The following is a 57,671-nucleotide window of genomic DNA, read 5'->3' on the forward strand; positions in this document are numbered from 1 at the left end:
AGAGAGGTTGATATCGGGTGTTATCAGAAGCGCCGGTAGCGAAACAGCTCTTTGCCCTGGTAAAGTGCCACCAGGTCGTCATATTCCGGCTTCTTCTGGTTGGGTTTAAAGGTCACTACCGTGCCCGGACGGCACAGGTCTTTTACGGTGAGTCCGTATTTCTTGTCCGGAGTAATGGTGAATCCTTTCGACACATCGTTGCGCATGATAGTTATCCAGCCCCACAGGCCGCCTTCGCAGTCTTTAAAGGGTGCGGAACGCACCGTGACCATCCCGCCCAGGCGGTCAACAGACATGGCTTCGCATTTTCCGGTAACCTGACGATGCGCATCGCACCAGAAAATGTTCCCGTTGTTGTCATTAACTACAGCAGGGAGGGTCCGGTTATAAGGCTGAGCCTGAGCGCCCACACAGAGCAGAAGGCTGCCGGTAATACCCAGTACTTTAATCAGTGTTTTCATTACGTTGGTCCTAAACAGAGAAAGAATCAGGTAGCGGTCATTCAGGCCCAGACAGTCAGGGCCAGCATCAAAAGCCATACCCAGAAGTAAGCCGGTTTCTGACCGAGAGTTTTCGCCCGCCGCCACAGATAGAACGGCACCAGCCAGGCCAGTTTGCCGAACGTGGTGGTGTCCACTCCGGCCTTACGCAGGCGTCGTTCATCGAGATACCCCAGAGCAATATTGAGCAGCAGCGTGATAAACCAGTACTGCCCACCCGAGACGGCATCATATGCCTCGTCAAATGACATCCCGCTCAATCCTGCAGTCCACAACTCCAGCGCGTAGCCAATGAAGGGAGCAAATGCCAGCGTCCACACAACGCCACCCGGAATGCGGTTCCCCGGCAGCGCTGGTGGTGTGGTGCTCCGGAGCAGCGTCGAAGCCAGCGGAGTAGCGGAGACCGGCTGCCACTCTGCCATTCCCTGTCGCCACACCAGAGTGGATGCAGTCAGTTCACCGCGCATAATCAGGCTGGTGATGTCGTCTTCGGTCACATTGTCGTGGCGTATGCCATTTTTCTCGTAATGCCAGGTCATTGTTTTTCCTTCTTAACAGAGGTAATTAAATCAGTGTGTTGCCCGGCTCCTCCTCTGAGGGCCCAGGAGACAGGACTTCACGGATACAGCTGAAGTGCGGAAGGGCCCGGATAAAGCCCGCCTGTGTGGTTAACTGGCTGAGACGTTTTAGCGGGGTGAAAGTTGTATTGAGGACTGTCACCGCATGGATGGTCGCCAGTGGATGCACGGTGATATGCCCGTTAAGTTCACCGGTGAGGTACCAGCAGCCGTCGAGTGATATCAGGCGGTACGGGGCCAGTCCGTCACAGCGCTCTCCCTCAGCCAGCAGCAGTACCCGTTGGCAGGCGGTAATAGCACTGACGAGACGGTAGAACACCAGTGAGGTGGCCGGTGATATAGTCTGTGGCGGTTGCCACACCAGACAGGGCATCCCTCCTGCTGTGAGCAGCATGCCCGCCAGACGCCGGTCCAGCCCCGGAAAGATATCGGCCAGTCCGGACCGGTGAGCAAAGGTCAGCGCATCCAGCTCACCCTGTACGCCCCCACTGGTGCTGCGCAGGCGGCATTGCCCTCGTCGATACTCCAGGTCCAGATACATCAGCCGTTCGCGAAAATCCCGTCGCAGGGTACGGACTGACACACTAAACTCTGCAGCCAGCCGGGCCATGTTCAGCGTCTCACCGGCAACCAGGCGGCTGATTATCAGTGACAGCCTGACAGCCAGTCGGTCGTGACGGCGCTCTGCCTGTGTTATCTCAAATCTCCGTAATAATTAACTGACTGAATATGAAATGATTCTAAAGAGGGGGGCGGACAGGGTATGGACATGGAATGAACTATTTTTTATCTGCCACCGGAGGCAAGCCCAACGCGGCGCACCGTGAAATACGGTGATAAAACACTCAATCCAATGGAGGTAAAACGGACAGGGAGTGTCCTTTCCCAACATGCTGATAACAAGCTCAGGACTGAAACCCACTCAGCATCGCTTCCGCCATCACCCAGAGAGCCCGGTTGAGCTTCACATCGCCGTCGATACCACGCACGGCGCGGGTATGTGTTCGCCCACCTTTTGCACTCCGGCCACTGAGCCCGCCCTTAATCAGGTTCTCCTGAATACGCTGGTATGTGGTCCACAGGTCATTGCTCTCATCCTGCCAGCGGCGTGGGGAGAGTATCTGAGGTGCTGTCACCGGCTGGTGGTCCTCACCAAAACGGTACGTCAGTGCGGCCTGTGCCAGAGCCTGTTGTGCGGGCGGCGGCAGCATCAGCGACTGCATGGCATCCCGCTTCTCTTCCACACGGTCAAAAATACCCAGCACTTCATACGCCCCCTCAATCACCTGACTCACGACATCTCCTTTGTGCGGTACCCGCACCTCGCCGAACGATTCACCGCAGACAAGCCCGTTCTGGCATACCGCACGGAATAATCCCGGTAACATCTGATACGAGCTGGTGCCGTCATGAGAATTGAGCAGAATGATTTCTGGGACTTGCTTGCCAGTAATTTGTCCCTCCCGGCGCAGACGTAACATATGCTTTGTATGCTCGCGACGCCCTGGGTCACGCACCCGGGTCTGGCAGGCAAAGAAAGGCTGAAAGCCTTCACACTGCAGATTTTCAAGAACGGTAATGGTTGGTATCCAGGTATACCGTGCGCTACGAGACGCATGCTTCTCCTCGCTGAAGACACTGGGCACTACACGAAACAGCTCTTCCTGGGTTAACGGACGGTCACGACGAATAAGGTTTGCTGCGCCAAAGCGCGAAGCCAGACGGGTCATAAGCAGACTCCTCATGATGGAAAATTAAATACAAAAAGCCCCGCCGCAAAATCGCGGCAGGGCTCAGGAAACTACGGGTTAGAAGGGTTAATGTTCAGAAGAAGAAATTCCAGACTGCACGGGCGACTGATACCACGATGTCGCGCACAGACTGGATGACTGACCGAACCTGGGCCGGTATCAGGGGCATGGAACTTACTGTATCCAGTACCGAGCCGACCGTTTCACCAAAATCGTCACGGGCTTTTTTATTAACGGCATCGGTACGAAGTGGCGCACTGAGTTGTACTGCCACCTGACTACTGGCCTCCCGTGGCAAGCAACGAATCATCCGCTCAGCCATCATCCGCAGCCCCCACTGCAAACGTATCGACACCGCACAGACAGGGTTTACAGGTTGGAACAACTCATGCAGCAGACAGATTTTGAGGCTGATATTTCGTTTCTGCTCTGTAGACAGCTTTTCACCACCGCAGGTGGGTTCAACCTTGTCAGACTGGCTGATAACAAACAACACCTTATGCCGGTATGCTTCACCAATCACCTGCCGGTAAAAATGTTCATCTACGGCCAGCGCCCGATCATCACCCTTAATCAACCACAGAACCAGATCCAGCTGGGGGAGCTGTTTACGGTACAGCGTGGCATACTCTGTATCCCGGCGCTCAGACTCCCCGACGCCGGGTAAATCCACCAGCGTCATAAAGCGCTTCCCCACTTGCAGGCGAAAGCGTAAGGGTTCGCGTGTGCAGGCGGTCACATCGCTGACCGGTGAAATCTCACCGGTAAACAGGGCATTACATAAGCTGCTCTTGCCCGAGCCAGTTTTACCCATGATGCCAATCACCGGCTCATAGTCAGTAAGCTGATTTATCTGCTGCAGAATACGCTCTGATGCCCAGTGCGGCAGGTTAGAAAGCGAATGCTGCAGTGACTGTAAACCTTCAAATTGATTCATTACTGCTCCTCTGAAATGAAAACAAAAAAGGCAAGACCGTGAGGTTCTGCCTTTAATGAGGTATGTTCAGGGGAATGATATATATCTGAATATTTTTAGAATGCTGATAGGCCGTTCTGTGCCAGAAGCGGATGTTACTTCTTGCATATTTCAATTTTCTTCTCCCCACAGCGGTGTATCTCCTAACGCTTTAGCAATAAAATCAACAAAGCTGCGAACCTTGAAAGGAATACGGATCGCGCTGGGATAAACAGCCTGAATAGTAAGTTCAGTCGTCCGGTATGCTGGCAGCAGCTTTATCAGCTTGCCCTGCTTAATATGCTCGCCAAAAACAAAGTTGGGCCCGTAAGCAATGCCTGTTCCGGCCAGTACGGATTCAAGAAGCAACTGAATGTTATTGGCAGTCATACGGCATGGGCCTTCAATACTGTGCGGCCTGCCTTGTGCATCATAAATCGTCCAGTCTCCCGCTGAAACCGCCTGGCTGAACGCCAGTCGAGGCGCACGGGAAAGATCATCCGGCGTCTCTGGTGTGCCATGTTTTTTCAAATACTCCGGTGAAGCGCACAAAACCATCCTGCAAGGTGCCAGCCGCCGCGTAACCAGTGTCGGATCCTCAAAACGCCCAACTCGGATGGCAACATCGATTCGATTTTCGAGCAGATCGGCGTATTTATCCTCCAGTACAACGTCCAGACTGACCTCCGGAAATTGCTCCAGGTAGCGTGATACGATCCTACCAAGATGCATTGCACCGAAGGCGACCGGTGCTGCAACGCGAAGCAACCCCTTCGGTGTTTTCTGAACATCACTGGCTTCCCGGTTCGCATCCTCAAGAACCTCAAGAATAACTTTGCAACGTTCATAATACCGCTCACCGGCATCCGTCAGGCTAAGACGGCGTGTTGAACGCTGAAGAAGTCGTACATTTAGATCAGATTCTATAGCGCTGACATGCTTTCCTGCCATTGCAGCCGAAAGCTTAAAACGTCTCGCGGCGGCGGCGAAACTGCCTTCATCCACTGCCGCGATAAAAATCTGCATGCTGGTGAACCTGTCCATAACTTACCACCATTCGATAATCAGAGTATCGGCTGTCGACACAATTACGCTGATTATCATCACTCATGACAGCAATTACCATTACCTTAATGACATGAAGAGGCATGAGACGATGAAAATTAAGGTGAATGGAACGGGTATCCACATTGAGCAACAGGGCAGCGGTGAAATTGCACTGGTATTTTTGCATTATTATGGCGGTTCATCCCGTACATGGGAGAGCGTGATAAGTCAGTTACCTGACCACTACCGCACAGTTGCAATCGACCACCGGGGCTGGGGGGGCTCAGACGCACCTAAATCAGGATACCGAATTGGTGACCTTGCTCGGGATGCCGAAGGGGTTATTTCAGCGCTTGAGCTTAAACGCTACATTCTTATTGGCCATTCGATGGGGGGAAAAGTTGCCCAACTGATGGCGTCGCGTCGGCCTGCAGGTCTTGAAGGCCTGATGCTTATCGCTCCCTCTCCACCTTCACCTATGCGTCTCACGCCTGAGCAGCGCGATACGTTATCCAGCGCATATAACAGCCGCGAATCTGTCGGCTTTGTGATTGATAATGTCCTGACAGCGGGGGCACTAAGTTCTGCTCTGCGTGAACAGGTAATCGAGGACAGTTTGAGGGCCTCATCCGAGGCCAAAGAAGGCTGGCCTAATACGGCTATCGGCGAAGACATTACCCAGGAAGTGGCCTCAATTAATGTCCCTGTGACGGTCATTTCAGGGGAGTTGGATCGTGTAGACCTTCCGGCTACTCTGCAAAGAGAATTGCTGCCCCTTATTTCACATGCATCAATGTATATTATTCCAGACGTCGGACATCTCTTGCCTCTGGAGGCCCCTACAGAGGTCGCCAGCCACCTGTTAAAATTTACAGCCGCCATTGAAGGGGGGACAGCAGTCTACCATTCGCCTGTCGAAACGATAGCCGCGTTTGATGATGCTTTCAATGCAGGCAGGGTTGATGACCTGCTGGCTCTGTTCAGTAACCGTGCCACTATGAAAATGACTGATGGTGTGGTCATCGAAAGCGATCCTGAAAAGCTTCGGGACACTTTTTTGTCACTGACATCATCCCAGCCAGTTATCAGAAACCATATCCGCTCGATCCTCTCCGCCGGTGAAATTGCTCTGCTTATTATTGACTGGACTTTGACCATAACCACCAAGGATAGAACACTGCACGAAGAGTCCGGTACAGCAACGCAGGTGTTGTTGCGAAGCGTTGACGGAGGTTGGCGGCTGCTGATTTCAAATCCATCAGGAACGTAGTGAGTTCAGTAAGAATAGCTTGCGCTAGCAATATCGCGTGGCTGCAGAGAGGTAAGTGACATCCGCCACCACCCGCATGCCGTTTTAAGGCATGCGGTAATAACGATGAGCGCAAGATTGCTGTTATGTCTTGCTGCTTTCGGAGCGCCTGCTTTTCGCTCACAGCGGACCTTCAAACCAGCCATCTCGTCCTCTCTGTGCCGAAAGCTGAAGTAGCTAATAGCACTTATTGTTGATCAATGAAGAGCTGGTCAATTGAATAGGCTAATTTAATTGATAGCTAGCGTAACTATGAGGAGACACACTCATAGTGATGAGCGTGTTCCCATATAAATGATCAGATTATGATAACGCAGCTCGTTCATAAAGAGGCATAATCTCTTGATAAACCTGATTGTAAAGCTCTGATTTTAGCAGACTGTATTTTTCAGTCATAATAAGTGTTTTAAACTGATTCGTTTCTCTTTCAAATGAAACTGAGCCGATAATTAGCTGGCTATTAGTTGATAAACCATTAATACATAAATCGAATAACTTTTTTGTTGTGCGCGGATCTGGATCTTGTTGTTTAGGCGAGTCAATTACTACTGGAAGCATAGGACTTGTCGATTTATCTTCTATTGTTTTTAGAAGAGCATAGTGATAAGCCAATATTGACCTTGGAGCACGGCTGCCTGTTTCGCTCTTAGAAATCGGACCATATTGAAGAATAGTTCCAACTTTAGGATCTTTGATACCTAACTCAGTTTGCGCAAACTTCAGTGACTCTTTAAACTTATCATTGATTTCTTTTGCTCGCTTTTTATCTTCGAACTTTGCTATTTCTTTTGAAAGCTGAGTTCTAGCAACATCCAATTCGCCTATTTTTAGCAGTAATTCGTTAATTTGCTCATCGAAAGTTACCTCAACCTGCTTACTTGCTTGAGACTTAATAACGTCTTGAAGAGTCAGTTGCTCTTTGACTTCCAGAAGCATGTTTTTGAGTTCTGAGCTTAAGCTTATAGCCTGTTTCAAATCTTCTTTAATTTTAGAGAGTTGATCATCATATACAGATTTTTCCTCATACAACTTTGGTATGATTTGCAATAGCTTTTCTTTATTCTCAAGTACTACATATCTCGCTTCTAAGCCTGCCGATGGTAGCAAAGAATCTATATCATTTTCATCGAGCTGTCTTTTTGATTCCTCTATTTCTGTTACTAATTCATCTCGTAGAGATAATATTTTTATGAGCTTAATTCTGTATTCTGTTTCTTCTTGATGTAAGTCTTGGCACTTACGAAGGAAACGTTCCAGCAGCTCTTCATAATATTTTACATCCACATCGAAAAGTACTCTTCCAAATGACTCTTCGAATCGCTTTTTAGCTCTCTTTAGAGCTTTTAACGTCGTTCGGATTTCAACAAGATCGATATCAATTAAATTAATCTTTCCTTGTAAAGTATAGTACTCCTTTGGTTTTACACCAGTATGAAAATTCAAGATATTTTTTTGCCAGTCCTCATACATAGCCAAACTGCTAAATGAATCTAAAACCTTCCCCCAACCGTTATCTTGATCAATATAGTAAGGGAGATAAAGACTTGCTGGTTGTGCTTGTCCCTGAACCAAATTAGTTTTAGTCACAAGCTCCAAATTGAAATCAAAGACATCACGCACAGCTAATGCAATCTCTGCACGAGAGCTAGAGGTCACTAAGTGATGCTCTTGTCCTGCTGTTATATCGAAAATGGAAATACGTTTTTCGTGGCGAAGAAACGCATAGTCACGATTATTAACACAAATAACAACTTTTGAAACAAAGTTATCTTCTTTCCACTTTTTATCCAGTCGAACATCAGCACCTAATGTATGATATAAGCTCTTAATAAAGCTAGACTTACCTGTGTCGTTCTCACCTGTAATGATATTAATATCAGGTGAGAACTTGAAGGAGAATCCTTTCTTATCGCGAAGGGATAATATATGAGCACTTTTAAAGTATATGCTTTTCATTATTCACCTCCCTCTAAGAGCTTCTGGATTATTGAGTAAATAACTATGCATTCTTTCTTCCCTGACTTTAAAGTCAATGCATAATCTGGACAAAGTGCATCAATTTTGTACATGGTTTCAGTTAGATATAATTTCAAATCCGAGTGAGCACTCGCCTCATCGTAAAGGCTAATTGCATATTCTAGATATACAGTCGAAGGATTTTTTTTGTTTTGGTTAAGGTCGATGCAAACTTGTGAGAACATGGCTTGCAGGATAATGAGCTGAAGCGATGTTTTGCCAAGATCATTGAATAGGGGACTAGCTTTGTCCCAATCAGGCTTTAAACTATTACTTGCATTCAAGGAATCAAGCACACCATTCAATGCTTCTGATGAGAAACCCTTTCGTGAGATAAGTTCAGGAAAATTAATAATATCTGCGGATTTTACCTTGGATTTTTCTCGACACGCCTGTTCAAGCAAAGAAGCTAATGCATTAACACTCAGGCTAATGCTATCGCCAAACTTCTTGCTAAGGAAATCGCATAGTTTACCTTTTAGATGTGTAATGTGGTCATCTAGGCTTAATGAGGATTGAACGAAACGCATAACAGAAAGATCGATACTGGAGTCATCAAGCTTTACTTGATCTTTGATTGCTTTCTTAAAGCTCGTCTGATACTCCACTTTGACTTCATTTGCACCAAAACAAGACTTACCACCGTTTTCCTCACATAGATTGAAAGAAGCATTAGTAACAAAAAGGAGCTTGGGTGAATATTCGGCGAAATTCTTTTGATGAATAAATAACTTACCGATGATAGATATGGGGTTCTTCTTGGTGCTATTACTAAGAGTGGATGCAGTCCAGTGTTTCTCTCTTGTTTTTACTTGAGCAAATGTGAGTTGTGTTGGAGAAACTTCGTCATCAAGAATAAGAACATCATCATGATATTCGAAGATAAACACATAGTTCTTTTCATCTAGTTCATATTCCAGCATTTGAGATAAAGCCCAGCAAGTTTGATAGTCAAACCCACGTTGAGCAATCTCACCGCCTCTTTCAGACTGCGGAATACTAACTAATGTTTCAGCTAACCCCATATACTCCCTTATGTTTAGTTCAATGGACTCGCGTAACAACATCATTAATCCGATTGAATACAAATAGTAGCATTAGCACGAACTATTGGGTAACACATTCTGAAAGTTAAAAATATGTGAGTTGCAACATCGAAACAGGGAAGCTAAGTAAGCGACTTTGTCTCTAGCGAAGTCATAGCTCTATTCGTTCAGAGGAGGACCAAGAGTCTTTGAAGTACGTGCTGGCGGCGCTCGCCAAGCGTTTTGGAGGCGATGAACATGGTGAAGACTATGAGAAGGTGCGATCGGTTGCCTTCACACGTTTCTACGGCGAGGACGACGAAGATGGTCTTGTTAGTCTGCAGCGTTTCGCAGTTGGGTTAGTCCAGAGCTTGATGGCTGAGATTGTGACCTGCTCCTAGATGATTAATACGCCACTATGCTGGTAATGTCAGCAGATCGCTCATAAGGGACAACCATACTCAAATCTCCCACATTGCAGGAGATTTGAGTATGAACACGTCACCGTGGAACAAAGACCGTATCATAGGCCAAAAAAGGCCACTTCAGATATCTCATATCTGGGGTATCCGAATCCGACTTGAACTGGAAGGTAAAACGCGCGATTTAGCTCTGTTCAATATGGCACTGGACAGTAAGCTTCGAGGCTGTGATCTGGTCAAACTCAAAGTATCTGATGTTGCATATGGTAGCTCTGTTTCGAGCAGAGCAACGGTATTGCAACAGAAAACCGGTAGCCCTGTGCAATTTGAGATAACCAAAGGGACAAGAGAAGCTGTTGCTGCATTGATAAAGCTTGGCAATTTGCACAGTAAAGACTTCTTGTTTCGGTCTCGGATCGGAACTAACCAGCATATTTCAACCCGGCAATACAACCGAATCTTTCATGGGTGGGTAGCAAAGCTTGGTCTCGAAGAGACGCTTTACAGCACACATTCCATGAGAAGAACAAAACCTTACCTGATCTACAAGAAAACCAAGAATCTCCGGGTGATCCAACTTCTGTTGGGTCATAAGAAACTGGAAAGCACAGTCCGTTATCTGGGCATTGAAGTCGATGATGCGTTAGAGATTTCTGAATCGATTGAAGTCTAAGGTTATCAGGGCTGCAACAGCAGCCCTGTGCCAGAAGCGGACTTTTTAAAAATATTGCGTGCCCAACAATTGGGCGCAGGTCACATCAAGTACCCTCAGAATTATAGAGAATACCTGAAATTTTTGTAGAGCGAGGTTTGTTACCCTGCCCGACCAGCGACATGTGGTTAGTTTAGTGATCAGAAATGTCGAGCGTTTGGTCGTTCATTGACGCGGGATCTTCCAACGGTTCCACATGAGTGGTGATATGGATAAAAGGCAGTGCGGTGCGGATATCATTCTCTATACGCTCGGCCCAGTCGTGCCCATATTGAACAGTCCATCGCCCAGGAACTAGGATGTGCATTGTCATAAACGCCCGCCCGCCAGCCTGGCGTGTACGTAGTGCATGGAAATCAAGCCCCTGTTCACGATATCCTGCCAGCAGTGACTCGATTTTTTTGAGTTCTTCCGTGGGTAGCGATACGTCCATCAGACCTGCAGCTGAACGACTCATAAGCTGATAACCAGTCCAAACGATGTTGGCTGCGACCAGCAATGCAACGATCGGATCGACCCAAAACCAGCCGGTCAGATAAACCAGTCCGACACCAAAAATGACACCGACCGACGTCCAGACATCGGTCAGCAGGTGATGAGCATCTGCCTCAAGAGTGATAGAGTTGTGCTGCCTGCCAGCCCTTAACAAAATGCGAGCCGTCACAAAATTAAGGATTGATGCGACTGTTGAAACCAGTAATCCGAGACCAATCTCCTCAAGCGGCTGTGGAGTTAACATCCGCTCAACTGCGGTATAGGCGATACTGGCTGCCGCCAATAGGATCAGAAATCCTTCGAAAGCACTCGAGAAATATTCGGCTTTGCCGTGCCCATATGCATGGTTCTCATCGGCCGGAAGCGCAGCCAAGGTCAGCATCCAGAGCGCCATTAGGGCTCCTGCGAGGTTAACTACGGATTCGATGGCATCAGATAGCAGACCGACCGAACCGGTCATTTTCCACGCCACACCTTTGAGTCCGATAGTGGCAATAGCCGTGGCAATGGAAAGCCAAGCGTAGTGCGTCAGCGGACGAGGTAACCCTTTTGTTTTAGTCATTATTAACTTCCTAAAATAGGACGACTAACTCACATTTCTATCCATGATAGATAATTAAACAATCATTTCGCCATGAATATTTTTTCGTTTTTATTAAATTTAATTAAAAAGTCTCTGCAAGTGCTGTTTCATCTTCTAGTAAACTAAATTTTATTTTTAGGGTTTTCTTCAACTTGAAGTAATATTATCTCACAACAGATTAGTCACTTAGGTTAACTGAGCGGCTTTTATATTTTTCAATTAAAATATGCAAAACTCCCATTGCACCATGTGCATAAAAATAGACCTCAATGAAAGTAGTAAAGAACTTATGCCAGTGGATTACTGTTTCAGCCAGATTTGACTGCATGGTATTCAACAAGAACCATAGGCCACCTGAAAGTGCTACAATTAGCAATGCTAGAACTCCAAATCCTTGGATTGTACTGGCAATACCTCCCGAATGTGCATCGGGCAGTCGGAAACTAGTCAACGTTTTTATATCTTGCTTAATACCACTAAAGTCAAGCCCTACCCATGAAAAATAATAAGTAAAACCTCTTTGAGTAAGCATCCAACTTAACATAATAAAACCACAAATAATCAGTCCTAACCCTGAAATAATGTGCATCCAGGTTATAACTCCTTCAAGACTATGTTCACCAATTGCTTCGGTCTCTGTCAGATTAGAGTTAATAATTTGTGATAATATTAGAAATGCCACAATGATGTGAAGAATACGAAAAAAAGGAGCGTAATCATGGGGTAATAGATTCCAGAGTCGCAATTTCATTAATGAGTCCTTAGTAAATTTATCGATGATCTTAATCATACAAAAGAATTATTAGGATAACCTTAATTCTTAAAATTGCAGCAGGCATTAGTTCACCTCTGATATGGCCACTTGCGAAATGGGAATGGTAACTGTTATTACTATGTGTTTACTTGCTGTTCTTGTTACGCAGCCCCTTAAACACATTACTTTCAAATATGATTTCCTGCTGGGTTTAAATATGTGTCTTTCTATAGTGCGGCAACCTATTTTTACACCAACTCATGAATTAAATAAGAATCATAAATTAAATGAGAGGTTTAATTCTCTTGCTTAACGCGATGATATTAAATGGAAATTTTAATTTTTGTAATTTATTAAACAGTTAGAATGAGACATGGTAAATACGATCTTCCTTTAGATAATTCTGATAGCACTTTTTCTACTGGGCAGTCTGCAATGTCCGCTTCTCGCTCACAACGGACCTTCAGCTCAGTTAGTTCTAACCGCTTCGTGCTGTGAGTTCAACGGGTCTATGCAACCTGAATACGGGGCACTTGATGGTTATATCGCCCGGCAGGATGACGATATCGACTGGCCGCTGAAGCGCGATAATCCGACAGAAGATCATGGCTATGCAGCATTCATTTCGGAGAAAATTACTGGAGGTCGCTCTGATGGCTATTAACGGTAAGAGCTGGATTTTTCTGGGGCTCACTATTTCTCCTTTTGCTACGCCCGACCCTTTGGTGAAGTCAGTACTGAAAAATATTCACGAAACACTGGGTAATGCCGGATATTTCTTCATTGCTTTCCATGCGGCAGCGGCGTTGCTTCATCACTATGTCCAGAAGGACAACACACTATGTAGAATGCTTCCTGATCACAACAAGCCGATTTAATTTGTGTTTCTGCCGGGGGAGCGTCTTCCCGGCAGCAATATTGCTGCCCTCAACGCTTCGTTATATCCCCTGTAGCCCTGGTTCATGTCAGACAGAATGCCTGCAGCTCAGTACTGTATATTCTTTATCACATTGCTGACTTTCACCTGCACAAGGTAATTCAACCTAGATGAGTCTGAGGTTGCCACGGGATAGATGAAAACGCATGGCATGGCAGGAACAAGAATCAACGTTACTTTTTGTCCTGGTAAACCACTGTGATGTTGTCTGGTTTTCTTAACGTCGGGGCCGTAGCAGGGTCAATCAGGTACACAGGTACTATCACGGCATTTTTCCCACTAAACAGAATTGGCACCCAGCAATGAACACGTGGGTCTCCTGTCGTCTCCGGGATACCACTTGTACCGTATGACATAAGATCAACCACATTAATAAAAAGCGCCTTACCTATATCAAAGAAAAACTCGTTAAAAACCACATCTTTTGCCAGCAAAATTACAGCATCACCTGCTGCCAGTTTTATTGGGGATGAAGAGTGTCCAGAGGTTTCAACATCAGCAAAAATAATCCTTTCGGTATAGATAAAACAGGCATAGCGGGCATCCTGTTCTGATCTTTCCAGGAGCGACTGACAGAACTCTTTGATATGTCGATTTTCGACCCTGCCAACTGCATTATCCCGACGGAGGTGTCGCTTATGTTCGCGAACATGCACCTTGCCATTGACGCTGTCAAAGTCGTACCCTTTTCCAACCTGAAGCTTACTCTCCCAGATCTCCATACAATACTTTTCAGCAGCTACAACATTTCTTCGGCGAGGCAAATCCTGCTGGTAGACACCAGACAGTAGCCGGGCCTTAAGTTCGTCCGCAAGCTGATAATAGCGATTAATATCTTTCAGTACCGGAACGGTGGCATCCAGCAATGTGGAAATAACCTGCGATCGTGAGATCTTCTGTTTTTTGCTGTATTCATCCACAACACGCAGAGTCTCAGAATTGGTTACATTGAAAGTGATTCGTTCTGACATGCCAATCACCTATTAAGCATTTTAGAAAAAGTGCATAACAATTAACCTTAAACACCTTTATTATCAACAAGTTTATTCTATTGCTCTTTCTCTTTAGTTATCAATTCATAGTAACATGCTCTCACGTAAAAATACTGAATATGATGCTGTCAGGACAGCCTGGATACCAGGAGCGAACATTTGGGTTTTTAGTATAATTAAGGTCTTCATGTTTTAAGAACTTCCTCTTCATATCCCCTTCCCCAGTGATCCGCTTACCCCGTCTGTATATCTTCTGTCCCCACAGTACTGCTCAGTAAACAGAAATACTGTGACTTTCCTGCATAAAAATTACATATCACCACCTTCCTTTGTACACACACTACAGAGGATTAAATCATGGACTTTCCCTGGCCCTGGAATCGCAAATACACAATGAACTGGTTCCTGTTGTCGTTACTGAACCACCATCTTGATCAGCTACTGGAACGTTACTCCCGCCTTCAGCCCCTCAGACTCGATGTGTTCTATCAGAATGACACATGGCGTTATAACCATCACGGATGGTACGAGACAGAAAGGGAGGTACGCCAGTTAACAGAACATCTGATGTTAGAGAGCAACATCGTGGGCCACTTCTGGGTACTGGAGTGTACTTCCCGACACAAATGCCATGCCCATATCGTGATGTATCTTGATGGTCACCATAACCAGGCCACCTTTCCGGTGGCTGAACAGGCGGGGGCTGCCTGGCAGAAGATTACACAGGGTGAGGGGTACCACAATCGCTGTGATCCCAAGAAGTGCTACGAAGCCGATATCACCCGCCCCGTCAATTACGATGATGCTGCAGCCATCGACAACCTGCGCTACATCATCAGCTATCTCGCCAAGGAGAAATCAAAATACGGGCAGACTTACTACGGGGCCAACGAGGTACCACCCGCGAGTGGACTGGGCAGACCGCGAGGGCTTCGATAAAACGACGCACTTTTTTACGTCAGTTCCGGTTGTTATGCCGGAGAAGGGTACAGTGATTCATCACACGACTCCGGTACTTACTTAGCTACCGGAGAATCTCACCATGGCAATTAAACCTTCCCTGCTTGAAGATCAGTTCGTTGATATGACTTTCATCACCCGCCTGCTGGGGGTCAGTGATAAGTGGATTTACCGACTCATCAAAGATGGCATATTTCCAAAACCCATCAAACTGGGGCGAAGTTCACGATGGCTACAGAGTGAAGTGGAAGCCTGGCTACAGGCGAGAATCCACGAATCACGCAGCTAAATACCTCTCCTTACATATCACTTTCCTGACAGGCAAACTCTTTATCCTCTCATAGCGGAGGTTTGCGGCTGCCTGTCATTCAGTATCCAGGGATAATCCACCATGAAAGAGACAAAGACGCGATATAACAGTTTGCTGGTCAGCTATCAACGTTGGCTAAACGGGTTCACAAAACTGGCCATCATAAATGGCATGTGTCATCCCAATATTCAGGCCAGCCACCATCTGATGGTGGGCAGTCTGTACTTTCCCGGCGCAGGGCAGATGACTGCAGTGGTACCACAGTGCCTTTACCGACTGATTTACGGAAGTCAGCATCCAGAGCCAGTGTCGGTATTGACTGATATGCAAATCAGCCTTGAGACAAGGCAAAAAACTTTACTGCACCACCCAATGTTGGAAGGGATATTACTGAGTGAATGTATCCGCCTCAAACAACGCCCACTGGCAAATAGGCTGATTAGCCTGTTACACCAATTCAGTTCACCGGAGCATCGCCACAAACTGGTCTGGCTATGTTGGTACGATTTGATGATGGGTGCGACGCTGGAAGACTGGTTGGATAACCTGAAACGTAAGGCACCTGAAGATCTAGGCTTGTGGCTGGTTGGACGGCAGGAGGAAAACATATCCCTCACGCAAATGATGGATGAATATCTGCTATTTACCGGCCACTAATATCAGTTCCGATCTGTGCCTAACCGTTTTACTCCTGGGAAAAAGAGCAGAGCTACTCCCCACTTTTTCTCAATGATGCTCCCCCTTTATCCAAAATGTTCAGGGGCAAGGCCCATTCACTATTGGTATTTATTGGAAGATACGATATTATTCTATAATTCCGGAAATATAGAAATGAGATATAAATGGAGCTTTCGAAAGCAGCAGAAACCCTGAAAGAGCTGGGTCATCCTACGCGCCTAAGCGTATACAGAGAGCTGGTTAAAGCCGGGCATGAAGGGCTACCGGTTGGCGAACTGCAGAAGCGGCTCGAAATCCCAGCGTCTACGTTGAGCCATCATCTTTCCTCGTTGATATCAGTTTCTTTGGTACGCCAGGAACGTCAGGGCAGAACGCTTTTTTGCCACGCTCGATATGAAAACCTTGAGGCTCTGATTGCCTTCCTGACAGAAGAATGCTGCTCAGGGACTAACGACTGCCTCCCCCTGCCCCAGAAGACGGAGAAGTAAAATGACAGGTGATCTTAAGAATGTTGATTCGGGTTTGTTCGACACCTCAATCACAGAGGCAAGATTCGGTGTTCCTGCCGTTCCCCATCCTCCACGTATCCTCATGTTGTACGGCTCTGTGCGCGAACGTTCCTACAGCCGACTGGCAACGGAAGAAGCGGCAAGGTTACTGACCGCCATGGGCGCAGAAGTGCGGATCTTCAATCCTTCTGGCTTGCCTCTTCCTGATGATGCGCCTGACTCGCATCCTAAAGTCATGGAACTGCGCGAGCTGGTTCGTTGGTCCGAAGGGATGGTGTGGTGTTCCCCTGAACGCCATGGTGCGATGACCGGCATCATGAAAGCCCAGATTGATTGGATACCGTTATCAGAAGGCGCTGTTCGCCCTTCGCAGGGTAAGACTCTGGCCGTTATGCAGGTCTGCGGTGGCTCTCAGTCTTTCAATGCCGTAAACCAGATGCGCATTCTTGGCCGCTGGATGCGGATGATCACCATCCCGAATCAGTCCTCTGTGGCAAAAGCCTGGCAGGAATTTGATGAAGATGGACGAATGAAACCGTCGTCTTATTACGACCGGATCGTGGATGTGATGGAAGAACTGGTGAAATTTACTCTGCTGACCCGAGGTAACTCAGCCTATCTCGTTGATCGCTACAGCGAACGAAAAGAGTCTGCAGAAGAACTTTCACGGCGGGTTAATCAGAGCAAAATTTGAGGGCTGGTATGAGTGATGTAACGGCATTCAACAACTGCATGAGCGTGTTCTGGCGGCAACATGAAGCCGAACTCTCTCGCTTTCTGACATCTAAGACAGGTGATAGCGAAAAAGCAGCAGACCTTCTGCAAGAGCTATTCCTGCGTGCCCGCGCTCATTCAGACAGTTTCTGCGAAATGGAGAATCCGCGAGCCTGGCTGTATCGGGCGGCGAGGAATCTGCTGATTGATGAGTACCGCACCACCAGGGAATTCGTTGAGCTGGAAGATGATGCCCCATTCACTGATGCATCCCCTGATGCAATCTCAACGCTGGATATTTGCCTGCCTGAAACATTGCAGGCATTACCTGAAGATGAGCGGTGGTTGATTGAAGAATCCGACCTTAACCGGCGTCCCCAGCAGTCCCTGGCCGATGAACTGGGAATCACGCTTACGGCGTTTAAATCCCGACTACTTCGGGCCAGAAAACACCTGAAAGAGACGATGACAGAACTTTGTCAGATTGAGGCGGATGACACGTCTTCCGTCTGCTGCCACAAAAAAATGAATTAATCGCGCATCTTTTCCCCACCACCTTCGTTTACCTCAGTGTAAAGCCAAATGACTAAACACTGAGGTAAACAGTCCATGTCAAAAATTGAGATCTTTGAAGCAGCAGGCTGCTGTGCAACCAGCAGCGTTGTAGTCAGTGACGAAGCCGTCAAATGGAACGCCAGCGCCGAATGGGCGAAAAAGAATGACGTTGATATACAGCGCTACAGCCTTGCGAAGAACCCGCAGCAGTTCCTGAATTCGCCGGTCATTAAAGAGTTTCTGAACACATCAGGGATGGAGTCTCTCCCTGTCACCTTGCTCGACGGCAAACTCGTGATGGCAGGCAAACTCCCGACTCGTGAAGATATCGCCCGTTGGGCAGGTATTCCGCTTAGTCAGGACTGGAGTGAAGACAGCACGCAACCACGCTGCTGCAGCATTCCACGTATGCCTTAATTCCAGAGGAGCAATCACTGATGAATATGCCATTTTTAAAAGACATTCCCCCGTTCATCTTCTTCACTGGCAAAGGTGGCGTGGGTAAAACATCCCTGGCCTGTGCTACTGCGGTATGGCTGGCCGATCAGGGTAAGAGAACGCTTCTGGTGAGTACCGATCCGGCTTCCAATGTCGGCCAAGTCTTTAGCCAGACTATCGGCCACCGAATCACAGATATCAGTACCGTAGAAAATCTTGCCGCGATGGAAGTTGATCCGATGGCTGCAGCACAGGCATATCGTGACCGAGTACTCGACCCGGTTCGCGGGCTGATGCCAGCCGATGTGGTCAGCAGCATTGAAGAACAGCTCTCCGGTTCATGCACTACGGAAATCGCGGCATTTGATGAGTTTACTGGTCTTCTTACCAACCATGAGTTGCGGGAAAAGTATGACCATATCGTATTTGATACTGCGCCAACCGGTCATACCATCCGTATGCTTGAGTTGCCGGGGGCCTGGAGCGGTTATCTCGAAGCGAACCCTGATGCCGCCGCTAACCTCGGGCCGCTGGTGGGGCTGGAGAAACAACAGCACCAGTACTCAGACGCGGTTAAGGCGCTGTCTGATGCAGCTCTCACGCGCTTGGTTCTGGTTGCCCGAGCCCAAGCTTCAACACTGAAAGAAGTCTCTCATACGCACGATGAGCTTTCTGCTATCGGTTTGCAGCATCAACACCTTGCCATTAATGGCGTGCTGCCGCCGTTTGCGGGTGAAAATGATCCACTGGCGCAAAGTATTCTGGCTCGAGAAGAAAAAGCATTACAGGCAATGCCAGAGAACCTGGCGAACCTTCCCCGCTCGCAGCTGTATCTGAAGCCATTTAATCTGGTCGGTCTGGAAGCGCTGCGTCAGTTATTTACGGAGAACAAAGCCTCGCTGCCGCTCCCTGCTACCACGCTGAATACTTTGGATTTACCGAAACTTGCCTCACTGGTAGATGAACTCAGCCTGACAGGTAAAGGTCTGGTAATGGCAATGGGTAAAGGTGGCGTGGGCAAAACGACTGTTGCAGCTTCGATCGCGGTATCGCTGGCAAAACGCGGTCATAAAGTCCATCTGACGACGTCCGATCCGGCAGCACATCTGTCTTATACGCTGGATGGCTCGCTGCCAAACCTTCAGGTCAGCCGTATCGATCCGAAGGTGGAGACAGAGCGCTATCGCCGCTTTGTGCTGGAAAATCAGGGCAAAGGATTAGACGCTGAGGGACTAGCAGTGCTGGAGGAAGATCTCCGCTCGCCATGTACTGAAGAGATCGCCGTGTTTCAGGCATTCTCGCGGATCATCAAAGAGGCAGACGATCATTTTGTTATTATGGACACCGCGCCAACAGGTCACACACTTCTGCTACTGGATGCAACAGGAGCCTATCACCGGGAAATGGTGCGTCAGATGGGGCAAACACATGACCATGTGATGACGCCAATGATGCAATTGCAGGACCCGGAGAAGACAAAGGTTATTATCGTGACGCTTGCCGAAACGACACCGGTACTTGAAGCGGCGAACCTACAGCAGGATTTACGTCGCGCTGGCATCGAGCCATGGGCATGGGTTGTGAATAACAGCCTGGCGGCAGCTGAACCGTCTTCACCTTTCCTGAAGACCAGGGCGAACCGCGAGTTGCCTCTCATCTCTGATGTGGAAGAGCAGTATGCAAAGCGTATTGCATTAACTGCGTTACAGAGCGAAGAGCCGGTAGGTATTGACCTACTGAAAGAAATGGCTAAGTAACCATGAAGGGGGCAAATGCCCCCTTCATTTTTATTTCAGTCTTTTACCTGCATCATTAACGACTTTTTCACCATCTTCTTTGGTGAAAGCCCCTTTCTGAGATTCTGGCAGGATATCCAGAACGACTTCAGAAGGACGGCAAAGTTTAGTTCCCAGTGGCGTCACTACAATCGGACGGTTAATCAGGATCGGATGTTGCAACATAAAATCGATTAGCTGGTCGTCAGTAAATTTATCATCTGCAAGACCCAGTTCCTCATACGGTTCGACGTTCTTACGCAGCAAAGCCCGGACGGAAATGCCCATATCTGCAATGAGTTTGACCAGCTCATCGCGTGAAGGTGGGGTCTCAAGGTAAAGAATAACAGTCGGCTCATTACCGCTGTTGCGGATCATCTCCAGCGTGTTACGCGACGTGCCGCAGGCCGGGTTGTGATAAATAGTGATGTTGCTCATATCAGTATCTCATTACAAAGTGAAAGAGAGACGTAGCGCCAGCGCTGCCAGCGTTACAAACAGCACAGGCAGAGTCATGACGATCCCGGTGCGGAAATAGTATCCCCAGGTGATGGTCATATTCTTCTGTGAAAGGACATGCAGCCAGAGCAGCGTTGCCAGGCTACCAATAGGTGTAATTTTCGGGCCCAGATCGCAGCCAATCACGTTGGCGTAGATCATCGCTTCTTTGATAACGCCTGTTGCAGTGCTGCCATCAATAGAGAGAGCGCCAACCAGCACGGTAGGCATGTTGTTCATGATGGAAGACAGGAAAGCCGTCAGGAAGCCAGTACCAAGCGTCGCAACCCAGAGTCCTTTATCCGCCAGTACGTTCAGCACACCTGAAAGGTATTCGGTTAGCCCAGCGTTGCGCAGACCGTAGACCACCAGGTACATCCCCAATGAGAAGATGACAATCTGCCATGGCGCACCGCGAAGCACTTTGCCAGTGTTAATGGCATGGCCTCGTTTCGCCACCGCAAACAGAATGACAGCTCCTACAGCAGCAATCGCGCTGACCGGGATACCCACCGGCTCAAGGACAAAAAAGCCAACCAGAAGAAGGATCAACACTATCCATCCGGTTCTGAAGGTTGCCAGATCTTTAATAGCTTTTGCAGGTGCTTTCAGGAGAGCCAGGTCGTAAGTCGGCGGAATATCTTTGCGGAAGAACAGATGCAGCATCACCAGCGTGGCGATAATAGCGGCAATATCCACCGGCACCATTACCGACGCATACTCAGTGAAGCCCAGCCCAAAGAAGTCTGCAGAAACGATGTTAACCAGGTTGGACACGATAAGCGGCAGACTGGCCGTATCGGCAATAAACCCGGCGGCCATGACAAATGCCAGCGTAGTACCTTTACTGAAACCTAATGCAAGCAGCATGGCGATGACAATTGGAGTAAGAATCAATGCCGCACCATCGTTGGCAAACAATGCCGCCACCGCTGCACCTAGCAGGACGATATACGTAAAGAGCAAACGGCCACGACCGTTACCCCAGCGTGAAACATGCAATGCCGCCCATTCGAAAAAGCCGGATTCATCGAGCAGCAGGCTGATGATAATCACCGCAATAAAGGTCGCTGTCGCGTTCCAGACGATATTCCACACCACCGGAATATCGCTTACATGCACAACGCCAGATATCAAAGCCAGTCCTGCGCCTAGCATTGCACTCCAGCCGATCCCTAATCCCTTCGGTTGCCAGATAACCAAAACAATGGTCAGGACAAAAATAGCGCCTGCCAGTAACATACATCCTCCTGACAGGGCGGTTCTACCGCCCTGTAAAAACAAAAAATTAACTCGCCAACTCTCTGAGTTTTTCAATACCGGCTGGCTCAGAAGCCAGTACCGGAACGAGCGCTATACGGTTAGCGTGCTGATTCTTAACAGCCTCAATCTGAGGCTGTTCCTGCTGGGCGCGCTGGCAAAGCAACGGAGAACTCGTATCCGCAATGGAAAGGCTGTTATTGATAATCCAGCCCCACGGATGAATCCCCGCACGCTCAAGATCGGACTGCAGGTTTGCCGCTTCCAGTACCGGTGTGGTTTCAGGCAGAGTGACCAGCAGGACTTTGGTGCGTTCCGGGTCCTGAAGCTGCATCATTGGGGTAGTAAAATGACCTTTACTCCCCATTTTTTTGGCAATCTCTCGGTGGTAAGCCCCGGTCGCATCAAGCAGTAATAGCGTATGCCCGGTAGGTGCCGTATCCATGACCACAAACCGTTTGCCTGCTTCACGGATTACGCGTGAGAACGCCTGGAACACCGCAATCTCTTCCGTGCAAGGAGAACGTAAATCCTCTTCGAGCAGCCGTTTCCCTGCCTCATCCAGATCCCTGCCTTTCGTCTCAAGAACATGCTGACGATAGCGTTCAGTTTCATCGTGAGGGTTGATTCGGCTGACCTGCAGATTTTTGTGGCTGCCATTCAACGTTGTACTCAGGTGTGCAGCAGGATCTGAGGTAGTGAGATGCACATCAAAACCCTTATCTGCCAAACTGACGGCGATAGCCGCAGCCATTGTGGTTTTACCCACACCGCCTTTACCCATCAGCATAATCAGACCGTGTTCACTGCGAGCGATATCATCAACCAGGCCAGAGAGCGATAAGTTTTCAGGCGTGTACTGGATGTTCGTTACCGGGAGCGGTAATGCCTCAGAACCGGTATCCAGAAGTCCCTTCAATGCTGAAACACCAACCATATTGACTGGCTGTAGTAATAGGGTATCTGTCGGTAGCCCAGATAAACCGGCAGGAAGATTTGCCAGTGCCTCCTGCTCACGTTGCCATATCGCAGCGGCCAGGGCGTCATGTTCAGCTTCGGCTTTAGGCAGCACACCATTAATCACCAGGTATTGGTTTTTCAGGCCAATTGCGGCGAGTTCTTCATGGGTGCGGGCGACTTCCTGCAGCGTAGATTTTTGCAGTCGCGCAACCAGAACCAGGCGGGTACGTTCAGGATCGGATAACGCCTCTACCGCATGAGCATACTGCTCACGCTGCTTTTCCAGCCCGGCCATTGGGCCAAGACAGGAAGCACCATCCGGGTTACTTTCAATGAAGCTACTCCAGGCACCGGGAAGCTGGAGAAGGCGAATCGTGTGGCCCGTCGGCGCTGTATCAAAAATGATGTGATCGAAGCGGGTCAGCAGGGAAGCGTCTGTCAATAAGCCGGTGAACTCATCAAACGCCGCAATCTCAGTGGTACAGGCTCCTGAAAGCTGCTCGCTGATACTGTTAACAACGTCATCAGGCAAAAGACCTTTGATAGGATCAACGATTCTGGAGCGGTATTGTTTGGCGGCTTCCTGCGGGTCGATTTCCAGAGCGGAAAGTCCAGGAACTGCTGCCACAGGGCGAATGGTATTACCGATAGCCTGATCGAACACCTGACCGACATTGGAGGCTGGGTCAGTACTGACCAGCAAAACCCGCTTACCCTGTTCAGCAAGGCGGATAGCCGTCGCGCAGGAAATAGAAGTTTTTCCTACACCACCCTTGCCGGTAAAAAACAGGTAAGGCGGGATATTCTGTAAGAATTTCATATGTCCTCCTGACATATTCAGCAACAGGAAGTATTACCACCACAGCAGCTGGTGGGAGCTAACCCTACCTTCTCCAGCGGAATACCGAACCAGCGAGCCAGCTCAGCGCGTTTTGGGTATCGCCCTGCCATCACCGTTTCACCGTCCAATAGCAGTAACGGAAGACCTTCTGCTCCAGATGCTTCGAGGAATGCTTTCGCTTTCTCATTCTGAACAAAGCTCATGGGCTGCTGCGCCAGGTTGTAACGTTCAACCTGTACACCACGTCCTTTCAGCCACTGCACATCAGCAGAAAAATCAACCAGAACCTGATCGACATCTGAGCCACATACGCCGGTACTGCAGCACATTGCCGGGTCAAACACCGTTAACGTCTTCATTCTGAATACCTCACATTTGGAAAAACATATATGTTCAGGCAAATTTTTTAGATGCAAACAGCCTTACCGCTACCAGAGCAGTTTGCCGATGCCAGCTTACGGGCGATGGCCTGTACATCGTCCTGTTGGCTTAACCAGGCCTGCTCAATCACCTGAGCAGCCCAGAATGGAATATGCGGGGATAAGCGATAATGAACCCATTTCCCCTGCTTGCGATCCAGCAATAGACCGCTTTCCCGGAGCATTGCCAGATGGCGGGAGATCTTGGGCTGCGACTGATCCAGCGCTGTACAGAGATCGCACACGCACAGCTCTCCCATCTCTCTGAGCAGCAACACGATGCCCAAACGGGTTTCATCGGAGAGGTTTTTGAAGAGTTGTAATGCTGATAATTGTGGCATAAGCCCTCCTGCTATTATCTCGCAGTTTCTCTCTATAACAGTGCAATGTCAAAAAATATATTTGAATTTCCATATATGAAAGAAGCAAAGCTTCTCTCTACGTCTAGTATGGACAGCGAGATAATCTAGAGTAACCTCTTATACTAGGAAGCCCTGAAGACATCCACAGGGCACATTCTGTTAGAGTTAATATTAAGCTGGAGGTAGCGCCCAAAGTTCTTCAAGGTTCACATCGTCGCTGCTGGGTCGATGCTGTTTCAGCAGCGGGTCAATTTTCAATATCATTGGAAGATCAAAAGCGGTTCCAGTGACTACGCAGCAGCCCTTGGCTAGAGTCGGTATGAGAGCCTTAGAACTGGAATCTAACGTGCTAATTGTATTGTCTAATAGCATAAGGTCGCGATCGTTAACCAATCGGTGTATGAAGAAATTGTGAATCTGGGAAACAATAGTAGGTGAAATATCTGCAGGCCGCTGACTAGATAGTGTGAGGTATACGCCATACTTGCGTCCCTCCTTAATTATTTCTTCAAAGAGTTCAAGCCGGTAGTCTTTCCAGATTTCATGCTCACGGGTGGACTGCTCTGACAAAATATTGTGTGCCTCATCAATGATAAGGTGCAGAGTCCGGCTTGGAGGGCTTTTAAGATTCTCTGCATCTTTATGATTTGTGTAGAAATTTTTGGCTACAAGCAGTGGCAAGATCTTTTTTATCTCATTCTTGCATTTCTTTAAAGAGATGACATGTAAGAGATGCGGAGGTTGTGGCACATCAACGATTTCAAGAACATTACGCAGAGCCGATATAGATGATTTGGCCCTAGCTAGCACCGGTTGAATGTGTTCGTATTGGGCATAGCCAAATACAACATCTGAACAGAGTTGGAGGTAGCACCGCAATATTAGTTCGTCGAATTGATCAATTCCATCTAAATTAACACTCTCATCAATAATGGGTTTGATATTCGCGTCAAATCCATTGCCATTTGAATTATAGTACGTGCCGCTGGCATGCTTAAAATACTTATCTTTATTGTAATAAATAATTCCTTTTAAATGTTCTTGAAGCAATTCGCAGTCAATCATGCGTGCAATTTCACGGCTCAAATCCAAAGCATCTGATTTCGCTTCACCTGTACTAAAAACTTTTTCAAAAACCTTTTCTACATACCTTTTGAGTGGCGTAGTTTTAAATTTTTCCTTACCAGATAGAACGCGACGCAGAAATGGCTGTTGTGTGTTCGTAGTTGCCTGAAACAAGAGGCTTAGGGTTTCGACATCCCAAAAATGAGCGCCTTCAATCTTGAATTTGTGCTTTGCTTTTTTAGAGTCCAGCACTGTGATTTGCTTATTCTTAGCTGGTAGTAGCTGATCTTCCGTGTATTCACCATTAAAATCTATGATAACGAACTGGCTCTTGTGCTGTAATGCTTGGAGCCGCTCATTAAAAAGTGTAGTATAAAGTTTAGCTAGCGTATTAGATTTACCACTCCCGGTGTTACCAAATATGCCCAAATGGCTGTTGAATAATCGCATCCATGGGAGGTTGATGGGTACATTCTCCTTGAGCATAGAGCCAATAGAAAAACCTGTTTTACCGTCCGCCCCATAAATTTTCCCTACCATAAGTTCGCTGAGTAGAGATGCCTTGTCTCGGATCATCGGCATGTACTTCACACCTTCAAAAAACTTATCATCTACTATATAACCAATGGGGCGAACATCCACTTTTCGTACATATTGGACCTTCTCGGCATCAGTCTCTAGCCTTTTCTCATCCAAAAATTCACCTTCAACAAGACAGACAATATCTATAAAGCCTCGCTGAATAGATACGTGCTCCCGAAGTGAAATACCTCTGTACTTAACTCCTCCGTAGAAAATAGTCTCATGATTGGAGTCTTCAAAAATTCGAAGGGAGATACGCACTCCACTCACTGCAATAACCTCACCTACGATGATACTCATATCAGATCCTCCTCTTCAGCTTTTAATGGAGGTTCATAAGTGTCTGGCGTGAGTGAGAAAACATATTTATTGAAATTGGTGAAGTCCATATTCATATCTTCAGCGGGCCCAATTACTTGGACGTTTTTCCAAGATTTGAATTCTTCCCGCATGCTATTTGCACTATTGTTGCTATAACAACAAATAAAAGTATGAAGTTGTGGGTTGGAGAGGGAGCGTTGGATAAGTCTGAGAATGTGTTCATCAGCAAACGAAAAGCCAAATGTTATGAGTATAGAATTTGGTTTTTCAAGCTCATAGCTTAATAGCCTGAGCATCTGGTAGTAGTGTTCTTCGAAGACAGTTTCGTAAAACTTCCACTTAGTGGGGTTGACAATAGGTAGCTTATTGTACTCCCCCCAGAAAATATCTATCTGGTCTTGACTGAATGCCAAGGATGGAATGCCTTCAGTTCTGTTGCCATCGACACCAAGAAATTCGGAATATCCATTTAAATTTCCGAGTGTCTCTTCTGTCAAAAGGTTACTAAAATCATTGCGGTAATTGACTTCAATCTTATCACCGCTTTTTGACCAGTAAACCGAACCGTGAAGATGGATAATGTTTAGCTGCGGGATGCCATAGTTGCTTCGTTCAAATACTCCAGTTTGACATTGAAACGTACTGAAGTTTTTGGAATGAAGATGCTTTGTGTGAAATCCGGAGGTACCATCATTCACCACAAAATCATGTGATCCCTTCATGAGAAGGCTGTCAGCTGTATGGGACAGGCATCCATCATAGTTTGTGGTAAAAATATTGATTTTGCGGTTGAGGTCTTTCCTTCTATCCAACAACCCCAAAAGGGTTGTTAAAAAAATCTCATAATTCTTGAGATTTTCTTTTCCTTTATTCGTTGTAACGAAACTTGGATTGAATGTCTGCACTGGAAAAATACATGTGTTGTAGTAGTGCATGAATAACGCGGTTCGCTTCTCTGGCGAGTTTTCAAACTGTGTGGCGAGCGTTTCGATCGTTTCTCGCCGTCCCTCTGCATTCTTGATGGCTAGGGACAGCGTCGGGAACAAGTCTGCTGAAGCGCCTGAGCCAATCAGTATGTTGATGTTCTTATTGTATATATCCAATGGCTGGATCGCCTCAAACATACTTACCTCCCTTATTTAGTTTTGTCTAAAATAGCATCAGTGTATAGGCAGACCAAGTTTTGACTTAGGCAAAAAATTTGTAGCAATAGCCACTATTTCTCTGGTTTTCAACTATTGCAGTTAGCAGCATATATTGAATTACATCCATCCAGACGTCTAGGTACCCAGACGAATGCAATTGCTTTTCGAGACTGCCTTTCAACATTTCAGCTTGTAATAATCCCTTCCTTGCCTAAATTACTAGTAAAATCACCATACCACTGCATCATCGCCCTCCTCCCCTCCAGATATTGAGCATGGTTATACGTTCCACGAATTGAGTTCTTATCGACGTGAGCCAGCTGTAGCTCGATCCAGGCCGAGTTAAATCCCTGCTCATGCAAAATGGTACTCATCGTGTGGCGGAATCCATGCCCTGTAACGCGTCCTGCATAGCCGATGCGCCTTACCAACACAGTCAATGCCATATCACTCATCGGTTTCTTAGGATTATTACGTCCTGGGAACAGCAACTCTCCTGCTCCCGTCATGGGTTTAAGCTGATTAAGCAGGTCAATTGCCTGGCTTGATAACGGAACCAGATGAGGTCGGCGCATTTTCATTCGCTCTGCTGGTACGTTCCAAACCTTCCGCTCAAAATCAAACTCCTGCCACTCCGCTTGCCTCAATTCCCCAGGCCTTACTCCAGTCAAAATAAGTAATTGCATCGCAATCTTAACAATCACACTACCGGCATAGGTGTTCAGAGTCCGAAGAAACTCAGGCAGTTCATCCTGGGTCAAAAAAGCATAGTGCTCTTTCTCATGGGGAGCTACGGCGCTGGCTAGATCGGGAGCTGGATTGTACTCAGCCCTGCCAGTCACAACCGCATACTTCCAGACCTCTCCACAACGCTGGCGAACCTTACGGACCTTCTCAGTTGCTCCTCGAGTTTCTATCTTTGAAAGAACAGCAAGCAACTCCATCGGTTTGATATCTTTGATTGGTCGGTGGCCGATATAAGGAAATACATCCTTCTCAAAGGTTCTCATCATCTCTTCACGATAGGAGACAGACCAGCGATCATAGCGACGCTGATACCACTCCCGAGTGATAGCCTCAAACGAGTTTTCAGCGTCCTGCTTGCGACTGAGCTTCTCCATTTTTCTTTCGAGAGAAGGATCGTTACCAGCTGCTAATGTTCTTTTAGCATCCTCACGCTTGCTTCGTGCTTCAGCTAAAGAAACAGCAGGATAAACACCAAGCGCAAGTACATTTTCCCCTCCAGGCGTACGATACTTCAGACGCCAGTATTTCTTACCGTTGGGGTTAACCAATAAGTAAAGACTCCCACCATCAGCCAATTTGTAGGGCTTCTCTTTCGGCTTTGCAGTTTCAACCTGACGAGCAGTTAACTTCATTGGGGGTACCTCTCAGCATGGGGTACAATTATACCCCCATCCATACCCCCACATTGAGCTTGACCCTGGGGGAGTATTATTGAGTTCAATAGACTAATAGAATGCTATAACTGCTGATTTATCAAGGAAAAATTGAGTTGGGTAGACTTCAGAAGACTTGAGTTTGGAGCGGGCGAAGGGAATCGAACCCTCGTATAGAGCTTGGGAAGCTCTCGTTCTACCATTGAACTACGCCCGCATTGAAGTGCGTAAGGGATTATAAACCTTACACTCTTCTTGGCAAGGTGCTAACCGACTGACTGTCGATTAATTCACCGTCAACATTTAGGTTTACTCCCCTGTGGCGGTAAATAACGCAGCGGATCGATAGCGGTTGCACGATAGCGGATCTGAAAATGCAAACGCACAGACGCCGCATCTGAGCTGCCCATGGTGGCAATTTTCTGCCCGGCCTTCACGCTTTGTCCGTTGTTCACCAGCAGCGTGTCGTTATGGGCATAGGCGGTGATGTAATCCTCACTGTGCTTAATCATGATGAGGTTACCATAGCCCCGTAGCTGATTACCGACGTAGACCACCTTCCCAGCTCCGGCCGCATAAATCGGTGTACCACGCGCAGCAGAGATATCAATCCCTTTGTTGCCGCCGTCCGCTGTTGAATAAGGCAATATCACCTTACCACTGGCTGGCCACTGCCAGCAGCGTTGCCCTACCGGCGGCCAGGATGACTGAGGCACGGATGAAGACGGTCTGACCGCTGCGGTTTTCGTGGAGGATTTGTTTTTTGTTTTACCAGACGTCGTAGTGGATTTCGCGCCACCGCTGACCTTCAACCTTTGCCCCACTTCAATGGTATAAGGAGGAGAAATGTTGTTCAGGCGGGCAATTTCTTTTACGCTTGTCCCGGTAGCGCGCGAAATACGATATAGCGTATCTCCCCGTTTCACGGTGTAAACGGAGCCGGAATACGTTCCTGTTTCTGATGATTTGCTACCTGAACAGCCCGCCAAAAGCAGCCCTATCGATAACAACATCACGATACCCAGAGTGTGTTTATTCGGGCGTCCTGCGCTCAAAATCTTTCCTCGCTCAAAAAACAAGACGCTATATCATAGCAGTCCCCCGCCGGATCCCCAATCCATTGCTCTGGAAAACGCCTGTACAATACAAGTTTTGTTAATGAATCTCTTTCCGATTAACCTCCGACCAACAAAAACGATAAATACAATTTTCAGATAATCCCAAAGGCTTATTTATCACAATGATTTTTTATCACACTCATATTGATACACTGCCCCTCTTTCATTACTGATAAAATCGCGTCACCTCTGTCATTTTTTAAACGACATCACACTTCCCTCCCCCCCTCACGCTTATAGTCGTTTCTGGCGTAATTCTTGCCTGCATTGACTTAACCATTGCCATAAGAACTAAATGTTCAAATCAAGGGGATTTAAATGGAAGCGCGGGAAGCAACTGCTACAGGTGAATCATGCATGCGCGTAGATGCCATTGCCAAGGTCACCGGGCGGGCACGATATACTGATGATTATGTTATGGCAGGCATGTGCTACGCGAAATATGTACGTAGCCCAATTGCACATGGTTATGCCGTGAGTATTAATGATGAAGAAGCCCGAAGCTTGCCTGGCGTGCTGGCCATTTTCACCTGGGAAGATGTGCCCGACATTCCCTTTGCTACAGCTGGACATGCCTGGACACTGGATGAGAATAAACGTGATACCGCCGATCGCGGTCTGTTAACACGCCACGTTCGCCATCACGGTGATGCGGTTGCCATCGTTGTTGCCCGGGATGAACTTACGGCAGAAAACGCGGCGCGGCTAGTCAATATTGAATGGCAAGAATTACCGGTTATCACCTCACCGGAAGCGGCACTGGCAGAAGACGCTACACAAATTCATAACGGCGGCAATTTGCTTAAACAAAGTGCTATGTCGACAGGCAATGTCCAGCAAGCGATCGATGCGGCGGATTACCAAATCCAGGGACACTACCAGACACCAGTCATCCAACATTGCCATATGGAAAGCGTGACATCGCTGGCGTGGATGGAAGATGACACCCGGATTACGATCGTCTCCAGCACCCAGATCCCGCATATTGTCCGCCGGGTTGTCGGTCAGGCGCTGGATATTCCCTGGTCATGCGTGCGGGTAATTAAACCCTTCGTCGGCGGCGGTTTTGGTAACAAACAAGATGTGCTGGAAGAACCTATGGCGGCATTCCTGACCAGCAAACTTGGCGGTATCCCGGTGAAAGTTTCCCTAAGTCGTGAGGAGTGTTTCCTGGCGACACGTACCCGCCATGCCTTCACCATTGACGGACAAATGGGTATAAACCGTGACGGTACGTTGAAAGGCTATAGCCTGGATGTTCTTTCCAACACCGGTGCTTATGCCTCTCACGGCCATTCCATTGCTTCTGCGGGCGGTAACAAAGTCGCTTATCTTTATCCTCGCAGCGCCTACGCTTACAGTTCAAAAACCTGCTATACCAATTTACCCTCGGCTGGCGCGATGCGTGGCTATGGCGCGCCGCAAGTGGTTTTCGCCGTAGAATCACTGCTTGATGACGCAGCCGAAGCATTAGGTATTGATCCGGTAGAAATTCGTTTACGCAATGCTGCCCGTGAAGGTGATGCAAATCCGCTCACTGGAAAACGTATCTACAGCGCAGGATTACCTGAGTGCCTGGAAAAAGGGCGTGAAATCTTTGAATGGGATAAACGTCGCGCAGAGTGCCAGAACCAGCAAGGTAATTTGCGGCACGGCATCGGCGTTGCCTGCTTTAGTTACACCTCAAACACATGGCCCGTCGGTGTTGAAATTGCTGGCGCGCGCCTGTTGATGAACCAGGATGGAACGATCAACGTACAAAGCGGCGCAACGGAAATCGGCCAGGGTGCCGACACCGTATTCTCGCAAATGGTAGCTGAAACAGTGGGGGTTCCGGTTAGTGATGTACGCGTAATTTCGACACAAGATACCGATGTTACTCCTTTCGATCCCGGTGCATTTGCCTCACGTCAAAGCTACGTTGCCGCGCCGGCGCTGCGCAGTGCGGCACTGCTATTAAAAGAGAAAATCATTGCTCACGCAGCGGTGATGTTGCATCAGTCAGCGATGAATCTGACTCTGATGAAAGGCAATATCGTGCTGGTTGAAAGACCAGAAGAACCGTTGCTGTCGTTAAAAGATCTGGCGATGGATGCTTTTTACCATCCCGAGCGCGGCGGGCAGCTTTCTGCCGAAAGCTCGATCAAAACCACCACCAACCCGCCCGCATTTGGCTGTACTTTTGTTGATCTGACCGTCGATATCGCGCTGTGTAAGGTCACCATTAATCGAATCCTCAACGTCCACGACTCGGGTCACATCCTTAATCCACTGCTGGCAGAAGGCCAGGTTCACGGCGGAATGGGAATGGGTATCGGCTGGGCATTATTTGAAGAGATGATCATCGATGCAAAAAGCGGCGTGGTACGTAACCCAAATCTACTGGATTACAAAATGCCGACCATGCCAGATTTACCACAACTGGAAAGCGCGTTTGTCGAAATCAATGAGCCGCAATCCGCATATGGACATAAGTCACTGGGTGAGCCACCAATTATTCCTGTTGCCGCAGCAATTCGTAATGCGGTGAAAATGGCCACCGGTGTTGCAATCAATACTCTGCCGCTAACACCAAAACGTTTGTACGAAGAGTTCCATCTGGCAGGATTGATTTGAGGAAAACATCATGTTTGATTTTGCTTCTTACCATCGCGCGACCACGATTGCCGATGCTATCAACCTGCTGACCAACAATCCGCAGACAAAACTGCTCGCGGGTGGCACAGATGTGCTTATTCAGCTCCACCACCACAATAGCCGTTATCGCCATATTGTTGATATCCACAATATGGAAGAACTGCGGGGAATTACGCTGACTGAAGATGGCGGACTGCGAATTGGCTCTGCGACAACATTCACACAGTTAATTGAAGATCCGTTAACCCAACGCCATCTCCCTGCCCTGTGTGCCGCAGCTTCATCCATCGCTGGTCCGCAAATCCGTAATGTCGCCACCTATGGTGGTAATATTTGCAACGGCGCAACCAGCGCAGACTCTGCCACACCGACGCTCATTTATGATGCCAAACTGGAGATCCATTCATCGCGCGGGGTACGTTTCGTCCCCATAAATGGCTTTCATACCGGGCCAGGTAAGGTTTCCCTTGAGCATGATGAAATCCTGGTCGCTTTTCATTTTCCTCCACAGCCGAGAGCATATGCTGGTAGCGCGCATTTTAAGTATGCCATGCGTGATGCGATGGATATTTCAACGATCGGTTGTGCCGCCCATTGTCGGCTGGATAACGGCAACTTCAGTGAGTTGCGTCTGGCGTTTGGGGTTGCAGCCCCTACGCCGATCCGCTGCCAGCATGCCGAACAGACTGCGCAAAATGCGCCATTAAACCCGCAAACGCTTGAAGCTATCAGCGAATCCGTCCTGCAAGATGTTGCCCCACGTTCTTCCTGGCGTGCGAGTAAAGAGTTTCGTCTACATCTCATTCAGACGATGACCAAAAAAGTGATTAGCGAAGCCGTCGCCGCGGCGGGGGGAAAATTGTAATGAATTACAGCGAAACGATTACCATTGAATGCATTATTAACGGCATGCCTTTTCAGCTTCACGCAGCGCCGGGCATGCCGCTTTCTGAACTGCTCCGCGAACAAGGGCTGCTTAGTGTCAAACAAGGGTGCTGCGTTGGTGAATGCGGTGCTTGTACAGTAATAGTTGACGGAACGGCAGTCGACAGTTGTTTATTTCTGGCCGCATGGGCTGAAGGTAAAGAGATCCGCACGCTGGAAGGCGAAGCAAAAGGCGGCAAACTTTCGCGAGTTCAACAAGCTTATGCGAAATCAGGCGCGGTGCAATGCGGGTTTTGTACGCCGGGGCTTATTATGGCCACTACAGCAATGCTGGCTAAACCACGCGAAAAACCGTTAACCATTACGGAAATTCGTCGCGGTCTGGCGGGTAACCTCTGTCGCTGTACCGGATATCAGATGATTGTAAATACAGTACTGGATTGCGAGGAAACGAAATAAAACAATCTCCGGCCTGAATTCAGGTCGGATTTTTTACAATTACGTATCCAACAACTCATATTTTTTAATTTTGCGATAGAGCGTGGCAATTCCAATACCCAGCTCATCAGCGACTTGCTTCTTGCTGTTATGACGTGAAAGCGCATCGCGGATCATCTGTTTTTCCATCTCCTCCAGCGCCGTACCGCCAGCATCATCCAGAGCCAGATGCCCCTCGCTGGCTTCAGTCACTACACTTTGTTCCATCGTGGCATTATTTAGCAGATTTGGCGGCAGAAGCGTGTTGTCGATAACTTCACCAGAAGGAACAACGTTAACCAGATACTCCATCAAATTGCTTAACTCACGTAGATTTCCCGGCCAACGATGCTTACGCAATAATTCAACAACATCAGGAGCAATGCCAGGATAAACCGATCCCAGGCGACGCGTATGCAGATGTAAAAAGTAATGGACCAGCAGTTCAATATCTTCCTGACGTTCGCGCAGCGGCGGTAAAGTTAACGGAATGACATTCAAGCGATAGAACAGGTCTTCGCGGAATTTACCTTCGGTAATAAACTGGGCCAAATTCTGGTTAGTTGCAGAAATGATACGAATATCGACTTGTATTGGACTACTGGCACCAATGGGTAGGATCTCGCGTGCCTCAATAGCCCGCAGTAATTTTGCTTGCAGCATTAACGGCATATCGCCAATTTCATCAAGAAATAGCGTGCCCGTGTTTGCCGCCTGAATCAACCCTGTTTTGCCATTGGCTGAAGCGCCAGTAAATGCGCCTTTGACATAACCAAATAATTCACTTTCCAGCAATTGCTCCGGAATCGCCGCACAGTTAATCGCGATAAACGGTTTGTTACGCCGTCCACTCAATTTATGGATAGCACGAGCCACCACTTCTTTCCCGGTCCCACTTTCACCAACGACCATAATGCTGGATGGGCTGGGTGCGATGCGGCTAATGAGTCGTTTTAATTGCCGCATAACCCGACACTCACCCACCAGTTGCTCAATATGCGGCTCGTCTGTGGTGTTTGCTACGGAAAAACTGGTATGGGACTGGTGAAATGCCATTAAAAATAGCTGTCGCCCCTGAATGTTATGTAACTGGCCAATAATCAATTCACTTTTATCATCCCACGAGACAATATGTTGCATATGACCATGGGTAAAATTGCTCTCATATGTTAATGGCCTAAAACGAATAGATTTCCCTATTATATTATTTTGAACAACACCGAGAGTTTTTAACACCGTCTGGTTAGCAAACTGAACATGGTTTTCTTCATCTATAACTAATACACCCTGATCCATATTATCAATCATGGTAGCGAATATTTTACTGATGCTATCTCCCGGCCCTTGATCCTCCAGAAGTTTCGAGACAAAAATAGTCGATATATGGCGAACATAATCGGAAAACTCGCGTAAATTATCACTGATATGTTCTTGTTGCTCATGGGTCACAGCAATCAAACTTATCACACCGACACAACGATCTTGCAGAATGACGGGCGTGCCGAGAAATGCTTTTTCGCGACAACTTTCTTTACTGTCACAGCCTTCACACAGAGGATCGAAACGGGACTGTGTCACGACCTTTTCAGTTTTGGTTTCGAGGACATAACGGAGCAACCGGGAGTTGCTGCTCAACTGGCGGCCAAGAAATTTCCCATACGCGCCAGTTCCCGCGACGCGACACAAGTTTTCATCAACGATCTCAACCTCAAGTTGCAAAACGCTGGCAAGCATTCTGGCAAAACGCTGAATTGTTGGTTGAATTTGCATCAATACTGACTGCGTAGTAGCAAGCTCCATAACCTTACCTTCCAGAATCGCTTATAGGTTGATCGTTGAAGACGTTGATGATTCACGGATCATGATGATATTAACTCAGGCAAATTTTGCTTTGATAAGAACATAAGATTTTTATCACTTTCTAATGAAATTATGGAAGAGATATCACATTTCTATATCAATATGAGAATTACATGGGTGAATTTATCAAACTGACGAGGGATAAACTGTTCTGTTATCTTATTCCTGATAATTAGCAGCAAATAAATAACGCCACAAAAAAGCCAAACGTTTTCGTATATTCTGAACATTCAGCAACAGTCCCCAATTCGTGATCCAATCCACATATTACCCGTCAAATTAGCATTTCACTCCCTGTTAGATAATTCTGGCATGTTTATTGTTAGTCCCAGGTATAGCTGTGAAAACACCAACCATTTGGCACGTCACAGTGAAATAAACCACTTTGCCTGTCATTCCACTACCGGGATTTTATGATGAAAACTGTTATTGAGCTGATAAAGGATATCAATTCGCTGACCTCTCACCTGCACGAGAAAGATTTTTTGTTGACGTGGGAACAGACACCCGACGAATTGAAACAAGTACTGGACGTTGCTGCAGCGTTAAAAGCATTACGTGCTGAAAACATCTCGACCAAAGTCTTTAATAGTGGATTAGGTATTTCCGTATTCCGCGACAACTCCACCCGTACTCGCTTCTCTTATGCTTCCGCGCTTAACCTGCTCGGCCTTGCGCAGCAAGATCTCGACGAAGGTAAATCACAAATTGCCCACGGCGAAACCGTTCGCGAAACCGCCAATATGATCTCTTTCTGCGCCGATGCTATCGGTATTCGTGACGATATGTATCTGGGTGCGGGTAACGCCTATATGCGTGAAGTTGGCGCTGCGCTCGACGATGGCTATAAGCAGGGCGTACTGCCGCAACGTCCGGCATTAGTTAACCTGCAATGTGATATCGACCACCCAACCCAGTCTATGGCTGACCTGGCATGGTTGCGTGAACACTTTGGTTCACTGGAAAACCTGAAAGGTAAAAAAATTGCCATGACCTGGGCGTATTCCCCAAGCTACGGCAAACCACTCTCTGTACCACAGGGCATCATAGGTCTGATGACCCGTTTCGGTATGGATGTCACCCTGGCACATCCAGAAGGTTACGACCTGATCCCAGATGTGGTTGAAGTGGCTAAAAACAATGCTAAAGCGTCTGGCGGTAGCTTCCATCAGGTAACCAGCATGGAAGAGGCATTCAAAGACGCGGATATCGTATATCCGAAGTCATGGGCGCCTTACAAAGTGATGGAACAACGAACTGAACTGCTGCGCGCTAACGATCATGAAGGCCTGAAAGCCCTGGAAAAACAGTGTCTGGCACAGAACGCACACCACAAAGACTGGCACTGCACCGAAGAGATGATGGAGCTCACTCGCGACGGTGAAGCCCTGTATATGCACTGTCTGCCGGCTGATATCAGCGGCGTATCCTGCAAAGAAGGTGAAGTGACTGAAGGCGTATTCGAAAAATACCGTATCGCGACCTACAAAGAAGCCAGTTGGAAGCCTTATATCATCGCCGCGATGATCCTTTCGCGTAAATATTCAAAACCTGGCGCACTGCTCGAACAACTGCTGAAAGAAGCGCAAGAACGCGTGAAATAACCCCTCGAGCCGATCGACAGGTCGGCACTCTATTTCCAGAGGCCAAAGGATAGGATATGTCCGTTTTCTCATTGAAGATTGATATCGCCGATAACAAATTTTTCAACGGCGAAACATCATCGCTCTTTTCGCAAAGCCAGGCAAAACTGGCGCGCCAGTTCCACCAAAAAATCGCTGGCTATCGCCCAACACCACTTTGTGCACTGGACGATCTGGCAAACCTTTTTGGCGTGAAGAAAATTCTCGTTAAGGATGAATCAAAACGATTCGGTCTGAATGCATTCAAAATGCTCGGCGGCGCCTATGCCATCGCTCAGTTACTGTGCGAAAAATATCATCTTGATATCGAAACACTGTCATTTGAGCATCTGAAAAATGCCATTGGCGAAAAAATGACATTCGCTACGACTACCGACGGCAACCACGGGCGCGGTGTGGCATGGGCTGCCCAGCAACTCGGCCAACATGCAGTGATTTATATGCCGAAAGGTTCTGCTCAGGAGCGTGTGGATGCCATTCTGAACCTCGGCGCCGAATGCATCGTCACCGACATGAACTATGACGACACCGTTCGTCTGACCATGCAGCACGCTCAGCAACGTGGCTGGGAAGTGGTACAGGATACCGCCTGGGAAGGCTACACAAAAATCCCAACCTGGATCATGCAGGGCTACGCCACGCTGGCGGATGAAGCCGTTGAGCAAATGCGCGACATGGGCGTAACACCGACGCACGTTCTGTTGCAAGCTGGCGTTGGTGCGATGGCTGGCGGCGTGCTGGGTTATCTGGTGGATGTCTATAGCCCACAAAATCTGCACAGCATCATTGTTGAGCCTGATAAAGCTGACTGTATTTATCGCTCTGGCGTCAAAGGCAACATCGTCAACGTTGGCGGCGATATGGCCACTATCATGGCTGGCCTGGCCTGCGGCGAACCTAACCCACTGGGTTGGGAAATCTTACGTAATTGCGCGACCCAATTCATCTCCTGCCAGGACAGCGTTGCCGCATTAGGTATGCGCGTGCTGGGTAACCCATACGGCAACGATCCGCGCATCATCTCCGGTGAATCTGGTGCTGTCGGTTTGGGTGTTCTCGCGGCTGTTCATTATCACCCGCAACGTCAAAGCCTGATGGAAAAACTGGCGCTAAACAAAGATGCCATCGTGCTGGTGATCAGCACTGAAGGCGACACCGACGTGAAGCACTACCGCGAAGTTGTCTGGGAAGGCAAACACGCTGTAGCACCTTGATCCCCCTATTGAAACAACTCCCTGCCAAACAGGGAGTAAAAAATCTGGAGAAAATAATGGCTAAGAATATTCCATTCAAACTGATTCTTGAAAAAGCAAAAGATTATCAGGCAGACATGACTCGCTTCCTGCGCGATATGGTTGCGATTCCCAGCGAAAGCTGCGACGAAAAACGCGTTGTGCATCGTATTAAAGAAGAGATGGAAAAAGTCGGTTTCGATAAGGTTGAAATCGACCCGATGGGTAATATTCTCGGTTATATCGGCCATGGTCCGCGCCTGGTTGCTATGGATGCTCATATCGATACCGTGGGTATTGGTAATATCAAAAACTGGGAATTCGACCCATACAAAGGCATGGAAACCGATGAACTGATTGGCGGTCGTGGTACTTCCGACCAGGAAGGCGGCATGGCATCAATGGTTTATGCCGGTAAGATCATCAAAGACCTGGGTCTGGAAGATGAATACACTCTGCTGGTAACCGGTACTGTACAGGAAGAAGACTGCGACGGGCTGTGCTGGCAGTACATTATTGAACAATCCGGCATTCGCCCGGAATTTGTGGTCAGTACTGAACCGACCGACTGCCAGGTATACCGTGGTCAGCGCGGTCGTATGGAAATTCGCATTGATGTACAGGGTGTTAGCTGCCATGGTTCTGCGCCAGAACGCGGTGATAACGCCATCTTCAAAATGGGCCCGATTCTTAGCGAATTACAAGATCTGTCTCAACGTCTGGGCTATGACGAATTCCTCGGCAAAGGCACCTTGACCGTTTCTGAAATTTTCTTCACCTCCCCAAGCCGTTGCGCTGTTGCAGACAGCTGTGCCGTTTCCATTGACCGTCGCCTGACCTGGGGAGAAACCTGGGAAGGCGCACTGGACGAAATCCGCGCCCTGCCAGCGGTACAGAAAGCGAATGCTGTCGTTTCTATGTACAACTACGACCGTCCGTCCTGGACTGGCCTGGTTTACCCAACTGAATGCTACTTCCCGACCTGGAAAGTGGAAGAAGATCACTTCACCGTTAAAACGCTGGTTAATGCCTACGAAGGCCTGTTTGGTAAAGCGCCGGTCGTTGATAAGTGGACCTTCTCTACTAACGGCGTATCCATCATGGGTCGCCACGGCATTCCGGTTATCGGCTTTGGCCCGGGTAAAGAACCTGAAGCCCATGCGCCAAACGAAAAAACCTGGAAAGCTCACCTGGTGACCTGCGCCGCCATGTACGCCGCAATCCCGTTAAGCTGGCTGGCAACAGAATAATTACTCTTCACTTAATTCCCTCCGGTTCGCCGGAGGGTTTCTGGAGTTTGCAATGCGCGTATTGATTAAAAACGGCACTGTCGTTAACGCAGATGGACAAGCAAAACAGGATTTGCTGATTGAAAACGGTATTGTTCGCCAGTTGGGTCGCGATATTTCGCCGCAGCTCCCATGTGAAGTAATTGATGCCACTGGATGTTACATCCTCCCTGGCGGCGTGGATGTTCACACGCATTTCAATATTGATGTCGGCATCGCGCGCAGTTGTGATGATTTTTTTACCGGTACCCGCGCAGCCGCGTGTGGCGGTACAACAACCATTATTGACCATATGGGATTTGGCCCGAGTGGCTGCCGGTTACGTCATCAACTGGAAGTGTATCGCGGTTATGCCGCCCATAAAGCAGTCATCGACTACAGCTTTCATGGTGTTATCCAGCATATCAATCATGCCATCCTCGACGAAATCCCGATGATGGTCGAGGAAGGGCTCAGTAGTTTTAAACTCTATCTAACCTATCAATACAAACTCAATGATGATGAAGTTTTGCAAGCGTTACGCCGTCTGCATCAGTCTGGCGCACTGACTACTGTACACCCAGAAAATGACGCCGCTATTGCCAGTAAGCGTGCCGAGTTTATCGCCGCTGGGTTAACTGCGCCGCGCTATCACGCGATGAGTCGCCCTCTGGAATGCGAAGCGGAGGCCATAGCCCGCATGATTAACCTGGCGCAGCTTGCCGGTAACGCCCCGTTATATATCGTCCACTTGTCTAACGGCTTAGGCCTGGATTATCTACGTCTTGCCCGCGCAAATCACCAGCCAGTCTGGGTGGAAACCTGCCCGCAATATCTTCTGCTGGACGAGCGCAGTTACGATGCAGAAGACGGCATGAAATTTATTCTTAGTCCGCCGCTGCGCAACGTTCGTGAGCAGGACAAACTGTGGTGTGGCATCAACGATGGCGCGATTGACGTGGTCGCTACCGATCACTGCACATTCTCAGTGGCTCAGCGCCAGCAGATTTCAAAAGGCGATTTCAGCCGTTGCCCAAATGGCTTACCCGGCGTGGAAAATCGCATGCAGTTACTGTTCTCCAGCGGCGTAATGAGCGGTCGTATTTCACCGGAGCGTTTTGTCGAATTAACCAGCGCGATGCCTTCACGACTGTTTGGTCTGTGGCCACAAAAAGGGTTACTGGCACCCGGTTCAGATGGCGATGTGGTGATTATCGACCCCAATAAACGCCAGCAAATTCACCATCGTCATCTTCATGACAACGCCGACTACTCTCCCTGGGAAGGATTTACCTGCCAGGGCGCAATTGTCAGAACCCTATCCCGTGGTGAAACGATTTTCTGTGACGGCACCTTTACAGGCAAAGCCGGACGAGGCCGTTTCCTGCGACGCAAACCGTTTGTCCCTCCCGTGATCTAACCACTGCCAGGGATCTATACACAATCAAGAATGATGAGTGAGGAAAAATGAGTAAGAAAATTGTTCTCGCCCTGGGCGGGAATGCGCTGGGCGACGATCTGGCCGGGCAAATGAAAGCGGTAAAAATTACGTCTCAGGCAATTGTTGATTTAATTGCCCAGGGGCATGAAGTTATAGTCACTCATGGTAACGGGCCGCAGGTGGGCATGATTAACCAGGCCTTCGAAGCCGCAGCTAAAACTGAAGTGCATTCACCAATGCTGCCGATGTCTGTCTGTGTCGCCTTAAGTCAGGGATATATTGGTTACGACCTGCAAAACGCCCTGCGCGAAGAACTGCTCTCCCGAGGCATTCATAAACCCGTTGCGACTCTGGTCACGCAGGTCGAAGTCGATGCCAACGATCCGGCTTTTCTTAACCCGACTAAACCGATCGGTTCGTTCTTTACCGAGCAGGAAGCAGAACGACTGACAAAACAAGGCTACACTCTGAAAGAAGACGCAGGTCGCGGCTATCGTCGTGTAGTTGCCTCACCTAAACCGATTGATATTATTGAAAAAGAGACGGTGAAAGCACTGGTAGACGCCGGCCAGGTAGTGATTACCGTTGGTGGTGGCGGTATTCCTGTCATTCGTGAAGGTAACCATCTGCGCGGCGCCAGCGCCGTTATCGACAAAGACTGGGCAAGTGCACGTCTGGCAGAAATGATTGATGCAGATATGTTGATAATCCTTACCGCAGTCGAAAAAGTGGCGATTAACTTTGGTAAAGAAAATGAACGGTGGCTGGACCGTCTGTCATTGAGCGATGCTGAACGCTTTATTGAAGAAGGACATTTCGCGAAAGGTTCCATGCTACCTAAAGTGGAGGCCGCCGCGTCATTTGCTCGCTCACGTGCGGGTCGCGAAGCACTGATTACCGTGTTGAGTAAAGCGAAAGAAGGAATTGAAGGTAAAACCGGAACGGTGATTTGTCAGTAATTCAAAGGCCGGATGCGATGTCATCCGGCCAACTTGATTTAAGCAACTTCAAGCACTTCTTTCGTCGCTTTTACGCCCTGATGCATCAGCATCATCAACGCTTCCAACACTCCACCACCAATTGCTCTGGCTTTATCAGAAACACTGGTGAAATCAGCCGTTTTGCCACGAGGGTCGATATCACCGATTTTAAAACCACCGACCACAGCCAGTCCATCGTTCAGCAAGCCACGCACCATGCCCGTCAACGGCGCTTTAACTTCATGCTCGCCAATCCAGGCTATGACATCCCCCTCCTCCACCAAATCGCCTAATTTAACGTTCGAACGCATCATGCCCGCACCCGGAGCGCGAATAACCCGCCGGGTGGTATGTCCCATAATATTGCCAGGAACGCCGGTATTCTCCTGCGCACAACCAGAATAAATGACTTGCCCGAGCCAGTGTCCGCGATTTGTTTCAATCACCGCATGACAATCTACTCCTGCGGTAAAACCAGGCCCAAGTGCAATTGTCACTGGTGCCATATCAGCACGCATACCCAAATTCTGTTTCGCCAGAATGGCGTCCACCACGCAGAGCGGTTTAAGTTCATCGAGCTGCGCACAGGTGGGATCGACCATCACCGGAATAAACCCACGCTCAGTCAGCTTCGTTGCCTCCGCAGAGCTGGAGACCAGCCGAGCAGTGACACCTTCAACCGTCATTTCGCCATCAAATACGGCCTGGGCAAACGCCACGCTGCAGCGAATCACCGTCGGTTTTTCCACTTCCAGCATGATCACTTTGAAGCCCGCATGATACAGCCGCAGCGCCACCCCAGTGGCGATGTCTCCCGCCCCGCGAATCACCACTAATTGATGTCCGGAAGGATGTGAAGGTTTCATCATCAGCCCACCAGGCGCGTTATTTTTAACTTGTAAGATCTCTGCCAGCACGCTGATGGCGATCTCCTGCGGTGTTTCGGCACCGATGTTGTAGCCCACCGGCGCATGCAAACGGGCAATATGGTCTTCTGACACACCTTTCTCACGCAACTGGCGCAGGAATAGTTGAACCTTACGGCGGCTTGCCAGTAATCCCAGCCATGCGACTGGCTGTTCAATGAATTTATCGAGAACTTCACGATCCTGATTATTGGTGGCAATAAGAACAAAATTATCAGGTCGAATTTCCAGCGCCTCCACCGCTGCGCCAAACGAATCTGCATGCAGTAATGTTGTTGATGGCGGGAAAAGTTCAGGATTCAGACTTTCACGATAAATATCGGCAACGGCGATATCAAACCCCAACAGAGCCGCACTCTGGGCAATGGCCCGGTTGACATGCCCCGCGCCGATTAATACCAGCCGTGGACGCATACCATGTACGCTAATAAATACTGACATTGCACCTCCGCAATCTGACCCGACAGCATCCGCTCCGTTACGGGCCATGCGTCCATGGAATAAACGCGGCTTACGTTCCTGCAATGCCTCCAGCGACTCTTCAATCACCTTACGCTCAACCATTCCTCCACCAATCGTACCGACGATGGAACCGTCTGCACGCACTAACATTTGTGCAGAATGGCGAGGTGTAGAGCCTCGGCTATCAACAATTTGCGCTATCACAAACGGACAATTTTGCTCTTCTAGTTTTGCAGCCTCTGTGAAAATATTCATACCAACCTCAATGGATATCCTTTCAGTTACCCGGAATGCCCGGGCTGCTATTTCACAAATCTGCGCGCGATTGCAGGATTTTCTTGTATATCGCCCAGCCAGATTGCCTCTACGTCATGTTGTTGCAGTGGCTTGAGTAGCTCACTTTGTACGATCACATTCTCACATTGAGAAAAACGGTTAATAAACCAGACTCGCCGACAACCTGAAGGCACGTTTTTAAACGCGCCCAGAGGATGACGAACCAGCGAAACGAGATCGCTAAATTGCAAGGTCGACCCCCGCGTCAGCCCGGTGATGTCGGCAAACTGCGGCCAGCGATGGATATTTTCTGCGTCAATTATCGTGCCCAGTAAATGCCCACTCATCACAGCGATCACGCAACAACTGCTTTGTGGTATGCAAGGTTCGTGCTCATCCGGCGCTTTTAACGGCAATCCACGCGAGCCATCTGCCTCAACGAGAATCACGTCACATTCCGGACGTTGCGCCAGCGCATCAATGACGTCTGGTGCAAACCCCTGGGCTTTCCCTGACTGCGCTTTCCAGCGGTTAAAACAAAATGAAACAGGCGACGTGAGAGACACATGAGGAAGCATTACGGGATCGCGGCAGAAAATCACAGGCCAGCAGGAATCGGGCAAAAACATATGAGTGGTCGTAGTGATTAAAACGCGCCTGCCGCTGGACTGAAATAACTGCGCCAGCCAAAAAAGCAGGCTGGTTTTTCCCCCTGCACCAACAACAGAAATGACTGCGGGGTGTTTCTTTGCGCCTAAATCAATGAATAACATTGCCGGGTCAATTATACTTTTCACGAGCCTTCTGGGACCTCTCTGAGGTAAATTAGCCCCATCACTTTATTTGTAGGAAAGTGACACAATTTTCAGGTATGACTTGCCAATAAATAATGGAAACTCTATGTCAGCCATCGACTGTATAATTACCGCTGCCGGATTATCATCAAGAATGGGGCAATGGAAAATGATGTTACCCTGGCAACAGGGAACAATTCTTGATGCAAGTATCAAAAATGCGTTGCAGTTTTGTAGTCGAATTATTTTAGTAACCGGTTATCGTGCTGATGAACTGCATAATCGCTACGTAAACAATGCCAATATCACTATTATTTATAACCCTGATTATGCGCTGGGCTTGCTGACCTCGGTGAAAGCCGCAGCCCCCTCGGTTGAAACAGCGCATTGTTTTATCACCCATGGCGACATGCCCAATCTGAACACCGATATTTTCCGAAAAATCTGGGCATTACGTAACAATGGCGCAATACTCCCTCAGCACAACGGCATACCTGGACATCCGATTTTAATGTCGAAATCGTGCCTGATGCAGGCGGTCCAGCGACCTAATGTTAGCAATATGCGTCAAGCATTGTTGATGGGTGAACACTATTTCGTCGAAATGGAAAATGAAGAAATAATTTTAGACATTGATACTCCCGAAGATTTTATTAATGCACAAAAAAAGCATGCTTAAATTTAGAAAACCCAGTTAAACGATTGCGTTCAAATATTTAACCCACTCACTACGTCTTTATCATAATGATAAGGAATCACTGTTTTTGAGAAACGAGAAAAGGTGATAAAAACCTTGGTAATAATAAACCCCAGGAGTGATTTTAATTCTCATTTGGCTACTGTGAGATAATTCACAAAAAGCGTTTAACTTTCGAATCGCCTCACATTTTTTTATATTACCAGGCAAAGTTGGCAAGAGTGGTGCGATTGTTGCTCTATCCCTCTAAACCACCGGGTTTCTCAATACCGGTCACTCAATGATATCTGTGTAAGCTAAGGAGAGGGTTATGGGGGATATTATGCGTCCCATTCCGTTTGAGGAACTTTTGACGCGCATATTTGATGAATACCAACAACAACGCTCTATCTTTGGTATTCCTGAGCAGCAGTTTTACTCACCCGTAGAAGGTAAATCTGTCAACGTATTCGGTGAAACCTGTGCTACCCCCGTCGGCCCTGCCGCTGGCCCGCACACGCAACTCGCACAAAATATCGTCACCTCATGGCTGACCGGCGGACGATTCATCGAACTAAAAACGGTACAAATTCTTGACCGTCTGGAGCTAGAAAAACCCTGTATCGACGCAGAAGACGAGTGTTTTAACACCGAATGGTCTACCGAATTCACTCTGCTTAAAGCATGGGATGAATACCTTAAAGCCTGGTTTGCCTTGCATCTGCTTGAAGCCATGTTCCAACCTTCCAACTCCGGTAAATCGTTCATCTTTAATATGAGCGTCGGTTACAACCTCGACGGTATTAAACAACCACCAATGCAGCAATTCATCGACAATATGATGGACGCATCTGCACATCCGAAATTCACCCAATACCGCGATACGCTTAATAAACTGCTCCTGGATGATGCGTTTTTAGCCCGCCACGGTTTGCAGGGTAAACGCGCGCATTTACAGGCACTACCGGCACGTATCCCTACCAGCATGGTGCAAGGCGTAACCCTCTCCACTATGCACGGCTGCCCTCCACATGAAATCGAAGCCATTTGCCGCTACATGCTGGAAGAAAAAGAGCTGAACACTTTCGTGAAACTTAACCCGACTTTGTTGGGCTACACACGGGTACGTGAAATTCTTGATGGCTGCGGGTTCGATTACATCGGCTTAAAAGAAGAGTCTTTTGATCATGATCTGAAGCTGACACAGGCGCTGGAGATGCTGCAACGCCTGATGGCGCTGGCTAAAGAGAAATCGCTCAGCTTTGGCGTCAAACTGACTAACACTCTCGGCACTATCAACAACAAAGGCGCCTTGCCTGGTGAAGAGATGTATATGTCCGGGCGTGCGCTGTTCCCGCTCTCTATCAATGTTGCAGCAGTTCTGTCCCGCGCCTTTGATGGCAGACTGCCTATCTCTTATTCCGGTGGCGCCAGCCAACTGACTATCCGCGATATTTTCGATACTGGTATTCGCCCGATCACCATGGCAACTGACCTGTTGAAACCCGGCGGCTATCTGCGTTTAAGCGCCTGCATGCGTGAATTGGAAGCGTCAGATGCCTGGGGTCTCGACCACGTTGATGTTGAACGGCTGAACAAGCTGGCGGCAGACGCGTTAACCATGGAGTACACCCAGAAACACTGGAAGCCCGAAGAGCGTATTGAAGTGGCGGAAGATCTGCCGCTGACCGACTGCTACGTTGCACCATGTGTCACCGCTTGCGCCATCCAACAGGATATCCCTGAATATATTCGCCTGCTGGGCGAGCACCGCTATGCCGACGCGCTGGAACTTATCTATCAGCGCAACGCCCTGCCCGCCATTACCGGTCACATTTGCGATCATCAATGCCAGTACAATTGTACCCGCCTGGACTACGACAGTGCGCTGAATATCCGCGAACTGAAAAAAGTCGCGCTGGAAAAAGGCTGGGATGAGTATAAACAGCGCTGGCACAAACCAGCGGGTTCCGGTTCACGCCACCCAGTCGCCGTGATTGGCGCGGGCCCGGCGGGTCTGGCGGCAGGTTACTTCCTTGCCAGAGCCGGTCATCCGGTCACGCTATTTGAACGCGAAGCCAATGCGGGCGGCGTGGTGAAAAATATCATTCCCCAGTTCCGTATCCCGGCGGAGTTAATTCAGCACGATATCGATTTTGTCGCTGACCATGGGGTGAAATTTGAGTATGGCTGTTCATCGACTTTAACCGTCGAACAATTAAAAAATCAGGGCTTCCATTACATTCTGATCGCTACCGGCACCGATAAAAACAGCGGTGTAAAACTGGCGGGCGACAATCAACATGTCTGGAAATCTCTCCCCTTCCTGCGCGAATACAACAAAGTTGCAGCGCTCCATCTGGGCAAGCATGTGGCGATTGTCGGAGCTGGTAACACCGCGATGGACTGCGCGCGCGCCGCATTACGCGTACCTGGCGTCGAAAAAGCGACCGTCATTTACCGTCGTTCACTGCAAGAGATGCCAGCGTGGCGTGAAGAGTATGAAGAAGCACTGCACGATGGTGTAGAGTTCCGTTTCCTGAACAACCCGGAACATTTTGATGCCGACGGTACCTTAACACTGCGCGTCATGTCGCTTGGTGAACCTGATGAGAAAGGTCGTCGCCGTCCGGTTGAAACCAGCGAAACAGTGACGCTGCATGTAGACAGCCTGATTACCGCCATTGGCGAACAGCAGGACACTGAAGCCTTGAATGCTATGGGCGTACCACTGGACAAAAACGGCTGGCCAGATGTCGATCACAACGGTGAAACTCGCCTCGCTGACGTCTTTATGATTGGTGACGTTCAACGCGGGCCGTCCTCTATTGTCGCAGCGGTTGGAACCGCACGTCGGGCAACGGATGCCATCCTTAGCCGGGAAAACATCCGTTCACACCAGAGCGATAAATACTGGAACAACGCCAACCCTGCGGAAATCTATCTACGCAAAGGCGATATCTCTATCTCCATGGTAAATAGCGACGACCGTGACGCATTTGTCGCTCAGGAAGCCGCACGCTGCCTTGAATGTAACTATGTTTGCAGCAAGTGCGTCGATGTCTGCCCGAACCGCGCCAACGTCTCTATTCCGGTTCCTGGATTCCAGAACCGTTTCCAGACGCTCCACCTCGATGCCTACTGCAACGAATGTGGTAACTGTGCCCAGTTCTGCCCATGGAATGGCAGACCATACAAAGACAAAATCACCGTCTTTAGCCTGTCGCAGGATTTTGATAACAGCAGCAACCCTGGCTTCCTGGTGGAAAATGACCGGGTGCGCGTACGTCTGAATAACCAAAGCTGGAATCTGAACATCGACAGCGAAGGGCTGTTTAACAACGTGCCACCGGAGCTAAACAATATGTGCCGCATTATCAGCCATATCCACCAGCATCATCATTATCTGCTGGGCCACGTGGAGGTGTAATCATGTTGATTCTGAAGAATGTCACCGCAGTTCAGCTACACCCGGCAAAAGTACAGGAAGGCGTCGATATCGCCATCGAAAATGATGTCATCATCGCTATCGGCGACACCCTGACGCAACGCTATCCTGACGCCCGCTACAAAGAGATGCATGGTCGAATTGTGATGCCAGGCATTGTCTGCTCGCATAACCATTTTTACTCGGGTTTGTCCCGAGGAATTATGGCGAATATCGCCCCCTGTCCGGATTTCATCTCGACGCTGAAAAATCTCTGGTGGCGGCTCGATCGCGCTCTTGATGAAGAGTCGCTCTATTACAGCGGGCTAATTTGTTCACTGGAGGCTATCAAGAGCGGATGTACCACGGTTATCGATCATCATGCTTCCCCTGCCTATATCGGAGGGTCGCTCTCTACACTGCGCAACGCATTTTTAAAAGTTGGTTTGCGTGCGATGACCTGTTTTGAAACCACCGATCGTAACAACGGCATCAAAGAGTTACAGGAAGGGGTAGAAGAAAACATCCGTTTCGCCCATCAGATTGACGACGCGAAGAAATCCGCAACGGAGCCGTATCTGGTGGAAGCACATATCGGCGCTCACGCACCATTTACTGTTCCAGATGCAGGTCTGGAAATGCTTCGCGAGGCGGTAAAAGCAACGGGACGTGGTTTACACATTCACGCAGCGGAAGATTTGTATGACGTCTCTCACAGCCACCACTGGCACGGCAAAGACCTGCTGGTACGCCTGGCGGACTACGATCTCATCAACAGTAAAACGCTGGTCGCTCATGGGTTGTATCTGTCGAAAGAGGATATCGATCTGCTTAATCAGCACGATGCGTTCCTGGTGCATAACGCCCGTTCTAACATGAACAACCATGTCGGCTATAACCATCACCTTAGCGATATCCGCAATCTTGCGTTGGGAACTGACGGCATCGGTTCAGACATGTTTGAAGAGATGAAATTCGCCTTCTTTAAACATCGTGACGCTGGTGGTTCGCTGTGGCCTGACAGTTTTGCCAAAGCCCTGGCTAACGGCAACGAACTGATTAGCCGCAACTTCAGCGCAAAATTTGGCCTTCTGGAGGTCGGTTATAAAGCCGATTTAACCATTTGCGATTACAACTCACCGACACCACTGCTGGCAGACAATATCGCCGGACATATCGCCTTCGGTATGGGTTCAGGCAGCGTTCACAGTGTGATGGTCAACGGCGTGATGGTTTATGAAGACCATCAGTTTAACTTCGACTGCGATTCCATTTATGCGCAAGCCAGAAAATCTGCCGCCAGTATGTGGCGTCGGATGGATGCGCTGGCATAAATGACAGATCCCCTCTTCTTTCAGAGAAGAAGGGAAATTAAGGAAAGAAGATGATTGAACAATTTTTCAGACCCGACTCGGTAGAACAGGCGCTGGAACTAAAGCGCCGCTACCAGGATGAAGCTGTCTGGTTTGCCGGGGGCAGCAAACTTAACGCTACACCAACCCGGACGGATAAAAAAATTGCCATTTCTTTGCAGGATCTGGAACTGGGCTGGGTTGACTGGGATAACGGGGCACTGCGCATTGGCGCAATGTCGCGCTTACAGCCTCTGCGCGATGCACGCTACATTCCAGCGGCGCTGCGGGAAGCGCTCGGTTTTGTCTACTCCCGTCATGTCCGTAACCAGTCCACTATCGGTGGTGAAATCGCCGCCAGGCAGGAAGAGTCCGTGTTACTTCCGGTACTGCTGGCGCTGGATGCTGAGTTGGTTTTTGGCAACGGCGAAACACTGTCGATTGAAAACTATCTTGCCGATCCACGCGACCGACTGCTGACTGAAATTATCATAAAAGATCCGTATCGCACTTGTGCTACTCGCAAAATTAGCCGTTCCCAGGCGGGGTTAACCGTGGTTACCGCAGCAGTTGCATTAACAGATCACGACGGTCTGCGGATCGCGCTGGATGGTGTCGCCAGCAAAACATTGCGCCTGCACGACGTAGAAAAACAAAATCTGGAAGGTCGCGCACTGGAGCAAGCCGTCGCCAGGGCGATTTTCCCCGTGGGGGATATTCGGGGTAGCGTCGCGTATAAACGCTATATCACGGGAGTTGTAGTAGCCGACCTGTATACCGACTGCCAACAGGCTGGGGAGGAAGCCGTATGATCATCCACTTGACTTTAAATGGCGCTTCCAGGGAACTAAAGGTTAATCCTGCTGAAAACGCACAAAAGCTGTTGTTTAACATGGGTATGCACTCTGTACGCAACAGTGATGATGGTTTCGGTTTCGCCGGTTCTGATGCGATTATTTATAACGGCAACATCGTCAACGCCTCCCTGCTTATCGCTGCTCAGTTAGATCAGGCAGAAATACGCACCGCTGAATCCTTAGGCAAATGGAACGAATTAAGTCTGGTTCAGCAGGCAATGGTTGATGTCGGCGTAGTCCAGTCCGGTTATAACGATCCGGCAGCGTCTCTGATTATCAGCGATCTACTCGATCGCGTTGCAGCACCAACCCGCGAAGAGATCGACGACGCGCTTTCTGGCCTGTTCAGCCGCGACGCTGGCTGGCAGCAATATTATCAGGTCATTGAACTGGCGGTTGCGCGAAAAAATAATCCACAGGCGACGATTGATATCGCTCCGACTTTCCGCGACGACCTTGAGGTCATTGGTAAGCACTATCCGAAAACCGATGCCGCTAAAATGGTGCAGGCAAAACCCTGCTATGTTGAAGACCGCGTGACAACTGACGCCTGCATCATCAAAATGTTACGCAGCCCTCACGCCCACGCGCTGATTACACATCTGGATGTCAGCAAAGCCGAAGCTTTGCCAGGCGTCGTTCACGTTATTACTCACCTGAATTGCCCGGACATCTACTACACCCCGGGCGGTCAAAGCGCACCAGAACCTTCACCGCTCGATCGTCGCATGTTCGGCAAAAAAATGCGTCACGTTGGCGATCGCGTTGCCGCTGTTGTAGCCGAAAGCGAAGAGATTGCGCTGGCAGCACTGAAACTCATCGACGTTGAATATGACGTTCTCAAGCCGGTGATATCAATTGACGATGCGATGGCGGAAGATGCCCCAGTAGTACACGACGAACCGGTGGTTTATGTCGCTGGCGCACCAGATACGCTGGAAGAAGACAATAGCCATGCAGCCCAGCGTGGCGAGCATATGATCATTAACTTCCCAATCGGTTCACGCCCACGCAAAAATATCGCGGCCAGCATTCATGGCCATATCGGCGATATGGACAAAGGTTTCGCCGATGCCGATGTGATCATTGAGCGAACCTATAACTCAACTCAGGCTCAGCAGTGCCCTACTGAAACTCATATCTGCTTTACCCGTATGGATGGCGATCGTCTGGTGATCCACGCCTCTACTCAGGTACCGTGGCACTTGCGCCGTCAGGTAGCACGCCTCGTCGGCATGAAGCAGCATAAGGTTCATGTCATTAAAGAACGCGTTGGCGGCGGCTTTGGTTCCAAACAGGACATTCTGCTGGAAGAAGTATGCGCATGGGCAACTTGCGTGACCGGACGTCCGGTTCTGTTCCGCTACACCCGCGAAGAAGAGTTTATTGCCAACACCTCACGCCACGTAGCGAAAGTCACCGTTAAACTGGGGGCGAAAAAAGATGGTCGCCTGACGGCAGTGAAAATGGATTTCCGCGCCAATACAGGACCTTACGGAAACCATTCACTCACCGTACCGTGTAACGGACCGGCTCTGTCGTTGCCGTTATATCCGTGCGATAACGTCGATTTCCAGGTCACCACCTACTACAGCAACATTTGCCCAAACGGTGCTTATCAAGGTTACGGCGCGCCAAAAGGTAACTTCGCCATCACCATGGCGTTAGCAGAACTGGCGGAACAGTTGCAGATTGACCAACTGGAAATTATTGAGCGTAACCGGGTACACGAAGGGCAAGAACTGAAGATCCTCGGCGCTATCGGCGAAGGCAAAGCGCCAACCTCCGTCCCTTCTGCCGCCAGTTGCGCGCTGGAAGAGATCCTGCGACAGGGACGTGAGATGATCCAGTGGTCTTCGCCGAAAGCGCAGGAAGGTGACTGGCGTGTGGGGCGAGGCGTCGCCATTATCATGCAGAAATCGGGGATACCAGATATCGATCAGGCGAACTGCATGATCAAACTGGAATCTGATGGCACGATTATTGTCCATTCCGGCGGTGCAGATATTGGCACCGGCCTGGATACCGTGGTGACAAAACTGGCGGCAGAAGTGCTACATTGCGCGCCACAGGACGTACATGTTATTTCTGGCGACACCGACCATGCGTTATTTGACAAAGGCGCATATGCCTCGTCCGGCACCTGTTTCTCCGGGAATGCAGCACGTATGGCGGCGGAAAATCTGCGCGAGAAAATCCTCCTCCACGGAGCCAACATGCTGGGTGAACCACTGGAAGATGTCCAACTGACCACTCCGGGCATCGTCCGCGGGAAGAAAGGAGAAGTCAGTTTCGGAGAAATCGCTCATCAAGGAGAAACCGGGACTGGCTTTGGTTCACTGGTGGGAACCGCCTGCTATATCACACCTGATTTTGCCTTTCCGTATGGGGCAAACTTTGCCGAAGTTGCCGTAAACACCCGTACGGGTGAAATCCGTCTGGATAAATTCTACGCTTTGCTGGACTGTGGCACACCGGTCAACCCAGAGTTAGCGCTGGGTCAGATCTACGGCGCCACCATGCGTGCTATCGGTCATAGCTTGAGTGAAGAAATCATTTACGACGCCGAGGGTCACCCATTGACACGCGATTTGCGAAGTTATGGTGCGCCAAAAATTGGCGACATTCCGCGTGATTTCCGCGCCGTTCTGGTACCAAGTGACGATAAAGTCGGCCCATTCGGTGCTAAATCGATCTCAGAAATTGGCGTAAATGGCGCAGCTCCGGCGATTGCAACTGCTATTCACGATGCCTGCGGCGTCTGGTTGCGTGAATGGCATTTCACTCCGGAGAAAATACTCACCGCACTGGAAAAAATATAAACCATAAATGGCCGCTCCGGCGGCCAGTTTCCCTGTTTTATAGATAACTAAATAGTGACTGCGAAAATGAGATAAGCCGTTCTCAAGGCGTCCTGCGCCCCAAATTCGTGGGAATTTATTTTACTGATTCAGATGATCAAATTTACTTTAAAAGGAGTGAAGGGATGTCTGATATAAACCGTGCAGGCTCCGACCTTATATTTGAACTGGAGGACCGCCCTCCCTTTCATCAGGCAATCATTGGCGCAATTACTCATCTACTGGCAATTTTCGTTCCGATGGTGACACCCGCGCTAATTGTGGGTGCGGCATTACAGCTTTCCGTAGAAACCACTGCCTATCTGGTTTCCATGGCGATGATCGCTTCCGGCATTGGCACCTGGTTACAGGTAAACCGTTATGGCATCGTGGGTTCCGGTTTACTCTCCATTCAGTCAGTCAATTTTTCATTTGTTACGGTCATGATTGCTCTGGGCAGCAGCATGAAAAGCGACGGTTTCCACGAAGAATTAATCATGTCGTCGCTACTTGGCGTCTCCTTCGTGGGCGCATTTCTCGTGGTCGGTGCTTCATTTATTCTCCCTTATTTACGCAGAGTGATTACTCCCACCGTCAGCGGTGTCGTCGTGTTGATGATTGGCTTAAGTCTGATTAAAGTCGGCATCATTGATTTTGGTGGCGGCTTTGCCGCCAAAAGTAGCGGCACGTTCGGCAGTTACGAACATCTTGGCGTCGGATTGCTGGTTCTGATTGTGGTTATCGGTTTTAACTGCTGCCGCAGTCCGCTTCTGCGCATGGGCGGTATCGCCATTGGTTTATGCGTTGGCTATATCGTTTCGTTATGCCTGGGCATGGTTGATTTCAGCAGCATGCGCAATCTGCCGCTCATCACCATCCCACATCCATTCAAATACGGATTTAGTTTCAGCTTTCATCAGTTCCTGGTTGTCGGCACGATTTATCTACTTAGTGTGCTGGAAGCGGTAGGCGATATCACCGCCACAGCGATGGTTTCCCGCCGCCCGATTCAGGGGGAGGAATATCAGTCGCGTCTGAAAGGAGGCGTGCTGGCGGATGGACTAGTCTCTGTCATTGCCTCCGCGGTCGGTTCATTGCCATTAACCACCTTTGCACAGAACAACGGCGTGATTCAGATGACTGGCGTCGCCTCACGTTATATTGGACGGAGCATCGCGATAATGCTGGTGATCCTCGGGTTATTTCCAATGATCGGCGGCTTCTTCACCACTATTCCCTCAGCGGTTCTGGGTGGCGCAATGACGCTGATGTTTTCCATGATTGCAATTGCCGGTATCCGCATCATTATCACCAACGGATTAAAACGACGTGAAACATTGATCGTCGCTACCTCTTTGGGTTTGGGTCTTGGCGTTTCATATGACCCCGAGATTTTTAAAATCTTACCCGCCTCTATTTATGTATTAGTTGAAAATCCTATTTGTGCCGGAGGGTTAACAGCAATTGTTTTAAATATCATTCTCCCAGGAGGCTACCGACAAGAAAACGTTTTGCCAGGTATTCCCTCAGCGGAAGAGATGGATTAACAGTAAAGGAGTTAATGATGTCAGGCGAACACACGTTAAAAGCAGTTCGAGGCAGTTTTATTGATGTCACCCGTACGGTTGATAACCCGGAAGAGATTTCCTCTGCGTTGCGATTTATCGAAGATGGATTGTTACTGATTCGCCAGGGGAAAGTGGCATGGTTTGGCGAGTGGGAAGAGGGAAAATATCAAATCCCTGACTCCATTCGTGTCCGCGACTATCGCGGCAAGCTGGTAGTCCCGGGCTTTGTCGACACGCATATCCATTATCCGCAGAGTGAAATGATCGGCGCCTATGGCGAGCAGTTGCTGGAATGGCTGAACAAACACACCTTCCCCACCGAGCGTCGTTATGAAGATTTAGAATACGCACGCGAAATGTCGGCGTTCTTCATCAAGCAGTTATTACGTAACGGCACTACCACGGCGCTGGTGTTTGGTACTGTTCATTCGCAGTCGGTGGATGCATTGTTTGAAACCGCGAGTCATATCAATATGCGAATGATTGCCGGCAAGGTAATGATGGATCGCAACGCGCCAGATTATCTACTCGACACGGCAGAAAGCAGCTATCAGCAAAGTAAGGAGCTAATCGAACGCTGGCACAAAAATGGCCGCCTGCTGTATGCCATTACGCCACGTTTCGCCCCCACCTCAACGCCCGAACAGATGGCGATGGCACAACGCCTTAAAGAAGAGTATCCCGATACGTGGGTACATACTCATCTGTGTGAAAACAAAGATGAAATTGCCTGGGTGAAATCACTTTATCCTGAACACGATGGCTACCTGGATGTTTATCATCAGTACGGTCTGACAGGTAAAAACTGCGTCTTTGCTCACTGCGTCCATCTGGAAGAAAAAGAGTGGGACCGCCTGAGCGAAACAAAATCCAGTATCGCTTTCTGTCCGACCTCCAACCTTTATCTTGGCAGCGGCTTATTCAATCTACAAAAAGCATGGCAGAAAAAAGTGAAAGTCGGCATGGGAACTGATATTGGCGCAGGAACCACCTTCAACATGCTGCAGACGCTGAACGAAGCGTACAAAGTGTTGCAGTTACAGGGGTATCGCCTCTCAGCTTATGAAGCGTTTTATCTTGCCACCCTGGGCGGTGCGAAATCATTGGGGCTCGACAACCTGATCGGCAACTTTATGCCAGGTAAAGAAGCCGATTTCGTGGTGATGGAACCGACAGCAACGCCGCTTCAGCAACTGCGCTATGACAACTCTGTTTCTTTAGTCGACAAATTGTTCGTGATGATGACGTTGGGCGATGACCGTTCTATATACCGCACCTACGTTGATGGTCGTCTGGTGTACGAACGCAACTAATAATAAAACCTTAACATCCTCGTGAGGACATCATTATGTCTGGAGACATCCTACAAACACCGGACGCACCAAAGCCCCAAGGCGCGTTGGATAATTATTTTAAAATTACAGCTCGTGGCAGTACCGTTCGTCAGGAAGTGCTGGCGGGTTTGACCACCTTTCTGGCCATGGTTTATTCCGTTATCGTGGTTCCCGGCATGCTAGGAAAAGCGGGGTTTCCTCCTGCGGCAGTTTTTGTCGCCACCTGTCTGGTCGCAGGTTTCGGTTCCCTGTTGATGGGGTTATGGGCTAATTTGCCGATGGCGATTGGCTGCGCCATTTCACTTACCGCATTTACCGCATTTAGCCTGGTGCTAGGGCAACAAATTAGCGTGCCTGTCGCGCTGGGCGCGGTCTTTCTGATGGGCCTCATCTTCACCGCCATCTCCGTAACGGGTATTCGTACCTGGATATTGCGTAATTTACCGATGGGTATTGCACACGGTACAGGTATCGGTATTGGTCTGTTCCTGCTGCTGATTGCCGCCAACGGCGTCGGTATGGTCATCAAAAATCCGATTGAAGGCTTACCTGTGGCGCTTGGTACGTTTACCTCTTTCCCGGTGCTGATGAGTTTGCTGGGATTAGCGGTTATCTTCGGTCTGGAAAAGCGCCGCGTTCCAGGCGGGATCTTGCTGGTCATTATCACCATCTCGATCATTGGCTTAATTTTCGATCCAACGGTGAAATACCATGGTCTGGTAGCCATGCCCAGCCTGACTGGCGAAGATG

Annotated in this window: 51 protein-coding genes, 1 tRNA gene and 1 pseudogene (1 of these 53 running past the window's edge); 29 read left to right on the top strand and 24 right to left on the bottom strand. The window is 48.8% G+C overall.

Annotation, left to right across the window (positions count from 1 at the left end):
• Nucleotides 1–23: 23 nt before the first annotated feature.
• From OGX98_RS12060 to OGX98_RS12085, 6 genes are all read right to left on the bottom strand, one after another.
• Entirely contained in the window at nucleotides 24–461 is a 438-nt protein-coding gene (locus OGX98_RS12060; protein WP_024198335.1) for a hypothetical protein, read from the bottom strand.
• A 41-nt stretch (nucleotides 462–502) separates the two neighbouring features.
• The gene (locus OGX98_RS12065) at nucleotides 503–1,039 is read right to left on the bottom strand and encodes a DUF4339 domain-containing protein (RefSeq protein ID WP_000219797.1); all 537 of its coding nucleotides are present in this window, start codon (nucleotides 1,037–1,039) and stop codon (nucleotides 503–505) included.
• A 25-nt stretch (nucleotides 1,040–1,064) separates the two neighbouring features.
• Nucleotides 1,065–1,775, bottom strand: a complete 711-nt coding sequence (locus OGX98_RS12070) for a hypothetical protein (RefSeq protein WP_024198336.1) — start codon at nucleotides 1,773–1,775, stop codon at nucleotides 1,065–1,067.
• Between the two features lie 208 nt (nucleotides 1,776–1,983).
• A complete protein-coding gene (locus OGX98_RS12075; protein WP_000197385.1) occupies nucleotides 1,984–2,808 on the bottom strand; it encodes a DUF932 domain-containing protein in 825 nt (274 codons plus the stop codon).
• A gap of 94 nt (nucleotides 2,809–2,902) precedes the next feature.
• Entirely contained in the window at nucleotides 2,903–3,766 is an 864-nt protein-coding gene (locus OGX98_RS12080; protein WP_001071225.1) for a GTPase family protein, read from the bottom strand.
• Between the two features lie 150 nt (nucleotides 3,767–3,916).
• Complete coding sequence (locus tag OGX98_RS12085; protein WP_223952566.1) at nucleotides 3,917–4,828, bottom strand: LysR family transcriptional regulator; 912 nt, start codon at nucleotides 4,826–4,828, stop codon at nucleotides 3,917–3,919.
• A gap of 112 nt (nucleotides 4,829–4,940) precedes the next feature.
• On the opposite strand from OGX98_RS12085, the gene OGX98_RS12090 reads away from it, so the two are divergent.
• On the top strand, nucleotides 4,941–6,101 hold the full coding sequence (locus OGX98_RS12090) for an alpha/beta fold hydrolase (protein WP_227660412.1): 1,161 nt from the start codon (nucleotides 4,941–4,943) through the stop codon (nucleotides 6,099–6,101).
• Nucleotides 6,102–6,443: 342 nt separating this feature from the next.
• On the opposite strand, the gene OGX98_RS12095 is transcribed toward OGX98_RS12090, so the two are convergent.
• On the bottom strand, nucleotides 6,444–8,096 hold the full coding sequence (locus OGX98_RS12095; protein WP_001575467.1) for a coiled-coil domain-containing protein: 1,653 nt from the start codon (nucleotides 8,094–8,096) through the stop codon (nucleotides 6,444–6,446).
• Nucleotides 8,096–9,181, bottom strand: a complete 1,086-nt coding sequence (locus OGX98_RS12100) for a DUF4297 domain-containing protein (protein ID WP_000521770.1) — start codon at nucleotides 9,179–9,181, stop codon at nucleotides 8,096–8,098. Before OGX98_RS12100 ends, OGX98_RS12095 begins: the two co-directional genes overlap by 1 nt.
• A gap of 218 nt (nucleotides 9,182–9,399) precedes the next feature.
• Here OGX98_RS12100 and OGX98_RS12105 point away from each other — a divergent pair, with 218 nt between their 5' ends.
• Together OGX98_RS12105 and OGX98_RS12110 are read left to right on the top strand one after the other, a co-directional pair.
• Entirely contained in the window at nucleotides 9,400–9,582 is a 183-nt protein-coding gene (locus tag OGX98_RS12105; protein ID WP_000878752.1) for a hypothetical protein, read from the top strand.
• Between the two features lie 91 nt (nucleotides 9,583–9,673).
• Complete coding sequence (locus OGX98_RS12110; RefSeq protein WP_016538085.1) at nucleotides 9,674–10,276, top strand: site-specific integrase; 603 nt, start codon at nucleotides 9,674–9,676, stop codon at nucleotides 10,274–10,276.
• A gap of 172 nt (nucleotides 10,277–10,448) precedes the next feature.
• Here the strand turns inward: OGX98_RS12110 and OGX98_RS12115 are convergent, their stop codons facing one another.
• Nucleotides 10,449–11,372 carry a cation diffusion facilitator family transporter gene (locus tag OGX98_RS12115; RefSeq protein ID WP_000167917.1) on the bottom strand — a complete coding sequence of 308 codons (924 nt, stop codon included), beginning with the start codon at nucleotides 11,370–11,372 and terminating at the stop codon, nucleotides 10,449–10,451.
• A gap of 199 nt (nucleotides 11,373–11,571) precedes the next feature.
• Nucleotides 11,572–12,144, bottom strand: coding sequence for a cytochrome b/b6 domain-containing protein (locus OGX98_RS12120; protein WP_001515348.1), 573 nt, complete (start codon nucleotides 12,142–12,144; stop codon nucleotides 11,572–11,574).
• A gap of 514 nt (nucleotides 12,145–12,658) precedes the next feature.
• Between OGX98_RS12120 and OGX98_RS12125 the strand changes: the two genes are divergently transcribed.
• Both OGX98_RS12125 and OGX98_RS12130 read left to right on the top strand, forming a co-directional pair.
• Nucleotides 12,659–12,811 (top strand): hypothetical protein, encoded by a 153-nt coding sequence (locus OGX98_RS12125; protein ID WP_156123960.1) that lies wholly within the window; start codon nucleotides 12,659–12,661, stop codon nucleotides 12,809–12,811.
• Nucleotides 12,783–13,025: pseudogene (locus OGX98_RS12130) on the top strand (cytochrome b/b6 domain-containing protein); the annotation flags it as partial. The gene OGX98_RS12125 and the pseudogene OGX98_RS12130, both read left to right, overlap by 29 nt.
• Nucleotides 13,026–13,257: 232 nt before the next feature.
• On the opposite strand, the gene OGX98_RS12135 reads toward OGX98_RS12130, so the two are convergent.
• A complete protein-coding gene (locus tag OGX98_RS12135) occupies nucleotides 13,258–14,055 on the bottom strand; it encodes a YagM family protein (RefSeq protein WP_000003883.1) in 798 nt (265 codons plus the stop codon).
• Nucleotides 14,056–14,433: 378 nt separating this feature from the next.
• Here OGX98_RS12135 and OGX98_RS12140 point away from each other — a divergent pair, with 378 nt between their 5' ends.
• From OGX98_RS12140 to arsA (OGX98_RS12175), 8 genes are all read left to right on the top strand, one after another.
• A complete protein-coding gene (locus OGX98_RS12140; RefSeq protein WP_000347296.1) occupies nucleotides 14,434–15,015 on the top strand; it encodes a YagK/YfjJ domain-containing protein in 582 nt (193 codons plus the stop codon).
• 103 nt (nucleotides 15,016–15,118) lie between these two features.
• Nucleotides 15,119–15,325, top strand: coding sequence for a helix-turn-helix transcriptional regulator (locus OGX98_RS12145; RefSeq protein WP_000985661.1), 207 nt, complete (start codon nucleotides 15,119–15,121; stop codon nucleotides 15,323–15,325).
• 102 nt (nucleotides 15,326–15,427) lie between these two features.
• On the top strand, nucleotides 15,428–16,003 hold the full coding sequence (locus OGX98_RS12150; protein WP_000665320.1) for a hypothetical protein: 576 nt from the start codon (nucleotides 15,428–15,430) through the stop codon (nucleotides 16,001–16,003).
• Between the two features lie 185 nt (nucleotides 16,004–16,188).
• The gene (locus OGX98_RS12155) at nucleotides 16,189–16,512 is read left to right on the top strand and encodes an ArsR/SmtB family transcription factor (protein WP_000423544.1); all 324 of its coding nucleotides are present in this window, start codon (nucleotides 16,189–16,191) and stop codon (nucleotides 16,510–16,512) included.
• Nucleotide 16,513: 1 nt separating this feature from the next.
• Nucleotides 16,514–17,227 (top strand): arsenical resistance protein ArsH, encoded by a 714-nt coding sequence (gene arsH / locus OGX98_RS12160; RefSeq protein WP_000145398.1) that lies wholly within the window; start codon nucleotides 16,514–16,516, stop codon nucleotides 17,225–17,227.
• An 8-nt stretch (nucleotides 17,228–17,235) separates the two neighbouring features.
• Nucleotides 17,236–17,781: a sigma-70 family RNA polymerase sigma factor gene (locus tag OGX98_RS12165; RefSeq protein WP_001286343.1), complete on the top strand. Its 546-nt coding sequence runs from the start codon at nucleotides 17,236–17,238 to the stop codon at nucleotides 17,779–17,781.
• Between the two features lie 75 nt (nucleotides 17,782–17,856).
• Complete coding sequence (locus OGX98_RS12170) at nucleotides 17,857–18,219, top strand: arsenic metallochaperone ArsD family protein (RefSeq protein ID WP_000034287.1); 363 nt, start codon at nucleotides 17,857–17,859, stop codon at nucleotides 18,217–18,219.
• A gap of 20 nt (nucleotides 18,220–18,239) precedes the next feature.
• Nucleotides 18,240–19,997 (top strand): arsenical pump-driving ATPase, encoded by a 1,758-nt coding sequence (arsA, locus tag OGX98_RS12175; protein ID WP_001057013.1) that lies wholly within the window; start codon nucleotides 18,240–18,242, stop codon nucleotides 19,995–19,997.
• A gap of 30 nt (nucleotides 19,998–20,027) precedes the next feature.
• On the opposite strand, the gene arsC is transcribed toward arsA (OGX98_RS12175), so the two are convergent.
• The 10 genes from arsC to actS form a co-directional block, all read right to left on the bottom strand.
• Nucleotides 20,028–20,453, bottom strand: coding sequence for a glutaredoxin-dependent arsenate reductase (gene arsC, locus OGX98_RS12180; protein WP_000065761.1), 426 nt, complete (start codon nucleotides 20,451–20,453; stop codon nucleotides 20,028–20,030).
• 12 nt (nucleotides 20,454–20,465) lie between these two features.
• Nucleotides 20,466–21,755, bottom strand: coding sequence for an arsenite efflux transporter membrane subunit ArsB (gene arsB / locus OGX98_RS12185; protein WP_016538086.1), 1,290 nt, complete (start codon nucleotides 21,753–21,755; stop codon nucleotides 20,466–20,468).
• 46 nt (nucleotides 21,756–21,801) lie between these two features.
• Nucleotides 21,802–23,553 carry an arsenite efflux transporter ATPase subunit ArsA gene (gene arsA, locus OGX98_RS12190; protein WP_016538087.1) on the bottom strand — a complete coding sequence of 584 codons (1,752 nt, stop codon included), beginning with the start codon at nucleotides 23,551–23,553 and terminating at the stop codon, nucleotides 21,802–21,804.
• A gap of 17 nt (nucleotides 23,554–23,570) precedes the next feature.
• A complete protein-coding gene (gene arsD, locus OGX98_RS12195) occupies nucleotides 23,571–23,933 on the bottom strand; it encodes an arsenite efflux transporter metallochaperone ArsD (protein ID WP_000855179.1) in 363 nt (120 codons plus the stop codon).
• 47 nt (nucleotides 23,934–23,980) lie between these two features.
• The gene (gene arsR / locus OGX98_RS12200) at nucleotides 23,981–24,334 is read right to left on the bottom strand and encodes an As(III)-sensing metalloregulatory transcriptional repressor ArsR (protein ID WP_001135895.1); all 354 of its coding nucleotides are present in this window, start codon (nucleotides 24,332–24,334) and stop codon (nucleotides 23,981–23,983) included.
• A gap of 192 nt (nucleotides 24,335–24,526) precedes the next feature.
• Nucleotides 24,527–26,302: an ATP-binding protein gene (locus tag OGX98_RS12205; protein ID WP_000022894.1), complete on the bottom strand. Its 1,776-nt coding sequence runs from the start codon at nucleotides 26,300–26,302 to the stop codon at nucleotides 24,527–24,529.
• Nucleotides 26,299–27,447 (bottom strand): SIR2 family protein, encoded by a 1,149-nt coding sequence (locus OGX98_RS12210; RefSeq protein WP_000460992.1) that lies wholly within the window; start codon nucleotides 27,445–27,447, stop codon nucleotides 26,299–26,301. The genes OGX98_RS12205 and OGX98_RS12210 overlap by 4 nt, the downstream gene beginning before the upstream one ends.
• 206 nt (nucleotides 27,448–27,653) lie before the next feature.
• The gene (locus OGX98_RS12215; RefSeq protein WP_000778549.1) at nucleotides 27,654–28,847 is read right to left on the bottom strand and encodes a tyrosine-type recombinase/integrase; all 1,194 of its coding nucleotides are present in this window, start codon (nucleotides 28,845–28,847) and stop codon (nucleotides 27,654–27,656) included.
• A 164-nt stretch (nucleotides 28,848–29,011) separates the two neighbouring features.
• A tRNA-Gly gene (locus tag OGX98_RS12220) sits at nucleotides 29,012–29,085 on the bottom strand.
• 79 nt (nucleotides 29,086–29,164) lie between these two features.
• Nucleotides 29,165–29,923 (bottom strand): amidase activator ActS, encoded by a 759-nt coding sequence (gene actS, locus OGX98_RS12225; protein WP_045447133.1) that lies wholly within the window; start codon nucleotides 29,921–29,923, stop codon nucleotides 29,165–29,167.
• A gap of 381 nt (nucleotides 29,924–30,304) precedes the next feature.
• On the opposite strand from actS, the gene xdhA reads away from it, so the two are divergent.
• Genes xdhA through xdhC form a run of 3 tightly spaced genes read left to right on the top strand, consistent with a single transcriptional unit; the run spans nucleotide 30,305 to nucleotide 33,967 of the window.
• Nucleotides 30,305–32,602: a xanthine dehydrogenase molybdenum-binding subunit XdhA gene (gene xdhA / locus OGX98_RS12230; protein WP_286595334.1), complete on the top strand. Its 2,298-nt coding sequence runs from the start codon at nucleotides 30,305–30,307 to the stop codon at nucleotides 32,600–32,602.
• Between the two features lie 10 nt (nucleotides 32,603–32,612).
• Nucleotides 32,613–33,488, top strand: a complete 876-nt coding sequence (gene xdhB, locus OGX98_RS12235) for a xanthine dehydrogenase FAD-binding subunit XdhB (protein ID WP_045447138.1) — start codon at nucleotides 32,613–32,615, stop codon at nucleotides 33,486–33,488.
• Nucleotides 33,488–33,967 carry a xanthine dehydrogenase iron sulfur-binding subunit XdhC gene (xdhC, locus tag OGX98_RS12240; protein WP_045447167.1) on the top strand — a complete coding sequence of 160 codons (480 nt, stop codon included), beginning with the start codon at nucleotides 33,488–33,490 and terminating at the stop codon, nucleotides 33,965–33,967. Before xdhB ends, xdhC begins: the two co-directional genes overlap by 1 nt.
• Before the next feature lie 39 nt (nucleotides 33,968–34,006).
• Here the strand turns inward: xdhC and OGX98_RS12245 are convergent, their stop codons facing one another.
• On the bottom strand, nucleotides 34,007–35,785 hold the full coding sequence (locus tag OGX98_RS12245) for a sigma-54 interaction domain-containing protein (protein ID WP_048220611.1): 1,779 nt from the start codon (nucleotides 35,783–35,785) through the stop codon (nucleotides 34,007–34,009).
• A gap of 476 nt (nucleotides 35,786–36,261) precedes the next feature.
• Here OGX98_RS12245 and ygeW point away from each other — a divergent pair, with 476 nt between their 5' ends.
• Genes ygeW through arcC form a run of 5 tightly spaced genes read left to right on the top strand, consistent with a single transcriptional unit; the run spans nucleotide 36,262 to nucleotide 42,388 of the window.
• Nucleotides 36,262–37,449, top strand: a complete 1,188-nt coding sequence (gene ygeW / locus OGX98_RS12250) for a knotted carbamoyltransferase YgeW (RefSeq protein ID WP_286595397.1) — start codon at nucleotides 36,262–36,264, stop codon at nucleotides 37,447–37,449.
• A 56-nt stretch (nucleotides 37,450–37,505) separates the two neighbouring features.
• Nucleotides 37,506–38,702, top strand: a complete 1,197-nt coding sequence (gene dpaL, locus OGX98_RS12255; protein ID WP_225761489.1) for a diaminopropionate ammonia-lyase — start codon at nucleotides 37,506–37,508, stop codon at nucleotides 38,700–38,702.
• A gap of 56 nt (nucleotides 38,703–38,758) precedes the next feature.
• Entirely contained in the window at nucleotides 38,759–39,970 is a 1,212-nt protein-coding gene (locus OGX98_RS12260) for a YgeY family selenium metabolism-linked hydrolase (protein WP_048220609.1), read from the top strand.
• A 52-nt stretch (nucleotides 39,971–40,022) separates the two neighbouring features.
• Complete coding sequence (gene hyuA, locus OGX98_RS12265; protein ID WP_200041852.1) at nucleotides 40,023–41,408, top strand: D-phenylhydantoinase; 1,386 nt, start codon at nucleotides 40,023–40,025, stop codon at nucleotides 41,406–41,408.
• A 47-nt stretch (nucleotides 41,409–41,455) separates the two neighbouring features.
• The gene (gene arcC, locus OGX98_RS12270) at nucleotides 41,456–42,388 is read left to right on the top strand and encodes a carbamate kinase (RefSeq protein ID WP_200041851.1); all 933 of its coding nucleotides are present in this window, start codon (nucleotides 41,456–41,458) and stop codon (nucleotides 42,386–42,388) included.
• A gap of 38 nt (nucleotides 42,389–42,426) precedes the next feature.
• On the opposite strand, the gene yqeB is transcribed toward arcC, so the two are convergent.
• On the bottom strand, nucleotides 42,427–44,052 hold the full coding sequence (yqeB, locus tag OGX98_RS12275; protein WP_200041850.1) for a selenium-dependent molybdenum cofactor biosynthesis protein YqeB: 1,626 nt from the start codon (nucleotides 44,050–44,052) through the stop codon (nucleotides 42,427–42,429).
• A 47-nt stretch (nucleotides 44,053–44,099) separates the two neighbouring features.
• The gene (yqeC, locus tag OGX98_RS12280; protein ID WP_286595335.1) at nucleotides 44,100–44,870 is read right to left on the bottom strand and encodes a selenium cofactor biosynthesis protein YqeC; all 771 of its coding nucleotides are present in this window, start codon (nucleotides 44,868–44,870) and stop codon (nucleotides 44,100–44,102) included.
• 103 nt (nucleotides 44,871–44,973) lie between these two features.
• Between yqeC and mocA the strand changes: the two genes are divergently transcribed.
• The 8 genes from mocA to ghxQ form a co-directional block, all read left to right on the top strand.
• Nucleotides 44,974–45,546 (top strand): molybdenum cofactor cytidylyltransferase, encoded by a 573-nt coding sequence (mocA, locus tag OGX98_RS12285; protein ID WP_286595336.1) that lies wholly within the window; start codon nucleotides 44,974–44,976, stop codon nucleotides 45,544–45,546.
• 328 nt (nucleotides 45,547–45,874) lie between these two features.
• Nucleotides 45,875–48,973, top strand: coding sequence for a putative selenate reductase subunit YgfK (ygfK, locus tag OGX98_RS12290; RefSeq protein WP_286595337.1), 3,099 nt, complete (start codon nucleotides 45,875–45,877; stop codon nucleotides 48,971–48,973).
• A 2-nt stretch (nucleotides 48,974–48,975) separates the two neighbouring features.
• Nucleotides 48,976–50,304, top strand: coding sequence for a putative aminohydrolase SsnA (gene ssnA, locus OGX98_RS12295; protein ID WP_286595338.1), 1,329 nt, complete (start codon nucleotides 48,976–48,978; stop codon nucleotides 50,302–50,304).
• Between the two features lie 50 nt (nucleotides 50,305–50,354).
• Nucleotides 50,355–51,134, top strand: coding sequence for a molybdopterin-dependent oxidoreductase FAD-binding subunit (gene ygfM, locus OGX98_RS12300; RefSeq protein WP_045447207.1), 780 nt, complete (start codon nucleotides 50,355–50,357; stop codon nucleotides 51,132–51,134).
• Nucleotides 51,131–54,001: a molybdopterin-dependent oxidoreductase Mo/Fe-S-binding subunit gene (locus tag OGX98_RS12305; RefSeq protein ID WP_286595340.1), complete on the top strand. Its 2,871-nt coding sequence runs from the start codon at nucleotides 51,131–51,133 to the stop codon at nucleotides 53,999–54,001. Before ygfM ends, OGX98_RS12305 begins: the two co-directional genes overlap by 4 nt.
• A 164-nt stretch (nucleotides 54,002–54,165) precedes the next feature.
• The gene (gene xanQ, locus OGX98_RS12310) at nucleotides 54,166–55,566 is read left to right on the top strand and encodes a xanthine/proton symporter XanQ (RefSeq protein WP_045447215.1); all 1,401 of its coding nucleotides are present in this window, start codon (nucleotides 54,166–54,168) and stop codon (nucleotides 55,564–55,566) included.
• 17 nt (nucleotides 55,567–55,583) lie between these two features.
• Nucleotides 55,584–56,900: a guanine deaminase gene (gene guaD, locus OGX98_RS12315; RefSeq protein ID WP_045447218.1), complete on the top strand. Its 1,317-nt coding sequence runs from the start codon at nucleotides 55,584–55,586 to the stop codon at nucleotides 56,898–56,900.
• Nucleotides 56,901–56,935: 35 nt separating this feature from the next.
• Nucleotides 56,936–57,671: the 5' portion of a guanine/hypoxanthine transporter GhxQ gene (ghxQ, locus tag OGX98_RS12320; protein WP_045447221.1), read on the top strand. It continues 632 nt past the right edge of the window; only the first 736 of its 1,368 coding nucleotides appear in the window; its start codon is at nucleotides 56,936–56,938; its stop codon lies beyond the right edge, outside the window.

Source organism: Citrobacter sp. Cm046 (assembly GCF_030333065.1).
Taxonomy (GTDB): Bacteria; Pseudomonadota; Gammaproteobacteria; order Enterobacterales; family Enterobacteriaceae; genus Citrobacter; species Citrobacter murliniae.

Excerpts from the sequence above, each read along its gene's own strand:
- arcC (WP_200041851.1), top strand. The coding sequence starts at position 41,456 with ATGAGTAAGAAAATTGTTCTCGCCCTGGGCGGGAATGCGCTGGGCGAC.
- ssnA (WP_286595338.1), top strand. The coding sequence starts at position 48,976 with ATGTTGATTCTGAAGAATGTCACCGCAGTTCAGCTACACCCGGCAAAA.
- OGX98_RS12170 (WP_000034287.1), top strand. The coding sequence starts at position 17,857 with ATGTCAAAAATTGAGATCTTTGAAGCAGCAGGCTGCTGTGCAACCAGC.
- OGX98_RS12155 (WP_000423544.1), top strand. The coding sequence starts at position 16,189 with ATGGAGCTTTCGAAAGCAGCAGAAACCCTGAAAGAGCTGGGTCATCCT.
- ygeW (WP_286595397.1), top strand. The coding sequence starts at position 36,262 with ATGAAAACTGTTATTGAGCTGATAAAGGATATCAATTCGCTGACCTCT.
- OGX98_RS12260 (WP_048220609.1), top strand. The coding sequence starts at position 38,759 with ATGGCTAAGAATATTCCATTCAAACTGATTCTTGAAAAAGCAAAAGAT.
- OGX98_RS12080 (WP_001071225.1), bottom strand. The coding sequence starts at position 3,766 with ATGAATCAATTTGAAGGTTTACAGTCACTGCAGCATTCGCTTTCTAAC.
- hyuA (WP_200041852.1), top strand. The coding sequence starts at position 40,023 with ATGCGCGTATTGATTAAAAACGGCACTGTCGTTAACGCAGATGGACAA.
- dpaL (WP_225761489.1), top strand. The coding sequence starts at position 37,506 with ATGTCCGTTTTCTCATTGAAGATTGATATCGCCGATAACAAATTTTTC.
- ygfK (WP_286595337.1), top strand. The coding sequence starts at position 45,875 with ATGGGGGATATTATGCGTCCCATTCCGTTTGAGGAACTTTTGACGCGC.
- OGX98_RS12145 (WP_000985661.1), top strand. The coding sequence starts at position 15,119 with ATGGCAATTAAACCTTCCCTGCTTGAAGATCAGTTCGTTGATATGACT.
- OGX98_RS12110 (WP_016538085.1), top strand. The coding sequence starts at position 9,674 with ATGAACACGTCACCGTGGAACAAAGACCGTATCATAGGCCAAAAAAGG.
- OGX98_RS12150 (WP_000665320.1), top strand. The coding sequence starts at position 15,428 with ATGAAAGAGACAAAGACGCGATATAACAGTTTGCTGGTCAGCTATCAA.
- mocA (WP_286595336.1), top strand. The coding sequence starts at position 44,974 with ATGTCAGCCATCGACTGTATAATTACCGCTGCCGGATTATCATCAAGA.
- arsR (WP_001135895.1), bottom strand. The coding sequence starts at position 24,334 with ATGCCACAATTATCAGCATTACAACTCTTCAAAAACCTCTCCGATGAA.
- OGX98_RS12075 (WP_000197385.1), bottom strand. The coding sequence starts at position 2,808 with ATGACCCGTCTGGCTTCGCGCTTTGGCGCAGCAAACCTTATTCGTCGT.
- OGX98_RS12165 (WP_001286343.1), top strand. The coding sequence starts at position 17,236 with ATGAGTGATGTAACGGCATTCAACAACTGCATGAGCGTGTTCTGGCGG.
- arsA (WP_016538087.1), bottom strand. The coding sequence starts at position 23,553 with ATGAAATTCTTACAGAATATCCCGCCTTACCTGTTTTTTACCGGCAAG.
- OGX98_RS12095 (WP_001575467.1), bottom strand. The coding sequence starts at position 8,096 with ATGAAAAGCATATACTTTAAAAGTGCTCATATATTATCCCTTCGCGAT.
- OGX98_RS12205 (WP_000022894.1), bottom strand. The coding sequence starts at position 26,302 with ATGAGTATCATCGTAGGTGAGGTTATTGCAGTGAGTGGAGTGCGTATC.
- xdhC (WP_045447167.1), top strand. The coding sequence starts at position 33,488 with ATGAATTACAGCGAAACGATTACCATTGAATGCATTATTAACGGCATG.
- ygfM (WP_045447207.1), top strand. The coding sequence starts at position 50,355 with ATGATTGAACAATTTTTCAGACCCGACTCGGTAGAACAGGCGCTGGAA.
- OGX98_RS12060 (WP_024198335.1), bottom strand. The coding sequence starts at position 461 with ATGAAAACACTGATTAAAGTACTGGGTATTACCGGCAGCCTTCTGCTC.
- OGX98_RS12065 (WP_000219797.1), bottom strand. The coding sequence starts at position 1,039 with ATGACCTGGCATTACGAGAAAAATGGCATACGCCACGACAATGTGACC.
- OGX98_RS12305 (WP_286595340.1), top strand. The coding sequence starts at position 51,131 with ATGATCATCCACTTGACTTTAAATGGCGCTTCCAGGGAACTAAAGGTT.
- OGX98_RS12245 (WP_048220611.1), bottom strand. The coding sequence starts at position 35,785 with ATGGAGCTTGCTACTACGCAGTCAGTATTGATGCAAATTCAACCAACA.
- arsA (WP_001057013.1), top strand. The coding sequence starts at position 18,240 with ATGAATATGCCATTTTTAAAAGACATTCCCCCGTTCATCTTCTTCACT.
- arsB (WP_016538086.1), bottom strand. The coding sequence starts at position 21,755 with ATGTTACTGGCAGGCGCTATTTTTGTCCTGACCATTGTTTTGGTTATC.
- OGX98_RS12135 (WP_000003883.1), bottom strand. The coding sequence starts at position 14,055 with ATGTCAGAACGAATCACTTTCAATGTAACCAATTCTGAGACTCTGCGT.
- xanQ (WP_045447215.1), top strand. The coding sequence starts at position 54,166 with ATGTCTGATATAAACCGTGCAGGCTCCGACCTTATATTTGAACTGGAG.
- OGX98_RS12140 (WP_000347296.1), top strand. The coding sequence starts at position 14,434 with ATGGACTTTCCCTGGCCCTGGAATCGCAAATACACAATGAACTGGTTC.
- OGX98_RS12210 (WP_000460992.1), bottom strand. The coding sequence starts at position 27,447 with ATGTTTGAGGCGATCCAGCCATTGGATATATACAATAAGAACATCAAC.
- arsC (WP_000065761.1), bottom strand. The coding sequence starts at position 20,453 with ATGAGCAACATCACTATTTATCACAACCCGGCCTGCGGCACGTCGCGT.
- guaD (WP_045447218.1), top strand. The coding sequence starts at position 55,584 with ATGTCAGGCGAACACACGTTAAAAGCAGTTCGAGGCAGTTTTATTGAT.
- OGX98_RS12120 (WP_001515348.1), bottom strand. The coding sequence starts at position 12,144 with ATGAAATTGCGACTCTGGAATCTATTACCCCATGATTACGCTCCTTTT.
- OGX98_RS12115 (WP_000167917.1), bottom strand. The coding sequence starts at position 11,372 with ATGACTAAAACAAAAGGGTTACCTCGTCCGCTGACGCACTACGCTTGG.
- xdhB (WP_045447138.1), top strand. The coding sequence starts at position 32,613 with ATGTTTGATTTTGCTTCTTACCATCGCGCGACCACGATTGCCGATGCT.
- OGX98_RS12085 (WP_223952566.1), bottom strand. The coding sequence starts at position 4,828 with ATGGACAGGTTCACCAGCATGCAGATTTTTATCGCGGCAGTGGATGAA.
- xdhA (WP_286595334.1), top strand. The coding sequence starts at position 30,305 with ATGGAAGCGCGGGAAGCAACTGCTACAGGTGAATCATGCATGCGCGTA.
- OGX98_RS12215 (WP_000778549.1), bottom strand. The coding sequence starts at position 28,847 with ATGAAGTTAACTGCTCGTCAGGTTGAAACTGCAAAGCCGAAAGAGAAG.
- arsD (WP_000855179.1), bottom strand. The coding sequence starts at position 23,933 with ATGAAGACGTTAACGGTGTTTGACCCGGCAATGTGCTGCAGTACCGGC.
- OGX98_RS12090 (WP_227660412.1), top strand. The coding sequence starts at position 4,941 with ATGAAAATTAAGGTGAATGGAACGGGTATCCACATTGAGCAACAGGGC.
- arsH (WP_000145398.1), top strand. The coding sequence starts at position 16,514 with ATGACAGGTGATCTTAAGAATGTTGATTCGGGTTTGTTCGACACCTCA.
- yqeB (WP_200041850.1), bottom strand. The coding sequence starts at position 44,052 with ATGAATATTTTCACAGAGGCTGCAAAACTAGAAGAGCAAAATTGTCCG.
- OGX98_RS12100 (WP_000521770.1), bottom strand. The coding sequence starts at position 9,181 with ATGGGGTTAGCTGAAACATTAGTTAGTATTCCGCAGTCTGAAAGAGGC.
- OGX98_RS12125 (WP_156123960.1), top strand. The coding sequence starts at position 12,659 with ATGCAACCTGAATACGGGGCACTTGATGGTTATATCGCCCGGCAGGAT.